A 57671-nucleotide genomic window follows, 5' to 3' on the forward strand; every position below is an offset into this window, starting at 1 on the left:
AGGCCCTTTTCCTCGGCGCGGTGCAGCGTCTCTGCTGTCACCGTCGAGGTGCTCCACGTGATTCCCTGAAACAGCGCCGGGCGCGGCGCCTTGATCCCGATGAGATAGTATCCTCCATCCTCGCAGGGTCCCAGCACCACGTCCACGTCCGGGGTCTCCAGCTCGCGGAAGGCCCGCTCGAGAAGGACGGAGGGCAAGGTTGGGCTGTCACTGTCCATCACAATCGCCTGGTCATACCCGTCCCGCAGGCGATGATCCGCATCTCGTCCGGCGCCAGGTCTTCGCTGTTTGGGTAATAAGCTTCCCGCGGCCTTGCCTTTACCGGTGACGGTGCGGGCTGCTCCTTTTCCTGGGCTGCAACGGCTTGGCTTGTCAACTCGATGCCTTCACCGGTGCGGCCATGATGCATTCCAATCAGGTAGACAGAGAGGATCACTCCCGCCATCAGAATACAACTGCTGCTAAGTAATATTTTTTTCATGATTAATGCTCCTTTTCATAGTCGTTGAATATCGTCTTGAGAATTGAGGTTGATTGTTCAATTGATTTACTCTTAAAATGGCCTGAGTGCATATTATTCAATGATCAACGGTAAGAACCGGAAGAGAACAATGTAAGTCTCCCAGCCTCCAGGTAATTTGGGGTCTCTGGATTGTCTGCGCACTTATCGTGGAATCACTGTGCCATGGGTATCCAGCGCTTGATGGTTTCCTGGAGCGTACCCTCTTTGTAGGCCTGATCGACGAACGCGTTCACCTTGGCAATCAGATCGGTATCGCTCTTCCGCAAGCCCCAGGCCAGGTACTCTTCATTGAGCATGAAAGGAAGCGGCTTCACCCCGTCTGTTTGATGTTGCGCAGCCATCATCAGAATCATGGGTGCATCGTGAACAAAAACGTCAATTCGACCGCTGATCAGTTCTTTTAATGCATCGCCCTGAGTGTCAAAGGATTTGATCGCTTTGGCCCCGATATTCTTCTGGGCAACGAAGGCTTCCCCGGTGGTTCCTTTGATGACGCCTATCCGCCAGGTGATCGACTGTGCCAGGGCCGTTTCGACATTGGTGATAAATGTAAATTTCTGCACGTTCTTGGTCAGAATCATCAACCCGCTTTTAAAATACGGTTTGGAGAATGCAATTTCATATTGCCTGGCCGGGGTGACGGACATGCTGGACATGATGATATCGGTGCGATTTTCCAAAAGCGCAGGAATTTGATCCACCCACGGGAGCTCCACCAGAACAGCGCTCTTTTGCAGAAATTTGGCAAGCGCTCTGGCCATGTCGGCTTCGAGGCCCACAATTTCATCGTTTTGCTTGTATATCATCGGTGGCGTAGTGGGTGAGACACCCACACGCAATAGAGTTGGGTCGGCTTCGATCTTGGCAGGAGGCGGTGTCGTGCATCCATTCACCGACAACCCCAAAGCGACCATGACGGCCAAAAAAATGAATCTTTTTATTATGTTAATATGCATTTCAGCTCTCCCGGGTTGCCTTTCAAAGGCGACTTGCATTCATGGATCGGTTGTCTGTTAGGCAAGCAAAGGGTTTAATATCCGTGGGCAGCAGCGCTTTGCCACACGTCACAAGTCGTCACTGGTCGATCACACGCTATCAAAAGCTCAAAGAATTGAAGCCTAAAATCCAAAACCGATACCAATGCCATAAACGAAAAGGGTTTCATGTTCGGAAAAGTCAACGTTGAATTCAGGGGCGATGGTCCAATTGTCAGCAAGTGGGAATTGATAGGCAACACCAGTACGAACGATCCACCCTCGCTCCCGTTTATCTTCATCGTGGTCATCGTGCGCTTTATGTATTTCAGTTCCGCCGGCAACTTTTAGAATCCAGTTTTTATGAGGATGGATGAATAATGGCACCGCCAGCAGCAGATGCTTGAAGTCACCACCAGCATATTCCACTAAACCGCCAAGCCCTACCCATCGGTTGATACGATATTCATAGTCAACGCCTATCGATAAACCATTTTCATTGCCGTCATTTTGCGTATTGCCAACGATCAACGCGGCATGATGCCGATGAAATTCGTGTTCGCTTTTATTGTGTATCTCCTCGGCAGCCACAAACGGTGCAACAAGCATCACCGATAAGATAGCGATGATGGTGTACTGAAGGTACCTGCCAAAAGCATGTACGGTATGGGATTTTGTGCATGCTTCCACTTGCACTGTCCCTCCTTTATTCACGAATCGAAAAATTAACGACCGATGGTGATTCGACGCAATTCAAATAGAGGCGAAAAATGCCTCGGCCAATTCAAAGGTGACGGCCTTCATCCCTGCCGGTAAAAGCAGCATTTTTAGAGAATTTCTCGCCGATGCGTCATCATCGACGGCATAAACATATATGCTGCTATCATCAGGCAAGGTAGACTCCAGTCTCGGGTGGTGTACAAAATGGATTATAATTTATAAGATAGTAAGCAATTAAATCGGGCAAAACAATTGTCCTTTGGTGCATTGTACCTAAGTACAATAGAAGCTATTGTTGGACATTCATGGCTTTCGTTGTAATACGACCCATCGGATTGTTGTTGAACGGATTGCTGATAGTTACGGGGCCTGCCGGACTCGGATCACCGATTGGTCCAGCACCGGCACCAAGGAGGTAGCAAGCATGCTAAAAAATGAATTTTCGCCTGTTGGCCGACCAACTCGGCGCAACGTCATCATGTCGGACAGAAAGCACGGTGGGGGGTGAACGTTTCTATTCGACGGACAAGGAAAATTGAACAACGCCTCTCTCACTATCCGGTTCATTACTGATCTCAACCGATTGCACGTCTATGCGCGCGGCGTCAATGCCGGCCTGTTCGATCAAATAGGCACTCACCGCATCGGCACGCCGCTGGGCCAGTTTTTCCAATTCGTCGTCGATTACCTGATCGGTAGCCGTTTCCGCCAGCGCGTAGTCTTCCTCCGCCAAATCGTCGTCGGGGGGGATTGTCTGCAAAGAATCTCCCATGAGCGCATTGCTGTCCATGCGCTGGTCGGCCTTCCCCACGATACCCACGGTCAGGGCGTTTCTTTCCTTCAACACGCTTGCCAGAGCATTCAATTTCTTGATTTCGCGATCCTGCAGGTCTGAGCGGCCGAATTCAAATTCCACCGTGCTCAATTCCTCACCGCTGAATCCATCGACCTCCGTTATAGCCGCAAAGGGGGCGCTGCCGGCATCTTTGATGGTGCCCGTAAGTGCACTTTGGATGGTCTTGGCGAAATCGAACTGGGGATCCTTGACGCTGCCCTTTACTGGTACCTGGAGGTTGATGCGACCCTCGCTGTCCTTCAGCAGGGCCACACCGAGCTTGATGGGCAGATCCACGGCATCGGGGCTGTCGACCGGCTCGCCCAGCGCCAGTTGATCTATAGCGATGATATTGTTGCCGTCGACGGTGTCATTGGCCACCTGGTATTTCAGGTCCACGTGCAGGGTTCCCTGGTCAATCCTGTAGCCGATGAATTTACCCGAATAGGGCGAGACCGGGGGTAACGCAAAATCCTTCAGCGACACATTCGCCTTGCTGTACTTAAACGCATTTATCGGGTTCATCTGACCCGATCCTTCGAGGCGGCCTTTGCCGTCGATGCGGCCATTAAACTTGTAATCGGCCTTGGCCGAAGGATCGGAGGACAAGCCCGTGGCTGTGGCGTCGGAGATCTCCAAACGGGTTTTGTAAGTCGGTGAAATGGACGCATCCACAAAATCACCGATAAATGTCTTGAGCTGAACCCGGTCGACACTCATCGGCATGGGACCCTTGAACTGCACGAGAAGGAAATCGACCAGGCGTTTGAGCAGATTATCGGTCCCTTTGTCGTCGCTCGTCTCTTTCTCGACAGGGGTGAAGGCATTGACCACATTGACCACACCGGCTTCGTCGACGGTGACCCGGGCACGAGGCCGGTCGATAAGCACCTGAGCGAGCGTCAATTGGTTGGGACGCAGTTCCAGACCGATTCCTTGGGTTTTTAATTGGGCCAAGGTGATGAAGTCTTCGGTTTGGACGCGATCTTTGATTTTTACATCGTCGACGCTAAAATCTCCTTCGTAGCGAATCTGTGGCTGGCTGTCCGTGCCGCGATAGCGAATGCGACCTTTTGAACTGGTGGTGCCAGAATCGATTTGTGCATTGACGGCTTCGTCAACATAGGGTTGAAAGGATTTCAGGGCAATTTTCGAGGTGACCACGTTAAGATCGGCCTGCAAGGGGACCATGCCCGCCGTGCCCTTGACATCGATATCCCCTGCCTGGTTGAACCGCATGCGAAGGTCGAGTGTCGCCGTCTTGCCCTTGGCATTGGTAAGATTCTCCACGAGCATATCAATGTTGTCGACAGTAAACTTCGCCGGAAGGGCGAGGGTTTGGTCTTCGAATGCCAGCCCCCACTCTTTCACTTCCATCTTCTTGAGCGCCACCAGCCATGGCTGGCCGGGGGCCGTTTCAGGCTCGGCCCCATCGGTCTTCTTCTCCTGCTGCCATTTTTCGATATCCTGCAGAAAAAGCCGCTGGAGCTCGAATGTCCCTTCAGGCGACAGCCAGGAGTGAATTCGACCATCCGCCGTTTCGATCAATTCGACGTTCACCTCACGGGCCTGCAAGTCGGCGTCAATTCCTCTGATGGAAAAGGCGGGTAAGGCGATCAGCACCTCCTTTTTACCCTTTTCGACGAGTTCGAAACCGTTGAGCGTGGTGGCCCCGTTTTCCAACCGGGCGCTGAGCTCGCCGCCATCGATGGCCACGGAGAAGTCACCGGATGCTCCGGTCAGGCCGTTGACGATTTGAAAGGACACATGGTCCTTGATGTGTTCCCAGAAGTGGCTCAACTTGATATTCGAAACAGAATAGCCGCCCTGGGTCCACATCGGCTTGACGGTCATCTCGCCGTTCAACTGATAGGTCCCGCCGCTGGGTCCGGTGCCGTCGAAGGCGTAGCTTCCCCGCTGGTCCGCTTTGGTGCTCAGGTTGTCCGCGGTCAAGGTGTTGAGAATCGCGGTTTCGCGGATCGGTTCTTGACCAGTTTGGGTATCGATGGTGAATACCCAGTTGTTCACCTCGACATGATTGACCGTCGCTGTCCAGGGGGCGGTCTCGCTGGTTGCGGCCTCGGTCTTAGGTTCCGTCTCCCTCTTCATCGCCATCAGTTTGTCGATATCGGGCTGGAACAGGCTCTGCAGCTCCGAGGTGCCATCCGTGGCCACCCAGGACTTGAAGGCGGCGTCGGCCGTCTGTATCCGATCGACCCCGACCTCTTGGGTGTTCAGGTCGGCGGTGATGCCTCGGATGGACAGGGTCGGTATGGCGATCAGCACCTCATCTTTACCCTTTTCCACCAGTTTGAAATCGTCGAGTTCAAAGGCCCCGTTTTCCAACCGTGCGTTGAGTTGCCCATCGACGATCTCAAGCGTGTATTGACCGGACACATCCGCGGTGCCGCTGATGATTTGAAAAGAAACAAGCTCCTTGAGGTGTTCCCAGTAGTGATTGAGCCGAGTATCGCTGATGGTGTAGTTGCCCTGAACCCGGACCGGATTGACCGTGATTTGCCCGTCGATTTCAAATTGCCCACCCAGAGGTCCCACACCGGTGAACCGGTATTCGCCCTGGCGGCCCGCCAACGTGCTCAGGTTGTCTATGGTGAAAGAAATGGGGGTGAGTTCTTCCCGGATCGGTTCCTTTCCCGACAGATTCTCGACGACTGCTATGCCTTCCACGACCTGAAACTTTTCTATGATGGCACGCGGGAGTCCAGCCTCCGCCTTCTCTTCCGGTTCCGTTTTTGGAGTGCTCAATTTGGTTAGGATATCGTCGATATTTAACTTATTCCCCGGCAACAGCTTCAGCACGCCGAAGGGACTTTGGACTCGAATCTCCTTGACGGTAAACGCCCATCTGAAAAGGGATGCTACTTGGGCGTTGGCATAAAGTGTTTCGAAGCCGGTGAAGGGTTGACCATCGACCTCATGAACCGTCAGCTTGGATATTGTCGTCGAGAGGACAAGGGGATTGAGTTTGATGTCCGCTATGGTGACCTTGCGGTCCAAAAGACCGGAAAATTGTTCCTCTAACTGGGGTTTGAGAAGCGGGGGAACGACCCAAAAACCGATTATCACGTAGAGCAGGAACAGTCCCGCGACAATCAGGCCGATCTTTTTGGCCAATTGAATGCGTTCGTTTTTTTTATCCTGATCATCTGCCATGATGATCTTCCTTTCTATGGGCGATGTGCGTTGCCGTTATGGAACGATAGAAACCGATTCTCGACATGTGAAAGTGCTCGCCTAGTGTTATAGGAAGCGGATCACTGTCGATTACTATGCCAATCGGCGACTAAAATATTTAAGGGCGTGCCAATCCAAATCGATACCGATTCGATGAGGGAAACCATCACGCACACGGTTGACCCCTCAACGACTCAGCCAATAGATCAGCCCCGGCAAATCGGTGAACCCAATGGTGAAAAAAATGGTATCATCGGCATCATTGATGATGTCACGCGCTCCCAGACTGATGCGTACCCGATTCTTTAATAGATAAGCATGCACATCGACACCAAATGTCGTCTGGTCGCCGACGTCGGGGGCCTTCCAGTCATGATACACGGCAGGGGTAACCCCCCACCCGGAAAAAATCGATCCGGTTTCGATTCGCGTCAGGTCCAGCCCGATCAATCCGTAATTCTCACGACGCTTATCGGCGTTGGAATTGATCAGGCCACCGGTAAAGCCGACGCCAAAGCGGATTCCTGCATTGAGACGATCGAAATTCCACGTCGGCTGCCATAGAAACAGTAGATCGCCCTCCGCAAAATCGAATGACGCTTCGTAGGGAATGATAGTACGTAAAAACCAATCCCGGGGTGCCGTCGATGGTGAAAAGGTGAACGGCGGATACTTGTAAGTTGTCGTTCTTAGCGTCAGAGCGACGGCCCCCATCAATGCTGGGCTGGTTTTCTCCCGCTTGCCGGGATCGGGTTCGCGGGCCTGGTAGACGCGTTCGGCCATTTCTTCAAGGTGAACCAAGCGGCCGGTGGCCCGGTTGACCAATTCATAGGACCAGTATTCGGGGTCATCCATTATCAGCCCCAAGAGAGAGGGCTCGCCTGCGCCGGTTGGCGTGGGCTTGAACCCCTCCGCTTTGAGATAATCAAAAAACTCTCGTTCAATCGATATCAACTCCTCTGACCCCTCTCCGTCTTGACGGTTCGCCAGTATTGATTTTTCCAGACCCTGGTAAATGATGCGGATATCTTGATCCTCCGGCGGCATGGGATCGTAGGCGTAGCGCAGCTCACCCCGAGGGCCAAATTCCCGCTTGGCCATCAACGCAAACAGGTAGCGGCTTTTGGGATTGTCGGCCACACCGATCAGTCGATAGAGTTGTTCGCTCAGGCGATCGCGACAGGTTTGGATGTTTGCCGCTTGGTCGCGTGTAGGGTAATTGCGTGCACACTGGCTTTCGGTTGCCACGACAATCGCATCGTAGATCCCGACATAGTAATCGAATTCACGAAACTTGTAATCGATGAAGGCGCCGAAAGCGCCCAGCAGCATCCCCGTGATGGGACCACCGCGGCTGGTCACGCTAATCGAACGATCGGAATCGATGGACAGCCGCGACTGTTTGATGCTTCTGATCAAGGTCTCATCCTCGGGCGCCACCGTTGCGGTGATGTCAACCAATGCGCGCGCCAACTGCTCTCTCAGACGCGCACCATCGATGGTGCATCCCAAAGCCTCATGATCGGTATTCTTGTCGGAAATGCATGTCTTGGCGATGCCTGATTGCGACAAGGCCTTGGCGGACAACGGTGGAATGACAGGAACACGACTGTAGCTGTGGCTAAGCTCTAAAAGCCGTGCCGTGTGGCGCAGGCGGTCGGCGCACTGCGGTTCTCCTTCAAAATAGGGCAACAGGGATTCGCATTTCACATCGGCTTGGCTGCGGTCGATGAGGTCGGCAAGGTCTCGGCTGATCTGGGGAAGGTTCAGCCGCCAGCTGTCGCTGGTCAATTCGCGGTAGAGCTCATATTTACGGGCTGTTCCGATCGCGCCACCGAGAACCTCCGTCTCAGCAGTTAAATTAAAGGTCATCTCGCGGCAGGCGTCGGGCGGGTTTTCCCCTTCACACGCCAACATCATTTCCGCAGCTTGGCTTTCATAGCGTTCCCGTTCCGGATCGAGATAGAGGTACTTGACAGGCAGATTGTCATTTTTGTTGCGCACGCTGGATTCCGCTAGTTGGCGGGCCAGTCCGATCGGCAGGTTGTCGAACAAGCCGCCGTCTGCGAATTCGGCTTCCGCCAATTCATACCCATCCGGACACTGCAGTCCGCCTTCATTGCTTTTTTCAGGTGTCGCAACAGGTTGCCCATCACTGCGGTGCTCTGGGGAGAGATCCGTTTGCCGGCAATAGTTCAGGCGCTTGCGGCCAAAACCGACGGGGAAGGCGGAGGTGGTCAACAGGGCGTCTTCGACCTGCTGGTAGGTAATGGACAACGGCGACCGGTCGGTCGGCCAGGGCATGAGGATCATTGACGGGTCGGTGAGCAGCGGGTAGTCATCGGGTTGAAAGCCAAATTCGGCGCGGCCATCCTGCCGCGTGCGCAATTCAAAGGGAATAAAAAAGCGCTGGTTTTTGATCTCGACGCCGCTGACACGCATGATCTCAGGTTTGACGCGCGTCACCGTCAAACCAAAGGGCAATCGCATTCCCGGTCGAAAGGCGCCCGGTTGATCCCATTTTTGGTGAAGGTCACGGGCAACCTGGACGAAGTCTTTTCTGGCCAGCAATGCATCATCGGGCAAATACAGCGGGGAGTCCGGGGTGGTGGGCAACAGGCTATTCACATCGGGGGTAAGCCAAACGTCTCTGAAAATGTTGTCGTCAATGCGATTGACAAACCCGCCTTCCTTTTCCGGGTTCAAACACCAGGTCATGGCCGCCAGGATGGTGTTGATGCCCCCTGCGGAGGTCCCGGCGATGCTTGCGACCTTAATGGGACGCAACTCACCATGCAGGGTCCAGTCCCGGGTGCTGTCAACCTGGCGCAGCACCTCCACCAGCCCCCAGATCAATCCCGCCTCATAGGCACCCATGCTGGCCCCCCCGCTGATCGCCAGAGAGAGGCGAGTGGGCAATTGTTCAGCTGTCACCGATCCTGTATGCCCGAACTGCGCCAAGAGGATCAAACTTAATAGAACTGGAAGGAGTCGCCATTCCATACTAGATCTCTCCCCGGTTGGTTAAGATCATTTGTCCTATCCAGCCGGTATGGTTACCAAGGGCAAGCCCTCTTTTCCCCCGGTCTCGGTCAGCGAAAATAGGATCATTAAAAACGCGAATGTCCGCTTGGATTGGAAATCGCTTTTATCGATCCAAAACCAGTGGTCCTCGTATTTGACAGCGGTAAACGCATTCTCCGGTTTGTCAGGTCCGCTCTTTACTTGAACGAGTTTTTTTAGATTAGCCGCTTCACCAGCGGGTGTTGGCAGCGAAGGAATCGTAAGGCCATTGGACACGTGTTCAACGGGTACATCGATCTGAGTCGCCAGATTGACCATGATCTGTAGGATCGAACGGGTCAGCATGGCAATTTCATCGTTACTTTGAGCGATGAGTCCGTAGGTCACCTTGATCTCTTGTTTGGCCGGATCCAATCCCAAAAGTTGCACGATCTCCATACGGGCTTCTGCAATTTCGGGCGAGATATTTTTGCGGTGAAAAAACAGAATTGTAGTATTCTTTCGATCCGTTTCCTTGATGATGCGCATACCCACTGCACCGGATTGTTGTATTTTGCGAAACAAGGAAACCAAATAATAATATTCAGGGTCGCCCAACCGCTGATCGGATCCGCCGGCCTGCCGGCTGCGAAGCCCGTTGATGGATTCAACAACGATGGGGAAGATGATGTCGGCCGGCCACCCCGATTGCATCAAAAATAAAACCGCTTGGGGTGGAATGGGGGTCATGAAGTTTTCATTGAATTTGGCACCGGTGATCGGGGCGTAGGTAATCGTTGGACGGTCGGTATATTTGCCGGCCGTGCCCAAAGCGAGAAAGTCGCCTTGAACGGCCGCTTCGGAAGAAACAGTCCCGCCGAGATTGACTGATCCCTCCAGCGTATAGCCGCTCACCACAGATGCCACCTCTACGAAAAGGGGCATGTCGGCATAGCGCAGTTTGACGATGTTAAGCAGCGTCTGCGCCTTCCAGGATTCGGCAATCGCCGTATTGTAGTCGAATCGATCGCGGGGAACGGTTGTTGGCCCGATGTGGGTACAGCCAGTAGGCAAAAGTATAGCCAAAAAAACCATCATCATCTTGTAATACATTGGCATCTCCTATTGCATAGGCGTGGGTTTGGGCCGTTCAAATCCTTCCTGAATTTATCGCTTGACGGCGAACCATCCAGGGACCCATGGACATTGTGGCAAATCAAGCATTGTGGACTGTAGAGACTGCTCGCGGGTTCGGTTGGTTTGCCCCTCGTGGCTTACTTTCTGTTTGTCTTTTTTCGGGTCATGCGAATGATAACAAATATAACGATAATAATGGCGCCAGTAACAGCCAGAAATTGTGCAGACCGTTTAAAAAAATGGTCAACTCTTTGATCGGCGGCGTTGTTGAACTGTTCAAGCAGAGACGAAACCAGTGGCGTACTGGTTTGATTGACGTTAAGCGTAAGTTGGTTGAGACCATCTACCGTTGCCTGGATTTTCTCGATGGCGGCAATATACTCATTTATGTCGAATGGTTTGGAGGACGTTGCAGAATCGGTGTTTTCGAACCGAGTGGCGATTCCATCAACAGCGGTAACCAATTGCTGGGAGGCCGCTACGGTTTGCTGCAAACTCTGGATTAGACGCCCACTGTCCACAGTTATCTGCTGCAATTGACTGAATGCCGCATCGACACGATCAAGGGTTCCTTGAACGTCCTTGTTGACCTGACGAATCAGCGTGGCTTTGTCATCGATGGCATCGAGGATAGCTTTGCGCTCACGGGAAAGCAATCTTTCGACGTCGGAAAATGCAGCGGCGCGCTCGTCCGCCACTTGCGTGGGCAACTTCTCAGCCACATTGGCAAATCGGTCGGCCGTCATCCGGAAACCGGAAATGTCCTTCAACAGGGTGTCCATTTCGGGCTGCATGACCAGCTGTTTGTAGACCATCTCCGCCTGAAATCCCATGATCAGCTGCATCTTGGTCAGAAGAAACATGGCCCGTTCGGAGGTCATGCGCACCTCATCCACCGCTGCGGTGGCTTCCTGGACAGGCGCCAGCAGACCACCGGGTTTCTGGATCTCTTTCAGGTTCGGTTTTTTCCCGATTTCGCCGAAATCACTAAAGCGGATATAGTCCACCGCTCTTTGGTTGGGATGTTTGGTGTACCATTCCGAAATCAAATCATAGAGCTCACCCATCTGATCGGGAGTCATTACTTTGGCTGCCAGGTTCCAGGCATCCGTCTCCATTTTTTCGAAAGCGTCCACCATGATCGTCGCGGGCATGCCGAAGATCTGCGGGCGCCAGAAATTATCCCAGACCATCCGATTTAAGGTCGTCATGACAACCAAATCCAGCAAGGCCGATCCTGGACTGGGGCCGGCCGCAATCTCTGCGGCGGCACTCAACGAGTAGACTTTTCTGGCTGAGGCAGTAAATCTACCCTCTTTGGTCGGAATCTTTGCTTCCAGGTCAAACGCGGCCTGTCCAATGACGGCGATAAATCGATTGGCATAGCTGATGACCGCCGCCTGGAGTTCCTCCTGAGTCATTTGAACGTTGCTCTTCTGCACCTCTGAATCTTGTGGCCGCGAGCCGAGGGCCGATGCCGCCGGTGAACTCACCAATAGAGACACCAGCAAAAAGACAAAAGCATAATATAAACGAAAAAGATAATCGGGTCTCATTAAAAACCCTCTATTCCACTGACAATGGTGGGTTCGTAGAAATCAGCTCAATTAACTCAAAAATTCGCTCTTGGCTGTGGTCCACCAATCACGCTGGATAGGATACGCTCTGCGGCCAGAAGGATGCGCGATCGAAAGGGTAGCTGAAAAGCCGTTTTGTTGGTTCAGGCTCTCCGCTTATTCCACGGTTGTTTCCGAACATGCGGCCGCGTTCACGTCCAACAGCTTCTCCCGCAGCAACTCGATGTGTACGCGCATGTCAAAGAGTTCTCGGGTGAATCCGAGCGGGACCGATATCTGTGATACATTTTTTTCGATCGTTTCCAATTGCGTCAGGAATACATCTTTCCTCTCCCGGATATCGCTGTTTAAGATTTCATAATCGATCACCATCAACTGATCATACCAGCGATAGATCCTGGAACGCACCCGCCAACTGTAGAACGGTGGCAGCAGCTTGATCAGGGGAAACAGCAACACAATCAGCGGCAGTAGCATGATTTTCATGCGAACAAGTAGATTGACCAGCCAGAAAGGAAGATGGCGCTGCAAAAACGGCAACCCGTCCGTGTAATACCGCTCGGCATCACTACTCAACGGATAGTGATGAAACTTAGGTGTCGGAAAATCCCCCTGTTTCTCGAAAATTTCGCCCGGTGAACCGACTTCTTTTGCCGCTTGAAGCAGAAGGTCGATGAGCGCCGGATGAAAATCTTTACGCACCACCAGTTGGGCCGTCGGTGCCAACAGGAAAATATCTGATTTGGGATTGTTGTTGGCGAAATCGAAGAACCCTTCGGGAAGCGTCAACAACGAGAGATAGTGAAGACGCCTGGTATACGCGGGCCCCCGACGAACGCTCATCAACCGAATATTTGGTGAATTCAGCAGTTCGAGCCGCAACTTGCTGTGAAACGCCATCACAGAAAAGGCAGCGTCGAGTTCACCGGCTAAAAGCTGCTGCTTGGCCGCTTTGTCACTGATGTGCACGATTTGACTGTTTTCGCTGGTTACACCGTTCATGGTCAATAACTGCATTGCCAATTCTTTCGTGCCACTTCCACTATTACCGGCGGCGACTCGTTTGCCCTTTAGATCATTAAGATGTCTGATGGTTAGTTCGGCACGATGGAAAACCCAAAGCGGTTCGTAAAATATGCTTCCCAGGGAAACGAGGTTGTCCGATGCCGTCGGGTTTCCGACGCCGCCTTGCAGAAAGATCACATCGATGCCGGTATTTTTGTCGGCGAGGAGACTCAGGTTTTCAACCGATCCGGCAGTCTCTTTTACGCTCAGGGTAACGCCGTCTCGAGCCAGGATGTCGGCATATCTGTGGCCCATTTCATAATAGGCGCCGTTGGATTGCCCGGTGGCAATGGTGATGTGTCGCGGGGGGGCCGGGTCGACGAATTGGTACGCGGTGACAAAGCCAGCCAGCGTGATAATGATCGCGGGGGCAAAGTACGCGAGATAATCTTTCGGCCGTCGACGCCTCATCACCAATCCTCTATAAGGAGTCAAATTTAAATTTCAGCCGCATTCCGCGGCAATAGGAATCGATCGTTACATAGCGCTGATTGAGATTGGGGACCGGCGGTGTCATTGGCCGGTTCAATTCTAAACGGAACAGACGGTCCGCCGATAGTTTATCCTTCGGTAGTGATATTGCTTCTGGTCCAATTGGGGCCGGCGATGCGCCAAGCGGAAAGCGTTCTCGCTGACGCATCGCCGAATACGTCCCCGCTTTACTCTTTGGGTGTGAAATTAAATTTTTGGCCACCAATGGCCGCCTCGTACATCAACCCGCCTTTGGCGTGGGTGAATACGACCATCCCCTTGTAATAGTTGGCTTTGGCCTGTTTACCCGTCGCCGGCCCGGCACTGGCGCCGGCCGATGCTCCTTCAGTGCCGGCTTTGGCCTGGACACCGGCGGTAATGGCCACGGCGGATGCCGAGGCGTCGAACTCGAACTCGCCGCTGGTGAACTCGTCATAGGCCCGCTTGTCCTCGAAGAAGATCATCTGACTGAACGCCTGGCCGCCGGCCTGCCAGCCAATGGAAACTTTGACCAGTGAGGCTTCCCCGGTCACCTTGCCTTTCTTGTAAACCTGACCCTTGCCATAGGCGCCGCCGATACCCAGACCGCCTTTGCCAATGGTCGGAAACACGGCATAGCCGTAAGCGCTCTTGAAGAACGGTTGGACGGCTTCGGATTTTTTATAAACGTCGATGGTGTCCGTGTAATTGTCGGCCAGCGCTGGTCCCGACAAGGCAACCAACAACACAGCTGCCATCAACATGGTGAATACATGTTGTGTTTTCATTGTTGCTGCTCCTATTTCCTGCCTGGTTTGGTTATGGCGTGCCGACGGCCAGTTCAACGCGGCGGTTGCGTTGCCGACCCTCCGCCGTGGTGTTGTCGGCCACTGGATTGTCTTCTCCATACCATAGGGTCACGATCCGCTCCCCGTCAATGCCGGCATTGGTCAACGCGCTCTTGACGTTCTCTGCCCGGAGCTTAGAAAGACCCAGGTTGTACGCTTCGTCACCGACGCTGTCGGTAAACCCCGCGACGACCACATAGGCGTCAGGGTTCTGCTGCAGGAAGTCGACCAGCGCGGTTTTCTTTTCACCATACTCGGCACGCAGGTCAGCGCTGTTGAAATCAAACAGGATGTCATCGGCGACTGCTCCGACTACCTGGGTTCTTGGAACCAAACGCTCGTAGGAGGTGGTCTTGACCGAAAACAGCGCACCCCCGAGGTAATTCGGATTGTCCAAAAAGGTTGCCAGCGGAACGACCCGGGAACAAGTGTTGACCGTGGAAACGGCCTCCAGGAGTCGCTGATTGACATCGTCGGTGGCACTGCTGATCAGATAAAAGCAGACATCGTTGTCGTTGGCGATTTCCTGGGCGATCTGCAATGGCTTCTTGGGTCCCCGGACCACCGAGAAAGAGCCGTCCGTGAACATGACGACGGCTGTCTTGCCACTCAGATTGGCAAGCACTTTGCGCAGACCGTGCAGGCCGGCCTGAAGCATGGTCGGCCCCTGGCCTTTGTCCGGCAGCTGATCGATGGCCGCGGCAAACCGGTCGCGATCATAGGGTTGCATGCCGTAAATTTCCTTGAAGGTGCCGGCCAGGGTCTCGTTGTTGGTGTATTCGTACAGGCCGGCCTGATAGCCCAGGTCCGGAAGCCAGGCATTGCGTTCCTTCAACAGGTTCTTGGTGGCCTCGATTATGGTGATGCTCTTTCCGGGCACCATTTCATTGGTCGAGCTGGAGGTGTCGAACAGGACGATGAAATTGTCCACGTTGGGAATAAGATCCGTTACGGTCACCACCTGGGTTTCCATCATTTCTCTGGTAACAATACGAAACGCCAGAGCATCCGCGACGATCCAAACGGATACCAGGCAGCCAAGCAAAGTTGACAGGACGATAGATTTTTTCATGGGTTTTCTCCTTCCATTTTGAGGTTTTTTGTGTGTGGTGGTGTAAGTTGGTTATCACCAAAATGCACCATGAGTCTTATTCACGATCCAAATTAATACGTACACTTTTCAATGTATTGCTGACCAAACTCAGATCAAAATCTTCCTCTCCCATTTTCTTTTTCACAAGCACATCCTCGCCATCACCGCGACCCTATGGAATTGGATACGTTTCGAGTACCACTGCAACATTCCACTTTGCGACACGAGGTCCTTTGAGAAATCGGCCCAAATAATCGATCAAGCGGTCGAGCGTCACGGTGGAAAATCTGCAAATACGGTAAACCGAATCGACGCAATGGCGAGACTGCGGGGATTGGATCCCCGATAAACTCAATCCGAAGTCGATTGTCCCCATTCACTCAGCGCCCAGCGAATGCTATCCAACAGCGCTTGATCGTCCACCGGCTTGCGGAAAAAACCCGCAGCCCCGCTTCTGAAGGCCTGTTGGCGGTCTCCCTTTGAATCAAACGCTGTCAAAAATATGACCGGTATGCGGACACCTATTTGTCTGAGCCGTTGCTGGAGTGCCAGTCCACCATTCCCCGGCATTTTGAAATCGGCAATCACACACGTATCGCGTTGGCAAATATCAGACGCCAAAAATGCCTCGGCCGATTCAAAGGTGATGGCCTTCATCCCTGCCGATAGAAGCAGCATCTTCATCGAATTTCTCACTGATGCGTCATCATCGATGATATAAACACATATGCTTGCTTCATCAGGCAAGGCGACCTCCAGTCTCGGATGGCGGGCGAAGCGGATTTCAACTTACTAAGACAGTAAGCCATTAAACTATTCGAAACAATTGTACTTTGGTGCATTGTACCTAAGTACAATACAAGCCATGCATGGAGGATGGGGATGGAAGCAAGAAGTCGAATTATTATGGGAGAGGATCAAGAAGCGGCATTCACCGGGTTGATACCGGCTTTTTCGGTTAAGCGAACCAACTCGGCGAGTGAATCGACCCCCATTTTTTCCATGACCTGTTTGCGATGGGCCTTAACGGTACGTTCGGTAATATCCAATTCGATGGCGATCTGCTTGTTCAGATAACCGGCGATAATAAACGTCAGGATTTGGCGCTCCCTGGCGGTCAAGCTGTCCAAATGCAAATGGATGCGGTCGATCTCATTTCGCGACGCACGCGCCTGTTCGCCTTTGGCCAAGGCTTCCGCAACAGCCGTTAACAGTGTCGAGTCATCGAACGGTTTGGGAAGGAACTCGATTGCACCCTTTTTTATAGCCTTTACCGACATGGGGATATCGCCATGGCCGGTGATAAAAATCATCGGCATGGGATGCGACGATCCAACCAGCTTATCCTGAAGCTCGAGGCCGCTGATATCCGGCATTTTCACGTCTGACACCAGACAGCCCGGCCGTTGCCAATCAGTAACCGCGTCAAGGAATTCATTCGCTGATGCAAATGTCTGCACGGCATACCCGGCCGACTGCAATAACAGGCTTAAGGAATCTCTGACCGAGGGGTCATCATCGACGACGTAGACAATCGATTGTGAAAGTTGCATCCGTTCCATCCGTTTTTGAAATTTAATCAAATTTTTACGTCAACAGCTGGAAAAGTCAAGACGAATGTCGCGCCTCCGTGTGAGTTGTTTTCAGCCACAATGCTGCCGCCATGGGCATTGATGATGGACTTGCTGATCGCCAACCCCAACCCCAATCCTTTGGCCTTTGTGGTGTGGAAGGGCAGGAACATATTTTTGAACTTTTCGGGGGCGATCCCTTTTCCGTGGTCGACAATTGAAACCCTTATCTTGTTATCCGCATCTGCTTGTGAGTTGATTTTAATTATACGTTCGCCAACCGGCATATCATCCATGGCATCCATGGCGTTGGTCAATAGGTTCATCACCACCTGTTGAATCTGGACCGGATCTCCGTAAATTTTTGGGGATGATGGGTCCAGATCGGTTTCGATCGTCGTATCGCGCATCACCAGCTCGCTGTTGATGAGCGTGATCACTTCATCGATCATTTGATTGATGCTCAGTATTTCGTTTTGCCCCATCTTTTTCTTGACTATGTCCCGCAGCCGGTTGACGACCGCCGATGCCCGTTTGTTGTCCGCAACGATACCCTCCAGCGCCTTGCGTACACTGATCTCATCGGGAACGTCTGCATCCAGGAAACGAAGGGCGGCTTGTGCGTAACTGCGCATGGCGGCCAGCGGCTGGTTGATTTCGTGAGCCAAGGCGCTGGTCATGGTATTGATGGTAACCACGCGTTCGATATGCGCCAAATCAGATTGGAGTTGCTGGGACTCGGACCGTAGCTGTTCCCGTTGGGTGACATCTCGATTGCTGACGCGCAAGCCTATAGCCTTTCCCTGTTCGTCGAACACCGGTTGGCAGGCATGTTCGATCCAGCGGACGTCACCATCATGCCTTTGAATGCGAAACTGGATCAGATCTCTGACCTCCGTTTGTTGTTTCACGGCGCATCGATGTTCCCGCCACAGCTGATGATCCTCAGGTACGATAATTTTCTCAATTAAATCGGGTTCACTGATGAATTGGCTCGGGGAGTAGCCGCTTATTCGTTCGCAAGATGGTGAGACGTATGCCAATGATCCATCGGTTCTTCGCCAATACTCCCAATCGTATGTGTAATCAGCCATGGTTTTGAATTTCCATTCAGCCGTCCTGATCCGTTTTTCGGAATGCTGGCGTTCGATGGCGTTGGCAAAGATTTCTCCAATCAACCGCAACCGATCGCGAACATCTGCCGACCAGCTGCGTTTAGACCGAATGGCATCCAGACCAATGGCGCAAAGGGGGGCATCGGCGACCTGCACAGGAAGCATCAGAAAGGATTGGATTCCGGTTCGGCGGCAATAGTCGTATTCGCTGAGCGCGTTGTATTCGGTTAATTTTTTAATATCGGTCACCACGATTTCCTGGCCGCCGATGAGCTTTTCATAAGCCCAGGGGATAAATTCCTTGACGATCGTTCCGCGTATGACCGGGTCGGGAACGGTTCCCTCGGATTCCCACATGTGAGAGATGACAAAACGGGTTTTTTCCCAATTAAATCGGAAAACGAATGCCCGATCGGCTTTCAATAGTGAGCCCACTTGGGAGAGGCTTTGCCAAATTTTCGAATCGATCTGATCTGCCGATAAGCGGATGAAATCCGAGGACAATTGGCTGACCAATTTTTCAAAAGTCAACCGCTCCACCAGATCTTGCTCCGCCTGTCTGCGTACACCCCGCAGGTACAGCAGGTAGGCGATCACAATGCCCTGGAATAAAATTATCAACAACGTACTGATTATTCGACCTTTGTATTTGTCCCATGGGCTGAGTTGCTTGAATTTTACTAAACTGCCTGGTGGCAGCCGATCCTCGGGCACAGACCAGCGTTTCAGTTCTCTCCAGTCGAACATGGGCTTCACATGGCTTTCCCTGCTTATGGGGATGTCGGCGGGTCGCTCGCCATTCAATACGCGCAGTGCAAATGTCCCTAAAGACATGCCCTCTTCCTCGACACTGATTAAATTACCACCAACAATGCCGTGGCCGAGTATTACGTCCCAAAAACTGTAAACCGGCGCGCTGGCAGCCCTTGAAATCTGGAAAGCCGATTGTGTTGCGGTAAACTTAACGCCTGCACCATCCTCAATAAGGGGGATATACATGATCAGCGATCGCTGCGGAAGGTTGGCCACCCTGTCAAGGATTACGGGCATAGAAAGACCGGTCAAATCGATAAAATCGACTTTACGCGCAAACGGCTTGAACGCCTGCATGGCATTTTTCCCCCACGTGCGTCCGATGCTTCCGGCTCCCGCAACAACGGCAACCGTTTGGGTGCCGGGATGCAGATCCAGGGTCAATGCCAATGTTTCCGAATATTTCGGGGACGAAAGCAAACCGGTGATGGTAGGACCCAATTGCTTGGCATTGAAGAGTTGTTCTTCGATACCGGCGAAGATCACCGGTACATCGGGAAAAATGTCTTTCCCGTGGATCAGCATGAATTCGAGCGCCGTGTTATAGAGGGTGATGATAAGATCAGGCGGAGAAGATGCATATTTGTGGCGGAGCAGGTCTGATATCAGGCGAATATATCGGTTGTCTTTAAAACGCAGCACATCCAGGTATTCGATGTCGATTGACGGACTTCCGGTCTGCCCGGAAGTTAATACCGATCGGATCCCTCTATGCCACAAATCACCGACCGGTGCGGCAGGACCATAGCTGGCCAAAACGAGAATTTCCTTTTGCTTGGACGTTTTGGATGCCATGGCGGGCTTGGCCGGATGCAGGTTCAAGAATGCAACGCCCATCGTGACCAGTAATATTGATGCAAAACGGCACCTTAGCCGTAAGCCCGTTAAATACTTTCGTATCATTTTGTTTGTTTCGATAAAGCCGATGATTTAAGCCACGATGGCAGATCGTATGATCATTTAAAAAAACCAATTCGTGACAGGGCACTTGAGCAATGAAAACCTATTTTTACAATCTTATAAAGATTTCGCAAGCAAAGACCGTTTCTGAGATCCCTGCTGATCAATTGTATGGCATTGTAAATAGATGGTGGACGTGAATGTAATCTGTATAATTTAAGGGGCCTAAAAAGAATGGCATAGCTTGCCAGGCATTAGGAAGAAGGCTTTTCCCAGCACATCTACATCTTGTGGTCGGGCGAAATTTCGCATAGGTGGTGATTACATGACCGTCAATGAACATAGTTGAGCGCTCATTCGTGTGACTCGAGATAACGACCAGTTCGATTAAATTACAAATATCAAAACTCTGGAAGTATCTATTAAGAGTGTACCAAATGTAACCAATCGGTTCAGCGGCAACAGGTTCGCAGCGTGCGCTTCAATGTTTATCAGGGCGGAGCGATCTGTGTGACGAACGATAAAGCGTGTCTATCGAAATAAACGATACAGCGCCCACCCCGAGAGAATTGCCAGCACCGGAAAAGTCACGAGAACGTCGACCCGGATGTTTGTTTCCGGAGTCTTGATCTGAACCAGCCCCCCTATGCCGCATAAAGTCCCCAATCGGTGGGCGCGACGAACAGCGACGCGAGGAATTCCATAGCAGGTCCTTGGAGAATGAGGTGTCAGCCGCCGAAGACGACTGCGTCCGGAATCTCGTAGCGTTCGCTGCCGATGCGGATCAGGTTCAGATCGTTTTCCTTGGTTGTGCCGAATTCAGGGTAGCCGTCCGCCTGGCTGGTGTCGGCGCCGATAGGCTTACCCATGCGAAAGAAGATCGCGCGGGTGCGTCCATCGGGCTTCTGGATCACGACCGTGGCGTAGCCGCCACCGGCGCGGGCGACGCCAAATGGGCATTGCATCATCGGCTGGCCGACGGACTGTGCACAGGGGATATTCCCGGTTGCATCGAACTGGCCCTGGCCTGCGCGCAGCGCCGAATCATCAGGGCCTGTTGCGACGCTCCCGTCGGGCGAAACCGCTGGTGTTAGAAACTCTGCAGCGACATAGCCGCGCGGGCCTCCACCCAGCTGCTGGACATCACACCACACCCGTCCCTCGGCGCGCTGGCAGCCCAGGTTGTCGAGGATCGTGCCGGGCAGATAGCCAGAGATAATCTTCGCTTTGGTGGACGGCTGCTCCCGTAAATTCAATGTGCGTGAAACCCCGGTGACCTGCCAGTTGCGCGGACCGCCATCTTCGGGGGCGGCAAGTAATTCTTCAACACGGCTTGTGCTCGACTGGAACGATACGTCTTCGCCGTGGATCTCCTGAACAAATGCAGTAACAGCGATGATCAGGCCAATGAAAACGAAGCCGATTTGATTTAGAATAATCATAGGTCCTCCAGTTTGAAAAATAATGAGTTTGGTTTGTTCCTCTTATTTATGTGGTTTGCTGACATATCCCATTTAGAGATCTTCAAACCATTTTCTTTTTATATATACCGGATTTCATCTCTTCATGCCCAAGTAAAATTCAACGGTAACAATTTGGAAATTATTAAGATAGTATTGCCATAGGCTCGGTGACTTGAAGGTCCGATGGTTGCGAAACAATGGTTTGCGTGCCGAAAAATTTGGTACTGTCTTTAATCGAGGCAGCACGAAATGGTGGTCCGAAAACGATTGATTCATTGGAACCTATCATCTACCTACCAATGAGCACTGAATTTCCTGTTATGCATCAAAGTTGAAAAATAACAGAATTTGCTTACTATCTTAGCAATTGTACCTTGCTGATTACTTTAACTATCATTCAAATGGAGGATTAGACATGTCGCTAATCAAAGGCAGCGTCGTATCTATCATTGCGGCAGGTTTCATTTTTGGGCTGGTGGCTTGTGAGAAAGAAGGCCCCATGGAGAAAGCGGGAAAATCGGTTGACAAGGCGATTGAAAAGACAGAAGAGGCGATCAAAGAGAAAACAGATTAGTTGGATACGTCATTGAGGGCCATTTTAAATTCGTGGCTCAGTCAGCTGCCTTCAACATTCCCAAATTGACATCCAACTGTGTGGTGATGGTTCTGTCGCAAGCATGTTCAGATTCCTGTTTTTACCTAGTTTCAATGTCAGCATTGATTAAACCATCAAAAATGGGGGCGGATTTCATGGTAAGATCAACGACGTTAATGGTCGTTATCGGTGCAGTGTTTTTTATGGTTTCACAACCGATGGCCGTTTTCGGCAAGACATCGTCATCGGATGTTTCTAAAGAGATGGGTGAAGCGTGGGAAACGTTTAAGTCTTATGTCATCGACCAGAAGAATGATGCCATAAAACATGCCAAAGAAATGCTCAAGAAGGCCGATGCCGAAATCGAGGTGTTGGCGGGCAAGGCTTCGAAAGCTTCCGGTGATGCAAAGGTTCAGTACGACAAAGAGATAAAAAACCTTAAGAAGAAGCGTGCTGAGGCAGCAGTAAAACTCGACCAACTTCAAAACTCATCCGCGGATGCATGGGATTCCACGAAGGACGGGTTCGCTGACGCCTATAAAGACCTGCATGGTGCATACAATGAGGCTGTCGGTAAATTCCAGTGAACCGTTCCTGCGCCAGATTTGAAGCGTTGGCTCGCGACCGGTGCGATAATGCCCAAGCATAATACTCCTTCGGGTCTTTGGGGGTCGGCAGAGCCGTTTTTCGCGAGAATTTCAGGATTCGTTGTCCCATATCCTACACATTGGAGTTGCTGATGTGCCGTTTCCGTTCACGCGCCTTATGCCGATGGTAAACCTATAGGTATGATAACGATGTTCAGGACAACGATTACCATGCTGCTCGTGTTGACCGTGGTTGGCTGCGCGACCACCCGGACTAAATCACCTTTCGAGCCAAAGTCGATTAACGAGGTCAGATTCCGGGATCGCGCGCTATCAGAATACGACGAGGACGTCCGAGTATCGGCAGCCGTACCCAGCGCAGATGAAACTGAAGCCATCTTCGGTGCCAATCTGGCCAGAATGGAGATCCAGCCAATATGGGTAAAAATAGAAAATTACAGCGATAAGGCTTACTATCTCGTTTCGGCTGCGGTCGATCCAAATTATTTTTCACCAAACGAAGCTTCCACTGCCGTACAAGGCGGACTCAGTAATGCCGGCCGAAAAGAGATGGAATACTATTTCAGGTCGATGGCATTCAGAAATCCAATCCAGCCCAACACGGCCGTTTCGGGTTTTATTTTTACCAATCTGGATGAAGGTGAGAAAGTCGTTCAACTTGATCTCATCGGGCACAAGGAGGTTAAGTATTTTACCTTCTTCGTTCAGGTTCCCGGCATGCGGGTCGACTATCGAATGGTGGATTTCGAAAGTCTTTATGAAGTCGCTGAAATCGAGAACCTGGACGAGGATGCATTGCGGGCAGAACTAGAGGAACTGCCTTGCTGCACGACGAACAAGGATGGAACGGAATCGGGAGATCCGATCAATCTCGTGGTCATCGGCGATTTTGACGACATAGCGGCGGCCTTTGTACGCCGGGGCTGGGTTCCTGCGGAAGAGACATACGCATCAGCAGCATGGAAAACGATAAAGTCGTATCTATTCGGTTCACGCTATCGATATTCCCCTGTCAGTTCACTATACTTCTACGGGCGCCACCAGGATTTCGCCCGCCAGAAACCGCGCCACGATATTCACGAACGAAACCACCTGCGATTGTGGTTTACGGCGATGCGGTTTGAGGGCAAACCCGTCTTTGTCGGGCAAGTCAGCCGTGACATCGGCGTCCGCTTTACCACGCGAACCTGGCCGCCTGTCACCCACAAAATAGATCCTGATGTCGACGAAGCGCGTCAATCCGTTATCGAGGATCTGCTTTTTTCCTATACCATCGTTGGATTCGGTTTCGTAAAAGGGATGGATCGCGTGACGCCTTCCAAACCCAAATTCAACCTTACCGGCGACCCTTATTTTACGGATGGACTTCGTGCCGTTCTCATTATTGAAACCGGCCCCACGTCACTGAAACAGATAAAAAATCTTGGATGGGAAACCCCGAGTGAATTTCGTTTCGATATGTTTGACGTCGGATACAATTGGAAAAACGATTGATACGGATGATCGTCCAGTAGGGATTCTTTCATATGCCTGACGCGCCGGACGATTTTGAAAAAAGAACGGACGAATATGGACCATCTGATGCATGGACTGGTGAAAATTAAGACCACGTTGATTTTAGCAGTGCTGTCGATGAACATTCTGCTTGGCGCCATGCCTGCGTTGCTTCAAGCCGAACCACAATTCGCGACAATCGGTTCCGGTGACGTCTCCGGAATATACTATCCAACCGGGTTGATTATCGCTAGGATGATCAATGACAAGCGCCAGGCATACGGGGTCCGGATGACCGTGGAATCGACCCCCGGTTCGGTATTTAATGTAAATGCCATAACGGCGGGCTATCTGGAATTCGGTTTGGTCCAATCCGACAAGCAATTTCAGGCGGTAACGGGACGGGCAGAGTGGACTAAAAAAGGCCCCCAGTCCGGGCTGCGTGCTCTTTTCAGCATCCATCATGAATCGGTAAGCCTGGTGGCTGCCGTCGATGCCGGCATTGAGACCCTTTCCGACCTCAAAGGCAAGCGGGTCAATCTGGGACACCCGCGCGCCGGCCAGTATCAGAATGCCGTCGATGCCCTTAAATCCGCAGGTCTCAATCCGAACCGGGATATTTTGCCGGAAAAAGCAAAAGCAGCCGAGGCGCCACGCCTTCTCCAGGACAACCGCATCGATGCTTTTTTTTTAACGGCCGGCCATCCGAGTGAAATACTCACAGAGGCCGTTTCCGGCATGCGCAAGGTCCGGTTCATTCCGATAACCGGCTCCGGCATAGATGAACTGGTGGCCAGCACAACCTATTATACGACAACCCGCTTGCCGGTGGAACGATTCTACCGGGACGCGAAAGAGGCAGCGGACGTGGAAACCGTTGGCGTTATTGCCACCTTATGTACCTCTGCCGTCGTGCCGGATCATGTTGTCTACGTGGTCACCAAGGAAGTGTTTGACAATTTCGACTATTTCAAGCGACAGCATCCGGCATTTGGCGATCTGACTAAGGAAGGCATGCTCCAAGGCCTTTCCGCACCCCTTCATCCCGGTGCCTTGACATACTATAGGGAAGCCGGGTGGGTGAAGTAGCCTGATTACTGCAGCTGAACAACTAGGCGTTCACAATCGGATGAATTGTTTTCGCCGTGGGATGGCTGTGCCGATCAACGGGACACGCCCTTTCATCAGCTCTCATTTCGTCGACAAAAACGTTTTTTCCCGAGAAGTGCTGGTGGAGGCCCTCGTCCGGTTTATCGAGGAGGATTTGGACCGTCGATAGTTGGATAGATGATCGTAAAGCAGGTGGATCGAGTGACCGGCCAAATTTTCATCGGACCTGTTCTATACCGAACAAACATGCTGTTTTGACTTAACCATTGAGGCCAGTGGCAAACCACAAGATGTATAATGGTCAAGCATTATTCCTGTCCCAAGCAGATACATAAGTTCGCCTGTTTGGATTGAACCGCGATAGCTAGCGCTTACCCCGTCGCTTGCGGCGGGGTAAGCGAGCGAACCGAAAATCGACTTTTTATCCTTACGGTGAAGCCTCCCCGCAGCTTGCCACGGGGGGCTTCAATTTCGAAATCTAATATCAATGAGGTAAGCGTGGCCCTTTCGATCAAAATGAGGCTTTTTGCAGTCCTAACCGTACTAACACTTTTCATCAGTGGATGCTCAACCTTAAAGCCAGCTCAGTTGCCCGATGAATATACGCTGCCGCCGAGTGATGCACCGCTTTGGCAATCGCTGGCAGCGATTCGGCCCGGCAACTGGTTTGTGCTGCTGAATGACGGTAAGACTGCTCTCGATTGGCGACTCACGGCGATTGACAGTGCTGTCGAAAGTATCGGTCTGCAAACTTTTCTTTGGGATTTTGATTCCGCCGGCTCACTGGTTCTCGATCGGCTCGTGTCTGCTGCGGACCGCGGTGTGATGGTCAGGATTTTAATCGATGACACGTTTCTCATTTCTGAAGACCAGATCCTGGTGGGTCTGGCGGACCATCCGAAAATTGAATACCGCGTGTTCAATCCGTTCAAGCACCGGGCCAGTGGATTTGTTTCCAGGGAGATACTCAACCTCACCGAGTTCCAACGGCTCGACCATCGGATGCACAACAAGGCGATGATCGTTGACAATCGGATAGCAATCGTCGGCGGCAGAAATCTTGCCGACGAATATTTCGGTCTACATAGCGAGGCGAATTTTCGCGACCTTGAGCTTCTTGCCGGTGGACCAATTGTCAGAGAGATCAGCGCTTCTTTTGACAACTACTTTAACGACGACTGGTCATTGCCCATCGATATGGTGACGCATATCCAACCAAACTTCGTCGATCTTGATTCGGTTGGTCACGCGAGGGATCCAGCGGTTTACGAATACGAAGAAGTGTCGCCAGAGGATAGACGATTGCTTTGGGTGGATGCTGTGCGTAAGGCTTTTGGAGGCGAGGCATCTCTATTTGTGGATAAGCCACCGATCGAAAACCCTGCCGCCGATTCGAGTGCACCGGTGCAGCTTGCCATGCAGATGATTGAGCTGCTTGACGAGGCAGAAAAGCAAGTTTTAATTATTTCCGCATACCTGATTCCGTCAATTGATCTCGAGGGGGCGATCGAGCGCGCTGTCAAGCGTGGGGTAGACGTGCGTATCCTGACCAACTCGATTCGTTCGAACAACCACCTTGCCGCCCACAGTGCATACCGAAAACATATCAATGAACTGTTGACAGACGGGGCCAACCTTCACGAGGTTAGAGTCGATGCACGCGACCGGCATTTATACATGTTTCCGCCGGCGAACAAGAAATCCCTCGCTTTGCACGCCAAGGCATTGGTTATCGACCGGGACAAGGTATTCATCGGCAGCGCGAACCTGGACCCGCGTTCCCTGAGACTCAATACCGAAATGGGGCTTCTGGTTTACAGCGAGGCGCTTAACGCCGAGGTCCGCTCAATGGTTGAACGCGATTTTTCGCAGGAAAATGCCTGGCATTTACAGTTCGATACAGACGGCAATATCATCTGGGTATCCGGAAATGTTGTGCTGACATCGCAGCCAGCCGATTCATTTATGCAGCGGATAGAGGACTGGTTTTTCATGCATCTTCCCATCGATGATGAAATGTAACAGCGGTTGGCGTTTTTCTTTTCAGGGTATGAAATGAAAGGTAAATACATGCTGCGCAAGTTTCTGCCATGCTACCGGCTGGACTTTTTCTGACCGGCACCATGAACAGACCGATCAAGGTACGACTACATTTGGTAAGCTTTGGATAAATCAGAATTTAAGGTGAGTGGGGATACATCGAGATGAGTTTCCGAATCGCATCCTTTCCAAGGCGCATGCCGTTTTTCAACACTCCGATAGACGCTAAATCCCCTTTTATTGGTGCTTGACCGCCGCACCCATCCATTCTATTCATTAACAACGGCATATCTGCATGCCACCTTTCCTTTTTCACTATTCCTGAGATGATTGTAAACAACCGTATTGCACCTGAGGTTGCTTGTTCAACGACTTTTGACGGGTGATCCATCCCAGAGCGTGGCATGGCATTGAAAGGTCGGGTGACTGATGGGGGGCAGGTTATTGTGGTATTGTAACACCGCTTCGGGAGGGTGTTGTTCGAAATGCACGCTGTTTTTGGGATGAGAGATGTCAATCGGGGGCTTGAGCGCTTGCCAGCTAATCCCTCGTGATTATTGTAACGGGTACTCTATTTTTTGTCTCGAAACAGGCCACGCGGCAGCGTTGCACCAGCACCATCTATACCGGGAATGCCGTTAGTATCACCCGATGCACCCTTCACCTGCCGTTAAGCCATTGGGCAAATCAAGAGGAGAAACCATCAATTGGGGTACAATAAGGGAGGATGTAATGAAAAAGCGATTCCGGTTTCTGTTATTGGGGTTGGTTTTGGTCTCTATCGTCGTCTGTTCCGCAATGCAGGCACCGGCGGCTTCATCCGCGAACCCTACACAACTGGTCAGCCAATTGGAGGCCGATCTGGCCACGGCACGATCCAACCAGGTGGATGTGCTTTCACCGGGCCTTTTCAGAGACGCCCAATCCGCATTCATCAAGGCCAAACAAAGTCTGGAGAAAGGGGCCAAGCTGTCGGCCATCAGCGCCTATGTCGCCGAGGGGAAGGCCAGTTTGAAGAAGGCCGAAGAGATCGCCCAGGTGTCGCGGACCGTGCTCGCCGAAACGAACAAAGCCAGGGACAAGGCCCTCAAGGTGGGGGCCGACAAACTCGGTGGCCCCTTCGATAAGGTGGAAAACGAATACCTGAAGCTCACGACGGCCATCGAGAGGGACAATCTGAGCTATGCGCAGGAGAAGGCGGACCAGGTGCAGGCAGACTTCCGGGATCTGGAAATCATGGCCATCAAGGACAGCTACATCGGCAATGCACGCCGGATGATGGCCGACGCCGACAATGCCAGGGTCCAGAAAATTGCCCCAACGGCTTACAACGATGCCCTTCAGGCCTTGAGGGACGCCGATGACTATATCGACAAGAACCCCTATGCATCGGAAACGATCATCGAGAAGGCCGCCCATGCGGAGTTCATGGCCCGGCGGATGATGACGATCGGCGAGAACAGCCAGCGATTCAAGGCGATGACGCCGGAAGCGTCCGCCCTCTACCTGGAGAGTCTGTTCGCGCGTCTGGGAGAACCCTTGAACGCCGGCGATCTGCGGGACAAGGGCGTCGAGGACCAGCTCGGTCAATTGACCGGTGCCTTCGAATCGATGGAACGACAAACCCAGTCCCTTGAAATGGACAACCAGAATTACCGGGCCCGGGCGGCGACCCTTGAGGAGCAGGTCAGCGGTTTGAAAGGGTATTCGGTCGCGCAGGAAACAGCCAAACAGAAACTCGCCGCCGAACGCGAATTCAATGAGCAGTTCAACAAAGTCCAGCGCTATTTCAGGCCTGACGAAGCAGATGTCTACAAACAGGGCAGCCAACTGGTCATCCGGATGCGCAGCATCCGGTTTCCGTCGGGGCAGGCCACCCTGAGCCCGGAAAACTATGTCCTGCTCAGCAAGGTGCAGCAGGCCATCCAGACATTTGGGCAGCCGACCGTCACCATCGAGGGTCACACCGATACCACCGAAGGTTCCGGCTCGGCCCAAACCAACCAGGAGCTTTCCCGGAAACGGGCCGAGGTGGTGAAGACTTACCTGGTGGCCAACAAGACGCTTCCGGAGAGCCACATTCAGGCAACCGGCCATGGGCCCAACCGGCCCCTTGCGCCCAACACAACAGCCGAAAACAGGGCCATAAGCCATTACCGTTGTGACGTCTGCCAACGGCGTTTTGGTTGAACCGCGATAGCTATCGCATTCCTCGCCGCTTGAGGCGCTTTCCCAACCATCGTCCCACGCAGGTTAAAAAAGGAGGCGAGCATGAAAATGATGGTGCCCTCCGCCGGACCGGTGACCGACCAGAGGACTACCGGCTATATTGTCAATATCGCCAAAAGACTCGGAGCTCAGTTGATCGTTTTACGTGTCCTTGCCGACAACGAGACAGAGTCGGTGGGAAAAAACAGGCTGGAGCAGTTTGTCGAAATTGGATACAGAGAGAACGTGCCGGTAAAGACGATTGTGCGGCGAGGGGAAATCGCCTCCTCGATTATCGAGGTGGCCGTGGAAATACCTGCGGATCTGATCATCCTGGGGGTCAGCCAGGGTGAGATCGTTGCCGAATGGATGAATGCCAAGGCCATGGAGAGAACCGACATCCCGGTTCTCTTGATTCCCAAATGGGTGCCCGCTGCCAAGCGAACGCCCCCGAATGGCTAAGCACAAGCTTGTGCACCATGATGAAATTGATCCGGTTGGTTGAATTGAGATTTGAAACCGATGAGTTGTTCGTATAGCGAGATAAACGCTCACGCACAAATGATCACCAAACTCCTGGTTTTCACATCAGTTAGTGATGTCGCCGGCAGCCGCACCCGCCTTTAAAGGCATGCGCTTCTTCATTGGGTCGATACGGGCCAAACCGTTTAAAAAAAATGAAAAAAGTACCAGCATTCGTGGTGGATACACGTGCGCAAGGGGAAAACCGCTACTTTCACGTGTGACCTTGTTTACCCCGGTACAAGGCATAGTAAGTTACCGGTATGACCAGCAGGGTGAACACGGTTGAGGCAAGCAGGCCGAAAATCAGGGTCCATGCCAGTCCTGAGAAGATGGGGTCCAGGGTGATGGGCCAGGCCCCCAGGGCCGTTGTGGCGGCGGTGAGCAGAATCGGCCGCATGCGGATGGCGCCGCTTTGCAGGATCGCCTCGTCAAATGGCAAGCCCTGCTTGAGGGCATCCTGGATAAACTCAATCAGCACGATGGCGTTGCGGATGACGATCCCGCCCAAAGCGATCATGCCGATCATTCCGGTGGCCGTGAAGAAAACCGGGTCGGCGAAGCCGCCCACGGTTTTACCGGTGATCAGGTTCAACAGCCAAAAGCCGGGCATGGCGCCGATGAGCGTCAAGGGGATGGCCATCATGATCAACAGCGGCATAAAAAAAGAGCCGGTCTGCACGATTAGCAGGATGTAGATGCCGGTAAGCGCTGCGGCAAAGGCGATGCCCATGTCGCGAAATACCCGCAGGGTGATTTTCCACTCGCCTTCGCCGGCCCACTCAGCCCAGGTGCCAGGCGGCATGGGGTCGGATTCGAGCTGTCCCATCAAGTCCAGCACGGCTTCGCCGGGGGCCCGCCCGGCCATTTCACCGGTGACGAAGACCACCCGCTCCAGGTTCTTGTGATAGATGGGCTGCTGCTGGGCGGTGCGAAGCGGTTTGACCAGTTCGGCCAACGGGATCACGGCCCCATTGACGCTTTTTACGGGGATCTGGCTCAAGCGCACCTCGCCGGAACGCTTGTGGCGGGGCAAAATGGTATTGATCATCAGCGGTTGGCGCTCCACGGGCAGGTGTACCGTGGCCGGGGTATCGCCGGAAAGGGCGATGTGCAGAGACTGGATGATCTGCCGGGTGGAGACCCCGTGCAGGCCGGCTTTTTCCTTGTCGACCACATAATCGATCCGGTCTCTGACCGCCTCCGTGGAGTCGTCGATGTCCGTGACAAAGGGTTCATTGGTCATGATGGTTTTGACGTGGGCGGCACCGGCAATCAATTGCCCATAGGAGACATCCTTGTTGCCATAGATCTCTGCCACCAAGGTGGATAGCACCGGTGGTCCGGGTGGCGTCTCTACCAGCTTGATGTCGGCCTGGCTGGCAGCGGCGATTTGCTCTAGATCCTTGCGCAGGCGCAACACGATGGCGTGACTCTGCTGCGCCCGCCGGCCTTTGTCAACCAGGTTGACCCGGATGTCGGCCAGGTGGGCCCCTCTTCTCAGATAGTAGTGGCGCACCAATCCATTAAAGTCGATGGGTGAGGAATTACCGACATAAGAGACGAAATGAGTCACCTCCGGTACGCGGCGCAGGTAATTCTCGAATTGTCGAACCACTGCATCCGTGGCTTCCAGGGTGGTTCCCTCGGGCATATCTACCACGATCTGAAATTCGTTTTTGTTGTCAAAGGGCAGCATTTTGAGTGGGACCAGGCGAAACACGACCAGACCGATAGGGATGATCAATAGAATGACGATAACCACCAGCAGTCCGAAGCGTCGGGCTCGGGATACCAAAAAGGGGGCCACCAGGCGCCGATAGACGCGATGAGTGAGGGTGTCGGTGGTCGCCGGCTGATCGTCGCTGCCACCCTGCGCCGCCCCGGGATGATTTTTCAACAGCAGGTAGGTCATCCAGGGGACGATGGTCAGTGCGCACAGGGTTGAGAAGATGACCGTCATGGGTACGTTGGATGCCATTGGACCCATGTAGGGGCCCATCATGCCGGTAATAAAAAAAAGCGGCGTAAAGGAGATGATGATGGCGATGGTGGACATGATCACCGGCGGCAGCACCTCTTTGACGGCAAACAGGACGCTGTCGATGGGACCGCGTTTGCCGGTGAACATGTGGCGCTGGATATTGTCCACGTTGGTGATAGGATCGTCCACCACCAATCCCAGGGATAGGATCAGGGCAAAAAGAGTGACCCGGTTGATGGTATAGCCGAAGAGAAAATTAACGAACAAGGCCAGAGAGAAGCTGATCGGTACGGCCAGGGCCACCACCAAGGCTTCGCGCCAGCCCAGCGAAAAGGCCAGCAGGATAACCACCGTAACGATGGCAAAGGCTAACGAGGTGAGCAGTTCGTTGACCTTTTGCTGAGCCGTCTGCCCGGTGTTGCGGGTGATTTCGACCCGCACGCCATCCGGGATGACCTCGCGTTTCAACGTCTCAAGTTCACCGAGGATATTCGCAGCCACGCGAACCGCATTCGTCCCTTTTTTCTTGGCCAGGGCCAGGGTCACCGCTGGGTAGACCAGTGGCGTTCCGATCAATTGGTTGGCGTTTCTGAAATAGTGCGAATAGCCGATGCGTGAATAGGTGTCGGCCTCTGCGGGCCCGTCGATGACCGTGGCAATATCTCTCAGATAGACGGGCCGCCCGTCGTGGACACCCACTACCAGGCTGCCGACTTCATCGGCTGAGGTGAGAAATGCGTTTGCGGTGACGGTAATGCTCTGATTGGCCCGCGAGAAGGTGCCGGCGGTCACGGATGCATCGGCGCCCACCAGCGCCTGGCGAACCTCGGGTAGGGAGATGCCCAGGCCTGCCATCCGTTCGGGAAGCAATTCCACGCGGACTTCCCGGTGTCTGCCGCCGACGATCTGTGTCCGTGAGATATCTTTTATGGCTGAGAGGCGGGCCAGTATCTCTTCTCCCATTCGGCGCAGTTCATGGTCGTCATAACGGTCCGAGAAGAGGGTCAGGTTGACGATGGGTACATCGTCGATTTCGACGGGCTTGATCACCCAGCCACGCACGATGGGCGGTGCCGCATCCTGATACATGGCGATGCGGTTGTGAACTTTCAAAATGGAGTTTTCACGCTCCTGGCCCACATAAAACCGCACGGTCACGACAGCCATGTCCTGACTGGACATGGAGTAGACGTATTCCACACCGTCGATTTGCCAGAGCAGGCGCTCCAACGGCGTGGCGACCAACTTTTCGACCTCTTCGGCACTGGCTCCCGGTGCACTGACGAAGATGTCGGCCAAGGGCACCACGATCTGGGGGTCCTCTTCCCTGGGGGTGACCAGGATGGCAGCCAGCCCCAGGCACAGGGAAAGGATAATCAGAATGATGGAAAGCTGCGACGTCAAAAAACGGTGGACCACCGCGGCAATCAGGCCCGTGGGTGCCGACGGTTGATCAACCATTGTCCGCCACCTCCCAGCCGATGGTTTCCGTACCGTCCAATCCGGAAAGGATCTCCACCGCGTCGCCGATGCGCGCACCGGTTTTCACATGGCGGGTCTGCCAGCCGTCACCGACTTTCACCTGGACCAGTTCCAGCTGTCCCACGCGCCTTACGGCTGATTCCGGCACGGTGACGATGCGTTGCCGACCCACGGGAATGCGAAGTTTGCCGAACATGCCCGGGTAGAGGCCCTCGACCGGCGGCATGGCTGCCTTGACCAGAAAGGTTCGTGAATTGGGGTCCGCATAGGGGACAATTTCCTCAACCGATGCAGCCACCTGCAGATCCAAAGTGTCGATATCCACTTCAAGGGAGGTGCCCGGCATCACGCGGGTGATCAACCCCTCGCGGACATAGGCCTCCAGCCTCAGGGCGCCGGAGGTACGCAAGGCCACCAGCGGTTTGCCGGGAAGGGCCAGGTCCCCGGGTTCCACAAAGCGTTTGAGCACGACGCCATCCTCGGGGGCCAGGATGCGCGCATACTCGATTAGAATGGCGCTCTCGTTGACCACCGCTCGGGCCTGCAGGATGCCGGCCGAAGCGGCGGCCAGCCCCTCCTCGGCCCGATTGACCCCCGCTTCGGCCTGTCGGAAAATGGATTCCGCCTGCTCCAGGTCCTGGGCCGTGGCCGCTTGGGATTGGAAATAGGACTTCACCCGGTTGAAATTGGCCTGGGCCTCTTTAAAACCGGCACGGGCGGCCTCCAGGGTATGCCTGGCCTGCTCACGGCCCGCTTCGGCGGTCTTCAATGCCTGTTTGGCCTGTTCCATGCGCGACGTCATCTGGCGGCTGTCTAAAGAGACCAGCAGTGTGCCTTTGGGTACCTGGTCCCCGGGGCTGACATGCACATCCAGCACCTGGCCGGTCACCCGGGCCTCGATGCGGGTTTCGGTTTTGGGTCTGACCGTGCCGACGGCTTCGTACCACTGGTCGGCTTCCGCTACTGTTGCCATCGCCGTTTGCGTGGGGGTAAAGGGTGCTTTTTCCACGGCGGTAAATGCGCCGGGTTCAATCTTGTCGCATCCGCTCAGTACCCAAGCAGCAGCGACGCACAGGCCGATTCGCAGACCCAAGGATCGGTGTTCTCGTTTCATCGGACTATCTCTCCGTGGTGCCAGTTTCACGGCTGCCGGTCCAGTGGCCGATGGCCCGGGCGATCTGGGCGCGTGCTTTTTCGCGGTCGAAATAAGCGGCGGTTTCGCTCATCCGGGAACGGTTGTAGGCCAGTTCGGCTTCCAGGTAGCGCGTGATGTCCGCCGATCCGCCTTCGTACTGGCGCTTGACCAGTTCAAATGTCTCCTTGGCCGTGCGTACGTTGGACGTCGTCACTTTCAGCCGTTCCTGGGCTTCATTGAGGTTGAGGTAGGCCCTTTTCACGTCGAACTTGACGGCCAGCAGGGTCTTGCGGTCCGCGGCCATGGTTTCCTGTAACTGGGACAGCGCTTCGGCCCGATCGCTTGTTGTGGCAAATCCATCGAAGATCTTCCAGTTCAGGTAGAGGCCGGCGGTCCAGTTCTCGCGGTTCGAGCTGTATTTCATGTCGGGGTCGTCGGCATAGTAGCGGGTCATGAAGTCCACCTGGGGCAGGTAGCCGGCCCGGGAGGCGTCCACGGCCATTTTTGACCGGCGCAGCTGCTCGCGGATGCTGGCCAGTTCGGGTCGATGAATCAGGGCGTAGTCCAGGGCTGAAAAAGGGTCGTCGGGGACGTCGACGGCATGGGCTTGCGCATCGACGACACCGAAAGGCACATCGGGTTCAACACCCAGGATTTCCGCCAGGGCGGCCTTGGCCAGGCGCTGCCGGTTGCGGCTCTGGACGAGCATCTCTTCGGTTTCCGCCATGCGCACCTGCAGGGAAAGCAGATCGGTCTTCAAAGCGCCGCCCGCTTTGAAGCGCACATCCATGATGCGCAGTTGGGAACGGGTGGTCTCCACGGATTCTTCGGCCACGGAGGTGAAGTTGGCGGCGGCCAGGATATCGTAGTAGGCACCGATGGCGGTGGCCATGACCTGGTTCTCGATGCCGTCCCGGTCCAGTTGAGAAATGGTCAGGCCGGTTTTGGCCATCTCGCGGTTGAGACCGTCCCTGCCGCCATTGAACAGGTTGATGCCGGCACTGATCCCGCTTTCATAATTCTCGAACCATCCCGGGTCGTTGAAGTCGGTCCCCGCGGGCAATTGGCGCTGGTCGATGGATTTGAACAGATAGGCCGACGGGGCGTCACCCTGGAGGTATTCGGTGTAGACGTTCACCTGGGGGTAGAAGGGGGCGGCCGATTTTTCCAGCATCGCCCGGGCCCGTTCGATGCGGGCCACGGCCATGAGCAGATCCGGGTTGTTGTCCCGGGCAATGTCGAGCACATCCTGCAATGTCAGGCTGCTGTTGACGGCACAGGTGGCAGGGGGCGTGTCGGCCGCCCGGGATCGGCCCAGATTGCAGGCCATGTCGGCATACTGGGTCTTGATCGTTTCGTAGCGATAGGTATCTTTCGACGCACACCCGCCAAGCGTTGCGGCCCAGGGCAGGGCGCAGGCCAGCATCAGTAACACCGCAGTCCTTGACATTCCCCCTCCTCATTCTGGATAGTCGGATATTCTGAGATTGGTCGTCCATTAAAAATTGCAGCAAATTGAATCTGCCGGGTTGCGCGCACAACGTTTTTCAACAACCTGATAGAGACCCATGCCGCCGGCGGGTTACAGATTCGACCCGCGTGGTCGTCGAGAACCGGCAGATACATCGCAACGGCCAGCCATTTCGGCCATTTTTCGCGGTGCGGCGGTTATCGATTTACTGATTGTTTGTCGGATGTAAACCCAAGATTGAAAAACGATGGGCTCCACACGGAGAGAAGCGACCACGAATGGCCTTGCCATGTCCTCGCCGCGCTGCCTGGCACTACCCCACAAGATCCATGGTAACCCTGACGCGGTATGGATGCAACCCTGATTTGCTAGTGCCATCGACGCTCAGGCGTCAGCCAGCGTGCCGGCCAGGGCGGCCTTGGCCAGTTCGGCGACCGTTGTCAGGGTTATCTGCCGTTGCCGGTAGAGCCGGAGGGGGGCCGCATCGGAGAGCCTGGCTTCTAACAGCGGGCGCATGTCCGCGTCGCTGATGGGGCCGGCTGCCCAAATTGCCGTGCCGCGCAGGAAGGGGTCGGGGGAAGCGAAAAAAGCAGTCAGAAAAGGGGCCGCCGGTTTGGCCAGCAGCGGCCGGGCGTGGGCCAGCCGACCCACGCCCCACAGGGAGCCCCGCTGGAGCAATTCGTGTTCGAGAAAATTGCCATGCGGGTCGATATAGGAAATCAGGATGCAGGCGAACTCATCCGCCAGACCGGCGTGGCCGGCGGTGATTTCACCCATGGCTTCGGGTGAACCCCAGCCGATACCGCCGGACTCGTCGTTGAGGTTCCACATGAATCGGCGCATCACCACCCGCGCCGATTCCATGGCGGTGTCGGCCAGGTGGCCAACCACCGCACCCATGGCCGAGACGGCCCGCCAGCGGATTTTCTCTTCTCCTGAATATAGAAAAGAGAAGAGGGGATTGACTGCCTGGCGACCGGGTATCCGCCGGATGGTTTCCAGGGCGTTTTCGAAATCGTCCCGGCCAAGCAGTTTGCCGATACGGGCTTTGAGTTCACGGTTGCCCATGATTTCATCCCTAAAAGGAGATGACCTCGAATCCTGCTTCGATATAGCGGGACATGGAGGGGTGGCCGGACATGTCGTCCAGCAGGGCCAGGCCCTGATTGACCGCCTCTTCCACGGTACCCATCTTGTGGGCGCACCCCTTGCATACGCCTTCCACGATACCTTGTGACTGGGCTTGCCCCCACAGCTTGTGAAGGGGATTTTCCGGTTTGGCCAGTTCGGGCAGAAGGCCGGTGGCCGACCCCTCCACGATGATCCGTCCGTCCATGCCCTTGGCTCTCATGTCCAGCCCGTTGAGCAGGACATGGATGAAACAGACCGGGTCTCCGTTGAAAACGAAAAGGGCGACTTTTCTCATGCTTTCCTCGTTACTGCTCCTCCCAACTGATACAGTCTTCGGGGCAGTATTTGATGGCTTCGTTCACGCAGTCTTTGGGATACGCATCCGAATCGATGACTTCAATGTACCCGGCATCGTTTTCACGAAACACTTCCGGGCAAACGGCCACGCAGCCCATGCACAGGGTGCAGGTGCCGATATCGACGACGGGTATTCTCATGGGTTTATCCGGCGTTCACGGCCGCGCCGATTTTTCTGCCATATTCGATGCAGGCCTCGATACCGGTGCCATCGGGTACGTATTGAAGCCGGGGCCCCGGTTCTATCATTTTAAATTTCATGGACGCCAGTTCCGCCGCCACCAGCTTCACGGCCTCGCCGCTCCAGCCATAGGAGCCGAAGGCGCCGCCGATCCTGTTGACCGGCTTGAGCCCTTTCATGTAGACCAGTACGTCTGCCACCGTGGGAAACATCTGGTTGTTCAGGGTGGGCGAACCCACCACCACGGCGGCCGCATCCAGCACATCGGTCATGATGTCGCTGCGGTGGGAACTGCGAATATGGATGGGCTTGACTTTGACGCCGGTGTGCGAGATGCCCTCGGCGATGGCGTTGGCCATGGCTTCGGTGCTTTTCCACATGGTGTCATAGACGACCACCGCCTTCTTCTCCTGCTCCTGGCGGCTCCATCTCAGGTAGGCGTCAATGATCCGGCCGGGATTTTTGCGCCAGATTACGCCGTGGTCCGGGCAGATCATGTCGATCCGGATTCCCGACGCCACCACCTTTTCGATCAGTTTCAGAATGCGCGGCGCATAGAGCAAAAGAATGTTGGCATAATATTTTTTAGCCTGCTCCATGAGGTCCGAGCCGGCCTGGTCGTCGAACTTGTCGAACCCCGCGTAGTGCTGGCCGAACCCGTCGCTGGAAAAGAGAATGCGATCTTCTTTCAGGTAGGTAAACATGCTGTCCGGCCAGTGGATCATGCGTGTTTCCATGAACGTGAGGGTCCGTTTGCCCAGGCTCAGTTCTTCACCCTCTTCGACCGGGTGATAGTTCCAGCTGTTGGGGAAATGGCTGGCCAGGTTCTTGGCGCCCATCTTGGAACAATACAGCGGCTTGTCTTCTCCCACCCGGTGCATGATTCGCGGCAGCGCACCCGAGTGGTCCATTTCGGTGTGGTTGCTGACCACCACGTCGATCTTTTTGGGATCGATGATCCGGGAGATGTTGCCGATCAGCTGGTCGGCAAATGGTGCCTTCACCGTGTCGATGAGGGCCACCTTCTCATCGACCACCAGATAGGCGTTGTAGCTGGTCCCCCGGTCGGTGGAGTAGCCGTGAAAATCTCTGATGTTCCAGTCGATAACGCCGACATCATAGATGCCGTCTGCAATTTTAGTCGGTTGCATATGCGGATTCCTGTTGCCGTTTTCCATGCGGCAGTGTGGACAACGCCGGTCGATATCGCCAGGCGTGCCTGGTCGACCGGCGTGTTCTCATCTGGTGTGGGTTGAACAATAATCGAGATGCCCTTTTCCCGCGAGCAGAAAAAGGGCATCTCGAGCCAGCTGTAAAAAAGGAACGCTTCGCGGGGGCGGCGTAAACTATTCTTCTTTTTCGAAATCGTCTTTGCCCGCACCGCAGACCGGACATTCCCAGTCCCCGGGCACATCTTCCCACTTGGTGCCGGGAGCCACGCCATTGTCAGGGTCACCGGCTTCGGGATCGTAAACATAGCCGCAGAGTGTGCAAACATACCTGTCCATTTTTACCTCCGTAAAGTTAGGCGTTAAGTGTTAACCATGCCATCTAATGATGATGCGTTCATGTAAAAACAGGTGTCTCTTTCCTTAACATGAAGGATCTCGTGGTGTCTAATCGAAATTTGCGGAGATTATCCCAACGGTTTGAACATCTTTTTCCCGGCGCCGCAGATGGGGCATTTCCAGTCGTCGGGAAGATCGTCAAACGATGTTCCCTTGGGTATCTTGCCTTTGCGGTCTCCCTTGTCAGGGTTGTAGATATACCCGCAGGTAGCGGTCTGGCACTGGTACATTTCGTGGGGTTCGGCCATGAAAAGCTCCTTTTCTATGCGTTTTGTTCATTCAAACGTTTCCATCAGCGCGTCGAGCTGCGTCTCGATCGCCAGTCGCAACCCGTCAATGGCTGCTTCATCCGGTGACAGCAGCTCGGGAAGGGGCCACTTCACCGTTTGTTTACCTGGAAGCGGCAGGTTGTCAATACCGTTTCCGATGGCGACCGTCAGGTCGGGCGTACTGCCCTTCAGGGCCTGTTCAATGGCCTGCGGTGTGCGGTAGCCCATGTCCACACCGGCCTGCTGCATGGACCGGATCATCGCTGCGGACAATTCGGACGCCGGTCGCAGGGCGGCGTATCCGGTGCGGATACGGTCGCCGAACCGCCCCTGGGCCACGGCCGCCGCCATGGGTGCCCGACAGGCGCCTGTCGGTGAGATGAATAGCACGGTTTTGCGCCTGAGCAGGGGCAGGACGGTTTTTTGGATGGTTCCGTCAATGTCCGCGGCCAGGCTTTCCTGCCGGCGGATGGCGCCCTTGGATTCAACGCCCCGGTATGTCAGGGCATGGCTGAACTGGGCGTCGATGGCATCGAAAAAATACTTGGCCGTCAGGTGGATGCCGTCGAACAACTGGCGGCCCTCGGATGCCGCGACGCTGAACAGGACGCCCTTGCGGGTGGCCGCCAGCGGATCCTTCAATTTATAGATGTATTTTCGCGACCACAGGGTCTGGCATCGGTCGATGAGCACTTTGAGTTGGGCGGAAATGCCGTAAAAATAGACCGGTGTCGCGGCCACCACCAGGTCAGCCTGTCGAAGCAGGCCGAATAGCTCCATCGACATGGGGTCGTCGGCGATCACGCAGGTACCATGCGTTTCGCAGTACCCGCAACCCTTGCACGGCACGATGCCGGCCCGGGCCACCTGGATGGTTTTAACGGCGGCGCCCGCCTGGCCGGCCTTTTCCAGGAAGGCCGCCAGCAGGGTGTCGGTGTTGCCGCCCTTGCGGGGGCTGCCCTGAAGTCCTAAGATCAGCATGGTTGGATGTTATTTGACATGGCAGGTAGTACAGGTAACCGGGCCATGGGGCCTGCCCGTTTTTTTCTCCTCCTTGTGGCACTTGATGCACTGGAGGTTCATCACTTTCTTCGGCTTCAGCGTTCCCTTCTCCTTCATCTTCCTGATGGCCTCGGTCTCCTGGGGAAACACGCTGTGGCAAACGTTGCAGTCTTTGATTCGATCCTGGTGCTGGGCATGGGGAAAGGGCACGTTGCCCGATTGACCACCGTAGATGTCGATCCGGTCCGGCCCCCGGTTGGCGGCATGGGTGGCGGCCATGGATAGGCTGACGATCAGGGCGGTGAAAAGGGTGATTGAGATAATATGGTGGCTCATTAACACTCCGTTCGGTTGTGTGTTCGACGGTGCACGGGTTGTCAGCCTTGCGTCACAACCGGCCGGGAAGCGGCCGGGCAGTGACGCTGGCTACCGTCTGATCGATCAATACATCTCTTCATGGGCCAGGTCGTCATCGGTCACCTTGACGCTGAACAGTTTGTAGGCATAGATCTGGTAAGCCAGCACCACGGGCACGAACAGCAGCACCACGATGAGCATGATTCTCAAGGTCAGGGGGCTTGACGAGGCGTTATAGGCCGACAGGCTGTACGCGGCATCGATGCTGGAGGGAAACAGGTTGGGAAACAGCCCGATCACGCCGAAGAAGGTGCAGGACACGATGGTGGCCGCCGAAGCCAGCCATGCCTTGAAAAAGGCCTTTTGCATCAGAAAGTACTTGATCCCCACGATGGCGGCAACGGATATGGCCGGCACCAGGAAGAGGACCGGGTAGGCCAGGTAATTGTCATACAGCGGCGTGAAGATGTAGCTGGCTGCCAGGAAGACGACCGCTACGCCGGTGAGCACCGGCCACAGCTTGCCGGCCAGGCTCTCGGACCGTTGGGCCAGGTTGCCGTCGGCGCGCACGGTGAGCCACAGGGCGCCGTGGACCAGAAAGAGACACACAAACAGCACGCCACCCAGCAGGCCGTAGGGATTGAGCAGGGTCAGCAGGTTGCCCAGGTAGATGCCGTCCTGGTCGATGGGTATGCCTTTGAAGATGTTGCCAAAGGCCACACCGAACAGCAGTGCCGGCAGAAAGCTGCCGACGAATATGCAGGTGTCCCACACTTTTTTCCATGCCGGACTGTCCACTTTGTTGCGGAACTCAAAGGATACGCCGCGCAGGATCAGGGCGAAGAGAATCAGCATCAGCGCCGAGTACAGGGATGAGAACATCACCGCGTAAACCAGCGGAAAGGCGGCGAAGGTGACACCGCCGGCGGTGAGCAGCCACACCTCGTTGCCGTCCCACAACGGACCCATGGCGTGGATCATCATGTGCTTGTCGCGCTCCGACTTGCCCAGGAAGGGATACAGCGTGCCGATCCCCAGGTCGAAACCATCCGTCATGAAAAAGACCGCCCAGAGCAGGCCCCAGATAAAAAACCATACGGTTTGTAATTCCATTTATAACCCCTGTGATTTGTCTGAATTGATAAACGGTTCAGCCATTGGCCGATTCGACGTCTGCCGCAGCCGGTTTCGGGCCCTTTTTGGCGAAATCGGCGATCAGGTAAAAGCCGGCGATCCCCAGCAGGCCGTAAACCAGAATGAAGCCCACCAGGGAAGTCATGACCTGGGAAACCGCCACCGGCGAAGCGGCGTCGGCTGTTTTCAACAGGCCATAAACGATCCAGGGCTGGCGGCCCACTTCGGCCAGCACCCAGCCCATCTCGATGGCCAGGTAGGGCAGTGGGATGGCCAAAAGCATGATCCACAGGTACCAGCGGGATTCAAGCAGCCGGTTTTTCAAAAACAACCCGACGATGGTGAGCAGGGGAAAAAGGGTCCCTAGCGCCACCATTGTCCTGAACGAGACGAAAGTGGGCAGGACCGGAGGCCGCTCATCCCTGGGGATGTCCTTCAGTCCGGTTACCGCCGCATTGACGTCGTGATGCCCCAACAGACTCAGGACGCCGGGCAGGCGGCCGATTTCGATTGCATTGCGCTCGTTCTCTTCATCTGGAAAGGCGAACATGACGATGGGGGCCCGGGTCTGGGTCTCCCAGTGGGACTCCATGGCGGCCAGCTTGGCCGGCTGGGTCTGGGTCACGTGAACGGCATGCATGTCACCGGTGATGGCCACCACGATAGACGAGACCAGCCCCACCACCAGGCCGATTTTGAAGGAGCGGGTGAAAAAATCGACATGCTGTTTTTTCAGCAGGTGCCAGGCACTGATCCCCATCATGAAAAAGGCGGCCAGAAGGAATGCGGAGGGAATGGTGTGAGCGATCTCCAGCAGGCCGAACTTGTTGGTGATCACGGCCAGAAAGTCGGTCAGCTCCGCCCGGCCGTCGCGGATGGTGAATCCCACCGGGTGCTGCATCCACCCGTTGGCCAGAAGAATCCAGATGGCCGAGACATTGCCGGCGGCGGCCACCAGCCACATGACCGTGGCGTGGGCTTTTTTGGACAGTTTTTTCCATCCGAAAATCCAGATGCCGATGAAGGTGGATTCCAGGAAGAATGCCACGGAGGCTTCGATGGCCAGAAGCGACCCGAAGACGTCACCCACGTAGGCGGAGTAGCGCGACCAGTTGGTGCCGAACTGAAACTCCAGGGTGATGCCGGTGACCACCCCCAGGGCAAAGTTGATCAGAAAGAGTTTGCCCCAGAACTTGGTCATGCGCAGATAGGTCTCGTCACCGGTCCGCACATACTGGGTCTCCATGTATGCCACCAGAACAGACAGCCCCAGGGTCAGGGGGACGAACAGAAAGTGGAACATGGTGGCGGCGGCAAACTGGAGCCGGGATAACATGACAACGTCCATACCAATTCCTCCTTGAACCGATGCCGACAGCCAACCGACCAGGTCGGCTGCCCTATGCTTAATGAGTCAATTGTGGTGTTCATCCAGGCAGCCCCTAAGTCCCTGTGGCCCATGGCGAGATGATCAATGGGGCCGTGCGGCTTGAATTCATGGGGTTTCAGCGATAATGGGGCGGCCTACAGCACCCGGCGACAGGCTATGCGCCCCCGTCCAATGTGCACTGGGTAAAGTCGATGGGCTTGCCGCATTTTGCGCAGGTGTGGCTCTTGTTGAACTCGTCGGAAAAGATCTCTTTGCTCTCGCCGCATTCAGGGCACTTGCAGATGAAGGATTTCAGGGTCTTGAACGTCTGGTAGCCGGGGCAATGTTGGGGTGTGGACATAGCATCCTCCTTTTTTCAATCGGGTATAGTCCGGTGGTGGCGAACCGTTGTCATCGATGGTCAGGCAAGTTTATCGGCAATCTCCCGTCCGTAATCCTGGGCCATTTTCAGGCCGCCGCCCAGGTTGGCCGACTTGAGGCGCAAGGGAATGCTCACCATATTCATGTTGAAGATGTTCTTCATGGTATCAAAAATGCGGTCCGGCGCTTCGCCGCTCCATCCGAAGGCACCGAAGGCACCGCCCACCTTGCCTTCGAGTTCGGCCTTCTCAGCCATGAACAACAAGGTCTTCATCCCTTGAACCATCTCACCGTGGTAGGTCGGAGAGCCGAACACCACGGCATCGTACCCCTTCAGGTCTTCCTCTTTTTTAATGTCGGTCACTTTGACCACGTCCGCCTCATGGCCGGAGAAACGGATCCCTTCGGCGATGAGGTTGCCGATTTTTTCGGTTTCACCTGTGCGTGTGGCATACACGATAAGCGCTTTTGCCATTTCCTGCTCCCTTTCTCGCTATTTGATTCTTGGGTCCTTGCCTTCGTACTGGCAGTCGGGCGTGTAACAGGTGTTGTCCAGGAAGTCACATTTTTCCTTGCATGACGGACATTTCTCAGGCGGCCTGTCCGCCTGCAGTTCATATCCGCAATTTCCGCATTTCCAGCTACCCATGAGGCACCTCCTTGTGCATGTTGATCGTGTGGCCCATATTCTGCGGGCACGGATCACCTGCCGTCCCTGGCGGGCAGCCAAGACCGGCCTCCGGTTCTCGGGAGACGGTAGACAGGGGGGGCACCGTCTCCCGATTTTTTAAATAATCGCGTTTACGCTTTCCACAACCCGTGCAGGTTGCAGTATTCTCTGGCAGAAACCGATGCCGCATCGATCTTGAACACGGCTTCGGGTGTCTTGCCCGGGTCGAGAAACTGGAAGTAGGATTTGCCGTCCGCAATCAGCTCGATCCACTGAATCCAGTGCTTCTCCTCCATGGGGTGGGGGACGCCGCCCACTTTAACCTTGTAACCCCCGTCGATCTTTTCGACCACGGGCACATGCTTTTCCTTGGCTGCGTCGACGGTGTTCTCGGTCAGCTTCTTCATGGGCTGACCGCAACAGACCAACTCGCCGCCGCCGCCGACAAGCACCTGAACGATGTTGCCACAAAGATCGCACTTGTAAACCTCATATCTTTCCGCCATTTTTTCTCCTCCTCGTTTTGTTGAATGGTTGATAATAGGGGTGATACCGTTTACCAGTTCTCACCCAGAATTTCAAAATGGGCTTTGGGATGCGCGCAGGCCGGGCACATCTCGGGGGGGGCGGTGCCTTCTGCCAGATAGCCGCAATTACGGCAGCGCCAGGTGACGATTTGCTCTCTTTTGAACACTCGCCCGGTTTCGATGTTGGCTTTTAAGTCCAGGTAGCGTTTTTCGTGCTGACGTTCAGCCACGGCAATGGCTTCGAAGATGAATGCCACGTGCTCCAGGCCTTCTTCCCGTGCGACACTGGCAAAGCCGGGATACATGGTGGTCCATTCGTAGTGCTCGCCGCCGGCTCCTTCTTTCAGGTTCTCGAGCGTCGTGCCGATGACTCCAGCCGGGAAAGTCGCTGTGATTTCCAGATCCCCGCCTTTCAGAAAGTTGAAGAACCGCTTGGCGTGTTCTTTCTCCTGGTTGGCGGTCTCTTCGAAGATGTCTGCAATCTGTACAAAACCTTCTTTTTTGGCCTGCTTGGTAAAATAGGTGTAGCGGTTTCTCGCCTGAGATTCTCCGCAAAACGCTGTCAGAATGTTTTTTTCCGTCTGTGTGCCTCTAATCGATGCCAAGAATCCTCCTCCTTTGGGTGTTTAGGGGTTGATAGGTGTATGCCGACAGCCCGTCAGCAATGTTCATCCCACCAGCCTTTGGCGATGTGGTTGAGTTTCTCCGCTTCGGCCAGTTGTTTGATCTTGTATCCCGAGTCGCGAAGCATGCCGTAAAGAATGCCGCATCCGGTGTCCTCACGGTCGTCGTCTCCATCGTCGGCCAGCTTGATCATGCGTTCGGCCAGCAGAAGGACTTTTCTGAGATGGTGATCACACGGTTTCACGGATTGAAGCTCTCCGAAGGGGTTGGATGCCACCGTCCGGTCGGGCATGGCCGGCAGCATCACCGCAAAGATTATCAAGATGCGTGCCAACCTCTTGGTGATGGTTAGAATGCTGAGCAACCCAATGATAATAATTAAAAAATGGGCTTTCCTTCGCCTTGGGGGCGCCGATTGCGCCGGTCGTGCCGGCTATCTTCAGAAGCCATGCGGTGAAGGATGGTGCCGGTATTTCCTGTGCGGGGTTGACGGAATTGTCAGCCAGCGAAGGTCTCATGTTTTCGTGATACATAGTTGTCTCGCAAGACAGACAGTGTGGGACGGTTTGACCGTTCATGGGCTACTCGATGGCCTGCAATGCCTCCACGATATCTTTCAGATCGGGGCGCCGGTTGATATCGGATACGGTGATGAAGCGAATGATCCCGGCTTTGTCGATGATGAACAGCGCCCGCTCGGCGGTTCCGTCCGTGCGCAGCACACCAAACCGTTGTGCCGCCTCACCATGGGGCCAGAAGTCCGACAGCACGGGAAACCAGAGTTCGCCCATCTGCCGGGTCCAGGCATGCAGGGTGGGCAGATTGTCGACGGTGATGCCCAGCAGGATCGCGTCGTGCTGCTCGAAAACGTCCCTGACGATATTATAGCCGGGCCATTGATCCGAGCAGACCGGCGTCCAGGCAGCAGGGACAAAGGAGATTACGACATTGCGGGATCCCCGGTATTGGGCCAGGGAAATGGTTTCTCCCGTCAGGGCGGGCAGGGAAAAGGACGGGGCCGGATCGCCGACCTTGACCTTCAACACACTGTCAACCGGCTTTAGCTGGCCGGGGTCATAGATCATGGTCTGCATGGCCGTTTCCTGGGCTCCACCCGGGCCGGGGACGATTGCAGCCAACAGCATGGCGGCGGACCCTATCACGAGCATCATCCGTTTTGTATCGTTCATCGATGTCCCCATTTTTGTAATGTTATTCGCGCGCCGCCAATGCCATCAACCGCATTGATCAGCAGGTGGTGTCGAAAACCGTCACGGAAAGGCCGGGAGCCCGGTGGACGCGACGGTCAATCCAGGCTCAAAAAACCGTTCAGGCGGTTGATGAAGGTTTCCACCTTGTCCATGTGCCCGGCTCCGGTCCACAGAACCCGCCCTTTGTCGTTCGGTCCGATGTCGGCGATGATGAAAAACGGGGTGCGAACCTCACCCATGGATTTGTGGACAACAAAGTCTTCGTCAGGGAACAGGGGAAACACGATCTGGTAGTGTTTGCGAAAATGGTCGACCTCGTAGGCGGAGTTGCCGACCCCTATCCCGATCATTTTTACGCGGCCACGCAGGGTCTCCGACGCTTCGATGGCCTGATACAGGCTGTTGACGGCCGGTGCCTCCCGCTGGCAGTGGGGGCAGTACATGCTGAAAATTTCGATGATGAGCAGCCGTCCGGCGATGGTCATGGGATCGAATCTGCCGCGCTCGGTGAGTCCCAGATAGGCGATCGCGTCAGGCGATTCGGGAGCATCCAGGCGGATGTCCACCAGCAGTTCGCCGGCCGCCGGCGCCTTCTGCGCCGATGCCATAGCTGGCAGGGCTGACAACACCAGAGCGACCGCCAGTCGCAGGCAAAGGGTTCTCATCAGGTTGCCTTTCCGTCAAGGGTGTTGAAAAACGATGGCCTTCAGCCATTTGGCCCGACAGCCGACTGCCTGGTGCATCGGTCAAATAGAAATCACGCCTGCCGGCATAAAATCTGCCTTGCCCGGTATGGGTCCATGACGTTTCCCGGCACCGTGCCGGCAGGATGCGCGGGGCAGCCTTCTGGTGTCCGGCAGGATGGATAAGCGTATCAGGTGCGAACGTGGCACACTGGTGTCTCATGCAACAGCCGAAACACCGCGAACAGAGGAAGGTCAAGGGAAGCGCCAGGGATATCTATCCCGGTAGGCTTCCCCTATTAAGCATGTCCGACCGTGGTGACCGGTCACTTGGTGGCAATCAGGCGGCGGCTGAGCAGGTTGATGTGGGACATCTCTTCCTTGATGATGCCGTCCAAGCGGGACTGGCCCAAGCTTTCCGGAACCAGGTCTTTCATCCCCAGGTAAAATACAATCGAATCCTTTTCAGCCAGGATGGCGGCCTTCAGAATTGCCTGCAAGGATCCGGTGTCGATCTCCTTTTCGAAAAAGATGCGGGTGTCGGCCAATGACTTGAGGTACGATACCGCTTCGCCTGACGGGTCAAACACGGTCGATTTTTTCTCCGCTTCGGTGAGCTTATTTCTCATGGTGGAAAAGGTCTTTTCGTGGCTGTCTTCCATAACCGCCAGGTCCGAGAGAAATTTTTTGGCTTCCGGGTCCTGGATATCGGCGGCGGCCTTCCTGTAAAAGACGGCGCCGTTTCTTTCTATCTGCTCAGCCATCGCAAATACATCATCCGCGTTAAAATCGTAGCTCATGGTTGGATCTGCCTTTCTTTCCCGACCTGCAGGGGGTGTATCAAAATGGTGTTTACCGGAGCATCCTGTATCCGATAAATGCCCCTTCACCGGTGTGCTGTCAACCAAAAAAAATGAATGAAACGCCCGGCGGATCAGGCTTTTTCTTCATTCAGGCGGCACTCGTCGTCCCACTCGGGACAGGCGCTCTTGCGCTCGGCATCAAATTTGAGCATGCATTCACCGCATTCCAGTTCAATGTTCGGCGCATCTCCATAGCGCGCCTTGATCTCTTCCTTGGACAACACCTGCGCAAAGCTGCACCCGCATTGGGGGCAGGCGGATTTGACGTGGTAGCGTTTGTGACCCATAATTTGCCTCCCGATGATTTGAAGTTTGTGAAAAATGAGTTATCATAACTGCAAAAGCAATATCGATGCCATGGGTTGATGCGTGTTTTTTGCCTTGGCATGTTTATTGTTGTATGATGCAGGCAGCCTCGCGTCGCTGCCCGGGCCGGAGATCGTGGCGTCTATGGATAGAACCCAACGGCCTGTTTTGCAGAATGTCCTTGGCAGCGCCTTGACAACTGCGGACAAACAGGCAGGCGACTGATTACGCGCCGGATATCCGCGCCGGTTTAGCCCAATCCATAGGGTTGCCAACGCTTCGGTCCCATGCACCTGATCCGGACCTGTTTGACATTTATCACTACCTTCCAAGGAGGACAACATGGCCCAAACCGCATTTAAAGGATCACCCGTTCAATTGTCCGGCGATCTTCCCCGGCCGGGGACGGATGCCCCGGATTTTACCCTGACCCGCAGCGACCTGTCCGATGTGTCACTGAAGGACTATACAGGAAAAACCGTTGTTCTCAACATTTTTCCGAGCATCGATACACCGACCTGTGCCATGTCGGTGAGGAAATTTAACGCTGAAATCGGCAAGACCGACAACGCGGTGGTGCTTTGCATATCGGCCGATCTCCCCTTTGCCCACGCGCGGTTCTGCGGCGCCGAGGGGCTGGATCACGTGGTCTCTGCATCCACCTTTCGCAACCCCGGTTTCGGTGACGCCTACGGCATGCGTATTACGGGCGGCCCGCTGGCCGGTCTCATGGCGCGGGCGGTGGTGGTCATCGACGGGAAGGGCAAGGTGGTTTATACCCAACTGGTGGACGAGATCGCCAAGGAGCCGGATTACGACAAAGCCATGGCGTGCCTGTCCAGCAAGGAGGTTCTGCAGGCGTGCACGGCCAGCTTTACGGCGGAGCATTCCCGGGGTATGGATGACGATGGCCCCTGCGACGACGGGCGTGCCGGTGGGTGAGCCGGCCTCAGTCCAAACCCTTTCGGCCGATATCGGCATCGGGGAATGCTCGATCCCGGTGCCATCCGCGCCATCAATTCAGGAGGGGCCTTGCCTTCATACACGGGAATTAATCACTTGGCCATGGTTACCGGTGACATGGACCGCACCATCCGTTTCTGGCGGGATCTTTTGGGGATGAGGCTGGTGGCCGGCCTGGGCGGCAACGGCTACCGGCACTATTTTTTCGAGATTTCCGACCGGGACATGATCGCTTTTTTTGAATGGCCCGATGTGGAGAAAATACCAGAAAAGGATCACGGTGTGCCGGTGAAAGCTCCCTTTGCATTCGATCACATCGCTTTTGGGGTCGACGGAGAAGATGACCTGTGGGATTTGAAAGACCGCCTGGAGGCCGCCGGGTTTTGGGTTTCGGAGGTCATCGATCATGGATTCATTCATTCCACCTACACCTTCGATCCCAACAATATACCCATCGAGTTCAGTGCGCCGGTGGCCGGGGTGGACCTGCGTCGGCAGCCGAAGATGCTGGACCGGCATCCGGGGCGGATTGCCCTTGAAGGCCCGGAGCCCCAGCCTGGACACTGGCCGTCGGTCGAACGACCCACTCCCGACGATCAGCGGATAATTTTTCCCGGTGAAGGGACCGTGTTTGCCGGTGGGACGGATACGAAGGCTTAATGGCCACTTACAACCCCATGAACCCTGTTAAGGAGCGTCGATGGCAAACGAGCGTGTGCTGATACGGTGCCGAAACTGCGGCACCCGCAACCGGGTCCCCGTGGCCAGGCTGAAAGATGGTCCCCGCTGCGGGCGCTGCAAGCAGATGTTCCCACCCATTCCCATCAACAACCGGCCGGTGATGGTGACCGATCGGACGTTTGCCGACGAAGTGCTTGCCAGTCCCCTGCCTGTGTTGTTGGACTGTTGGGCTGCCTGGTGCGCCCCGTGCGGTGCCATGTCCTCCGTCCTGGATGACCTGGCGCGGGCCTATGCGGGCCGGTTGAAAATCGCCAAGCTCAACGTGGACCAGAATCCGATGACGGCCAGCCGCTATAGCGTCATGAGCCTGCCGATGCTGCTGTTTTTCAGGGATGGACGGATTGTGGATTCGGCCGCCGGCGCATTGCCGAGACAGGAGATCGAGCGAATTCTCTATCGTTTTCTGAATAAGTAGCCCCCACCAATCGAAGGAGCGAAAATGAAGATCGCCATTACCGGGGCATCGGGTTTTGTGGGTACGGCGTTGACCCGTCTGCTGCTGGACGGCGGGCACGCGGTGACCGGGCTGGGAACGTCAGCCTCCCATCCGCTTCAATCGGCTGCGCACTTCACATGGGTCAGTGCGGACACGACGCTTGCCGGAACGTGGCAGGCGGCGGTGAGCCAGGCCGATGCCGTCATCAACCTGGCCGGACGAACCCTATTCAAGCGCTGGTCCCGGGCCTACAAAGCGCAGATCGTCGACAGCCGCCTGCTCACCACCCGCAACGTCGTGGCCGCCATGAACGGTGAGGACAAGATCCTGATCAGCACATCGGCGGTCGGCTATTACGGCAGCCGGGGCGACCAGGCGCTTGCCGAGCATTCGACCCCGGGAACCGACTTTCTGGCCCGTTTGTCCGTGGATTGGGAAAAAGCCGCACAGGATGCAGAAAGGCAGGGTGTCCGGGTGGCCATCATGCGCTTCGGCGTGGTGCTGGGCGCCGGGGGCGGGGCCCTGGCCCAGATGCTGCCGGCCTTTCGCCTGTTTGCCGGCGGCCCCCTGGGAAGCGGCCGGCAGTGGTTTTCATGGATTCACATGGCCGACCTCCTGGCCGCGATTCAGTTTCTCCTTGATCGCGAAAATGCGCGTGGCCCCTATAATTTCTGTGCGCCGGGAGCGGTCCGCCAGAAGGATTTCGCGCGGGCGCTGGGTGCCGCCCTGGGCCGGCCGGCCGTTGTGCCGGCTCCGTCCCTGGCCCTGCGCCTAATGATGGGTGAAGTCGCCGGGGTGCTCCTGGCCAGTCAGAAGGTGCGCCCCGACCGGCTGATCGCCGAAGGATTCCCCTTTCGTTTCGCGGATGTCGACAGCGCCCTGGCGGACCTGGTGAGCCGATTATGACGGCATCGTAAAAAGGCCGATATCTGCGTTACGCTTCATCCCTCGTCGCTGCGGCGTACGGTAAGTACGCCTCACTCCTTAACATTTGCGAGCCTCGATCTTGAATTTTTTGCCCATTCGTCTAAATGGTATAGCTTTGCGAGCGAGCCAGTAATGACCGAACAGCAATTAACCGCAACCGATTATCATCGGATCACCAGCTACCGTCGCCACCAGCTGACGCCCCACACCCTGGACTGGGCGCATCAGCCGATGCCGGTCAAGCGCTACCCGGACCTGCCCCGGGTGCCACTGGATCGCGATGCGAAGCTGCCGGTGAAGGATTATTTCGACCTGGCGAACCGACGCCAGGGCATCGAACCGAGCCGCCCGGACGCATTGGACAGTCAAACGCTTTCGGCGGCCTTCAGGCTGACGCACGATCTTACCGCCCGCGCCATGCATGCCGGCACACCCTTTTATTATCGCAGCGTGGCTTCGGCCGGTGCCCTGTACCCGTTTGAAATGTACCTGGCCGTCCACCGCATGCAGGGGCTGGATCCGGGGGTGTATCACCATCACCTTTTCGATCGCTCACTGACCACCTTGCGCCGCGGTTCGCTGCCGGTGATCCCGCCGGTTGACCGCGGCGTTGCGGCTACCGTTTATATCACTGGGATCTTTTTCCGCAGTGCGTGGAAGTACCGCAACCGCGCCTACCGCTATGTGCTGCTGGACGCCGGCCATCTGCTGGAGAATCTGAGACTGGCTTTGGGTGCGTTGGATCTTTCCTTTTCCATCCATCTGGATTTCGATGATGAACAGGCAGCGACCCTACTGGGGCTGGATCCGCAGCGGGAAGTCTGCCTGGCCTGCGTGCATCTGCATGGTGGCGCCACCGGGGAGGAAAGGCCTGGAGAATCCGAAGCCTTAAAGCCCCTTTCCGCAGCGATTCTCCAGGCATCCACGGTGTCCGGACAGGAGGTCGCCTATGGGGATATCCTTGCCATCCACCGGTCAGGAATGGGGTTCAGCGGCCACCCTGCCGGGACTCTTCCGGTGAAGCACGCCATCGGAAAGCAGCCCTCGTCGTGGGTCGACCTGGTCGCGCCGGATCGTGCGGGATCGGCGGACTATGTCAGCGTGCTGCGGCAGCGCCGTTCCCGCCGAAACTTTATTGCCGCGCCCGGGCCCGTCGAGGGCTTCATGGCTTTCGTGGACCTGATGGCCTGGGGGGGGGTGGCGTCGAGCATGCCCATGACCTGCCGATCCGCAATTACCCTTGGATTTCTGGTTGGCGCAGGGATGCCGGTTCCACCCGGTTTTTACCTGCCGGACCCGGCGGAAAAACGACTGGGACGCGTGTCGGAAGGCAGGCTTACCGAATCCATGGCGGCAGCCTGCCTGGATCAGATGTGGCTCAAGCATGCCGCCGTGCATGTGCTGTTCATGACCGACCTGGCCGCCCTCGACCGGAATTGGGGGCCGCGGGGCTATCGCTATGCCATGATCGAGGCGGGGCGCCTGGGCCAGCAGGCCTACCTGGCCGCCACCGCTTCCGGATGGGGGGCCTGCGGGATCGGTGCGATTTATGACCGGGAGGCGGCGGACCTGCTGGATCTGTCGTCCGACGGCGCGTTGCTCTACCTGGTCGGGACCGGTCCGGTCAAGTCGCGTTGACACCCCGCCGAAACGGCCCCGCTCTCGGCGGGAAGAGGGGGGCTCCGGTTGTCGGCCCGGAAGTCAGGCCGGCCTGATCCGTCCATATTTCAACAGGGAGAAATGACCATGTCCTCCGACCTCAAAATTTTCAGCGGCAGCGCCAATCCCCAACTGGCCACCCACATCTGCGAAACACTGGGAATCGGCCTCAGCCGCCTTGCGGTGTCCCGCTTTTCCAACGACAACCTCTTTGTCCAGATCCGTGAGAACGTGCGGGAAAAAGATGTATTCGTCGTCCAGCCCTTCACTGCGCCGGTGGGCGACACGATCATCGAATTGTTTATCATCCTGGATGCCTTGAGAAGTGCGTCGGCCCGGCGCATCACGGCGGTGATTCCCTATTTTTCCTACGCTCGCTCGGATAAGAAAGACGCCCCGCGCATCTCCATCACCGGCCGCCTCATGGCCGACCTGATCAGGACCGCCGGTGCCGACCGGGTTCTCACCATGGATCTGCACTCGGACGCGGTGCATGGTTTCTTCAGTATCCCGGTGGACCATCTTACCGCGATTCCCTATTTCGTGGACCACTTCCGTGGCCGGCTGGACCTGGACAACGCCGTGGTGGTGGCCACGGATGCCGGCGGCGCCAAACGGGCCGGCCGTTTTGCCAAGCGCATTCACCTGCCCATGGCGATCATCGACAAGCGGCGTGTGGCCGATACCGAAGTTGTCCAGGGACTGGTGGTGGGCGACGTGAAGGGCCGCGATGCCATTATCTTTGAAGATGAGATTTCCACAGGCGGCACCCTGGCGGCTTCGGTAAAAACGCTTGCGGCAGCCGGTGTGAAAAGCATCCACGTGGGAGCTACCCACGGCGTGCTGTGTGGCCCCGCCGTAAACCGGCTGGTGGACAGTCCCATCGAATCTGTGGCCGTTACCGACACGGTGCACGTTCCCCGGGAAAAATTGGCCGACAAGATCCACACCCTCTCGGTGGCCCCGCTTTTTGCCGAAGCCATCCGGCGCATCCACACCGGGGAAAGTGTCGGCGCCCTGTTCGATTAGCGCGGAGGGTGCTGATCCTACACGATGGAAAGGAACGAACGGATTGGAGATTACCAGCGAAATCAGGCAGGTGGGTGGTGCCGGGTTTACCTCGACGGATGATGCGGCCGCCTACCTGCTCAGTGTGGACGGCCGGGCCGCCATCGTGGATGCCGGCTGCGGCGGGCACGGGGCCAGGCTGGCGGCCAACATTCATGCCCGGGGCATCGGGCCCGACCAGGTGGACTACCTGCTGATCACCCACTGCCATTTTGACCACACCGGCGGAGCCGGGGATTTGCGGGAGCGTTTCAATTGTGCCGTCGTCGCCCACGAGCGGGATGCCGCGGCCCTGGAGAACGGCGACAGCATCCGGACGGCGGCCCACTGGTACGGCGCCGTCATGAACCCTCTTGCCGTGGACCTGAAATTGACCGGGGACCGCAACCAGATTGTTCTTGGAAAACGCATGGTGGATGTCATTCATATTCCGGGACACACGCCGGGATCCGTGGTCTACCTGGTGGAATCGGATGGCCAGCGGGTCCTGTTCGGTCAGGATGTCCATGGCCCCCTGCACGATGACTTTGCCTCCGATGCGAAGGCCTACCGGCAGTCGCTGGCCCGCATGGCCGATCTCGGGGCGGATCTTCTCTGCGAAGGACATTTCGGTATCTTCCGCGGGGCGGACAAGGTGCGGGCGTTCATCCGGTCGTTCATGTGAATGGTTCGTAAAAAGCCCGATATCTGTGCCATGCGTTATCCCCCGTCACTTGGGGATACCACAAGGTCGCTGCCTACGGCACCTGCGACAGCGGTATTCTTAAGGATTCACAGGCCTTGATCTCGACCACCTTTACGAACCCCTCGGAAATGCGATGATTGTCGCGTCAGTCAATTTTTCAAGGCATTCCAGAAATGGTGGAACATAGATATCCCACCCTGCCAAGGGCCCTCCTCGATGCATCATCGGCCATCCTGCTGTTTAAAGCCGGCTTGATCGAGGCGTGTTGCCAGCTGTTTCATCTGCACATGACCCGATCCGCTTTTGATGAAGTGACCGTCCCTGCTCAGCCCGGTGCGGGCGACCTGCGCGCCCTGTCCGGTCGACGCCCGGGCGTGACCGTTCTCGAAGACCCGAGGGGGATCCTGCCCACCCGTGCGGCGGACATTGAGCGTCTTCACCGGGGAGAGCGCGACACCCTGCACCACTACCTGAATGGCGCGGCCCGATTTGTGATTATCGATGACGGTAAAGGGGTGCGGACGTGTCGCCGACATAAGATACCCCACGTCAACGCCCTGTTGTGCCCCAGGCTGCTCTATTTTAGCGGGCGAATACCCGACTCGCTTGCCCGTCTCTTTTTTGAACGCATTGCCAGCCTCGGCCGCTACTCGACAGCCGTGGTGAAATGGGCTGAAACCTGCGATACGTCGGATCTTTCTTTTTTTGTCGACACGCGGATGGTGGCTGAAAGATAAGCGAGGCGATGGGCAGGGTTGCCTTTTCCCCCTGTCGGCGGGTACAAAGCGGGGGGCTATGCCCTGACATCGACGGTTTGGCCCAGACCGTTTTCAGCGAGCATCCGGGCAATCTGCTGCTGACTTGCGGCCAGTTCACGCAGCACGGTCACCTGGGTTTCCATGAGGGTGTGAAGCGGCTGAGCGGCGGCGCTCATGGCCATGTGGGATGCGGATACGGCAGAGACATTCATCATTTGCTCCTCGGTTGCGGTTAGCTGGGTTATCGACCGTTCCCCGCTCAATCTTGAGTGTTTTTTCGTAAAAAGGGGCATGGGCGAGCGCACTAATCATTAAAGTGATCGCGATCACTGCCGATATCTGCTGTTAAGGAGATTCAGCCATGGATATCGTCGTCATCAACAGCGCCTTCGTGAAAAACGAAGAACCGAAGAAACCCGTGACGCGGATTCCCGGAAAAAAATCCAAATTTATGGATAAACGTCGCAACCGAGCCGATCGGCGTAAAAGTGTCCGGGACGGCGTGGTGGTCAAGCTGTCCTATCAGAACGACCGTCGGACCGGAACGGACCGGAGACGGACCCAAGCCGATTGAACCGCGATAACTAGCGTGTTGCCCGGCCTTTATGGCAGGGAATCGTCAATCATCGTGTTTGGGTGCGGTTTCCGTGCCAGGTGGTCTCCGATCTTCATTGGACGGCATGGCCTCACCGGCCGGAACAGGCACGCATCTGACCGGTGCCAATTTCCCCGATGCGGCATTTGTGGAGAATTCCCCCGTCCTGTGGTATGATCGAGCCCAGTCGCTTTTCTCATCCGTACAACCCTGACGCATGAGTCATCCACATGAACCAGATGAATGCCATGATGCTGGTGCGTACCCTCGATCTGAACAAGACCGACGCGCCCCTGGTATCCCAGACGGTCCCCATCCCGACGCCGGGGGATCATGAAATACTGATCCGCGTGGGGGCCTGCGGGGTATGCCACACGGAGCTGGATGAAATCGAGGGGCGAACGCCGCCGCCGCGGCTGCCCGTGATCCCCGGACATCAGGTGGTGGGGCGGGTGCAGGAAAGCGGTGCGGGTGCTGTGCGGTTCTCCACGGGGCAGCGGGTGGGCGTCGCCTGGATCAACCGGGCTTGCGGCACTTGCGATTTTTGCCTGGAGGGCCGGGAGAACCTGTGCCCCCAATTCGTCGCCACCGGGCGGGATGTCCACGGCGGCTATGCCGAGTACATGACGGTGCACGAGGCATACGCCTACCCGATTCCCGATCGGTTTTCGGATGCCCAGGCGGCACCGCTGCTTTGCGCCGGAGCCATCGGGTACCGTTCCATGGCCCTTTGCAACCTGCGGGACGGGCAACGTCTCGGGCTTACCGGATTCGGCGCCTCCGCCCACCTGGTGCTCAAAATGGTGCGGCACCGGTTTCCCGACGTGGGGGTATATGTGTTTGCCAGAAGCCCCGGGGAACGGGCATTCGCACGATCCCTGGGTGCCGTGTGGGCCGGGGATACGAAAGACAGGGCACCGCATCCTCTGGATCGGATCATCGACACCACGCCGGCCTGGACGCCGGTGGTGGAGGCCTTGAACAATCTCAAGCCGGGCGGCCGGCTGGTAATCAATGCCATCCGAAAGGAAGTGGCCGACCGGGATGCGCTTCTGCGGCTGGACTATTCTTATCATTTATGGCATGAAAAGGAGATTAAAAGCGTCGCCAACGTGGCCCGGTCGGATGTGTCCCGGTTTCTGGAACTGGCGGACCGTATCCCGATCATTTCCGAAGTTGAGACGTTCGGCCTCGCAGCGGCCAATCGGGCGCTCATGGAGTTGAAAAACCGCCGGGTCCGGGGGGCCAAAGTGCTCTTGATGGACCCTTGTTGAC

Annotated in this window: 57 protein-coding genes; 17 read left to right on the top strand and 40 right to left on the bottom strand. The window is 55.5% G+C overall.

Going from position 1 to position 57671, the window contains the following annotated elements; genetic code table 11:
- The 16 genes from ACZCED_RS05185 to ACZCED_RS05260 form a co-directional block, all read right to left on the bottom strand.
- On the bottom strand, positions 1 to 218 hold a 218-nt coding region (locus tag ACZCED_RS05185; RefSeq protein WP_464860354.1), incomplete at its 3' end, for a DUF2064 domain-containing protein.
- Positions 218 to 481, bottom strand: coding sequence for a hypothetical protein (locus tag ACZCED_RS05190; protein ID WP_464860355.1), 264 nt, complete (start codon positions 479 to 481; stop codon positions 218 to 220). The genes ACZCED_RS05190 and ACZCED_RS05185, both read right to left, overlap by 1 nt.
- A 194-nt stretch (positions 482 to 675) precedes the next feature.
- On the bottom strand, positions 676 to 1479 hold the full coding sequence (locus ACZCED_RS05195) for a substrate-binding periplasmic protein (protein WP_462971582.1): 804 nt from the start codon (positions 1477 to 1479) through the stop codon (positions 676 to 678).
- A 162-nt stretch (positions 1480 to 1641) separates the two neighbouring features.
- Positions 1642 to 2193 (bottom strand): hypothetical protein, encoded by a 552-nt coding sequence (locus ACZCED_RS05200; RefSeq protein ID WP_462971583.1) that lies wholly within the window; start codon positions 2191 to 2193, stop codon positions 1642 to 1644.
- Between the two features lie 57 nt (positions 2194 to 2250).
- The gene (locus ACZCED_RS05205) at positions 2251 to 2391 is read right to left on the bottom strand and encodes a hypothetical protein (RefSeq protein ID WP_464860356.1); all 141 of its coding nucleotides are present in this window, start codon (positions 2389 to 2391) and stop codon (positions 2251 to 2253) included.
- A gap of 340 nt (positions 2392 to 2731) precedes the next feature.
- Entirely contained in the window at positions 2732 to 6226 is a 3495-nt protein-coding gene (locus tag ACZCED_RS05210; protein WP_464860357.1) for a DUF748 domain-containing protein, read from the bottom strand.
- A 207-nt stretch (positions 6227 to 6433) separates the two neighbouring features.
- The gene (locus ACZCED_RS05215) at positions 6434 to 9181 is read right to left on the bottom strand and encodes a patatin-like phospholipase family protein (protein ID WP_464860358.1); all 2748 of its coding nucleotides are present in this window, start codon (positions 9179 to 9181) and stop codon (positions 6434 to 6436) included.
- A gap of 105 nt (positions 9182 to 9286) precedes the next feature.
- Entirely contained in the window at positions 9287 to 10363 is a 1077-nt protein-coding gene (locus ACZCED_RS05220) for a hypothetical protein (protein WP_464860359.1), read from the bottom strand.
- Positions 10364 to 10524: 161 nt separating this feature from the next.
- Positions 10525 to 11943 carry a hypothetical protein gene (locus ACZCED_RS05225; RefSeq protein ID WP_464860360.1) on the bottom strand — a complete coding sequence of 473 codons (1419 nt, stop codon included), beginning with the start codon at positions 11941 to 11943 and terminating at the stop codon, positions 10525 to 10527.
- 177 nt (positions 11944 to 12120) lie between these two features.
- Entirely contained in the window at positions 12121 to 13440 is a 1320-nt protein-coding gene (locus ACZCED_RS05230; RefSeq protein WP_464860361.1) for a TAXI family TRAP transporter solute-binding subunit, read from the bottom strand.
- 248 nt (positions 13441 to 13688) lie between these two features.
- Positions 13689 to 14267 carry a lipid-binding SYLF domain-containing protein gene (locus ACZCED_RS05235; RefSeq protein ID WP_464860362.1) on the bottom strand — a complete coding sequence of 193 codons (579 nt, stop codon included), beginning with the start codon at positions 14265 to 14267 and terminating at the stop codon, positions 13689 to 13691.
- A gap of 31 nt (positions 14268 to 14298) precedes the next feature.
- Positions 14299 to 15399 (bottom strand): OmpA family protein, encoded by a 1101-nt coding sequence (locus ACZCED_RS05240; protein WP_464860363.1) that lies wholly within the window; start codon positions 15397 to 15399, stop codon positions 14299 to 14301.
- Positions 15400 to 15771: 372 nt separating this feature from the next.
- Positions 15772 to 16167, bottom strand: coding sequence for a response regulator transcription factor (locus ACZCED_RS05245; RefSeq protein ID WP_464860364.1), 396 nt, complete (start codon positions 16165 to 16167; stop codon positions 15772 to 15774).
- A 170-nt stretch (positions 16168 to 16337) separates the two neighbouring features.
- The gene (locus tag ACZCED_RS05250; protein WP_464860365.1) at positions 16338 to 17003 is read right to left on the bottom strand and encodes a response regulator transcription factor; all 666 of its coding nucleotides are present in this window, start codon (positions 17001 to 17003) and stop codon (positions 16338 to 16340) included.
- Entirely contained in the window at positions 17000 to 19822 is a 2823-nt protein-coding gene (locus tag ACZCED_RS05255; protein ID WP_464860366.1) for an ATP-binding protein, read from the bottom strand. Before ACZCED_RS05255 ends, ACZCED_RS05250 begins: the two co-directional genes overlap by 4 nt.
- Positions 19823 to 20547: 725 nt before the next feature.
- Positions 20548 to 21261, bottom strand: a complete 714-nt coding sequence (locus ACZCED_RS05260; RefSeq protein ID WP_464860367.1) for an SH3 domain-containing protein — start codon at positions 21259 to 21261, stop codon at positions 20548 to 20550.
- A gap of 436 nt (positions 21262 to 21697) precedes the next feature.
- On the opposite strand from ACZCED_RS05260, the gene ACZCED_RS05265 reads away from it, so the two are divergent.
- The 7 genes from ACZCED_RS05265 to ACZCED_RS05295 all read left to right on the top strand — a co-directional run bounded on the left by ACZCED_RS05265 (position 21698) and on the right by ACZCED_RS05295 (position 29799).
- Positions 21698 to 21856, top strand: a complete 159-nt coding sequence (locus tag ACZCED_RS05265; RefSeq protein ID WP_464860368.1) for a hypothetical protein — start codon at positions 21698 to 21700, stop codon at positions 21854 to 21856.
- Between the two features lie 134 nt (positions 21857 to 21990).
- Positions 21991 to 22464 (top strand): sll1863 family stress response protein, encoded by a 474-nt coding sequence (locus ACZCED_RS05270; protein ID WP_464860369.1) that lies wholly within the window; start codon positions 21991 to 21993, stop codon positions 22462 to 22464.
- 231 nt (positions 22465 to 22695) lie between these two features.
- Complete coding sequence (locus ACZCED_RS05275; protein ID WP_462969517.1) at positions 22696 to 23979, top strand: LssY C-terminal domain-containing protein; 1284 nt, start codon at positions 22696 to 22698, stop codon at positions 23977 to 23979.
- An 87-nt stretch (positions 23980 to 24066) separates the two neighbouring features.
- Positions 24067 to 25068 carry a TAXI family TRAP transporter solute-binding subunit gene (locus tag ACZCED_RS05280; protein WP_462969534.1) on the top strand — a complete coding sequence of 334 codons (1002 nt, stop codon included), beginning with the start codon at positions 24067 to 24069 and terminating at the stop codon, positions 25066 to 25068.
- A gap of 519 nt (positions 25069 to 25587) precedes the next feature.
- On the top strand, positions 25588 to 27111 hold the full coding sequence (locus tag ACZCED_RS05285; RefSeq protein ID WP_464860370.1) for a phospholipase D-like domain-containing protein: 1524 nt from the start codon (positions 25588 to 25590) through the stop codon (positions 27109 to 27111).
- A gap of 750 nt (positions 27112 to 27861) precedes the next feature.
- Positions 27862 to 29319 carry an OmpA family protein gene (locus ACZCED_RS05290; RefSeq protein WP_464860371.1) on the top strand — a complete coding sequence of 486 codons (1458 nt, stop codon included), beginning with the start codon at positions 27862 to 27864 and terminating at the stop codon, positions 29317 to 29319.
- A gap of 81 nt (positions 29320 to 29400) precedes the next feature.
- Entirely contained in the window at positions 29401 to 29799 is a 399-nt protein-coding gene (locus ACZCED_RS05295; RefSeq protein WP_462969520.1) for a universal stress protein, read from the top strand.
- A gap of 274 nt (positions 29800 to 30073) precedes the next feature.
- Here ACZCED_RS05295 and ACZCED_RS05300 read toward each other — a convergent pair whose 3' ends face one another.
- The 23 genes from ACZCED_RS05300 to ACZCED_RS05410 all read right to left on the bottom strand — a co-directional run bounded on the left by ACZCED_RS05300 (position 30074) and on the right by ACZCED_RS05410 (position 48545).
- The gene (locus ACZCED_RS05300; protein ID WP_464860372.1) at positions 30074 to 33304 is read right to left on the bottom strand and encodes an efflux RND transporter permease subunit; all 3231 of its coding nucleotides are present in this window, start codon (positions 33302 to 33304) and stop codon (positions 30074 to 30076) included.
- The gene (locus ACZCED_RS05305) at positions 33297 to 34439 is read right to left on the bottom strand and encodes an efflux RND transporter periplasmic adaptor subunit (protein WP_464860373.1); all 1143 of its coding nucleotides are present in this window, start codon (positions 34437 to 34439) and stop codon (positions 33297 to 33299) included. The genes ACZCED_RS05300 and ACZCED_RS05305 overlap by 8 nt, the downstream gene beginning before the upstream one ends.
- A 4-nt stretch (positions 34440 to 34443) precedes the next feature.
- A complete protein-coding gene (locus ACZCED_RS05310) occupies positions 34444 to 35910 on the bottom strand; it encodes a TolC family protein (RefSeq protein WP_464860374.1) in 1467 nt (488 codons plus the stop codon).
- A 405-nt stretch (positions 35911 to 36315) separates the two neighbouring features.
- Positions 36316 to 36999 carry a DVU0298 family protein gene (locus ACZCED_RS05315; RefSeq protein WP_462969524.1) on the bottom strand — a complete coding sequence of 228 codons (684 nt, stop codon included), beginning with the start codon at positions 36997 to 36999 and terminating at the stop codon, positions 36316 to 36318.
- 10 nt (positions 37000 to 37009) lie between these two features.
- Positions 37010 to 37357 carry a cytoplasmic protein gene (locus ACZCED_RS05320; RefSeq protein WP_462969525.1) on the bottom strand — a complete coding sequence of 116 codons (348 nt, stop codon included), beginning with the start codon at positions 37355 to 37357 and terminating at the stop codon, positions 37010 to 37012.
- A 10-nt stretch (positions 37358 to 37367) separates the two neighbouring features.
- Entirely contained in the window at positions 37368 to 37559 is a 192-nt protein-coding gene (locus ACZCED_RS05325; protein ID WP_462969526.1) for a ferredoxin, read from the bottom strand.
- Positions 37560 to 37563: 4 nt separating this feature from the next.
- Positions 37564 to 38751 carry an FprA family A-type flavoprotein gene (locus tag ACZCED_RS05330; protein ID WP_462969527.1) on the bottom strand — a complete coding sequence of 396 codons (1188 nt, stop codon included), beginning with the start codon at positions 38749 to 38751 and terminating at the stop codon, positions 37564 to 37566.
- A gap of 195 nt (positions 38752 to 38946) precedes the next feature.
- Complete coding sequence (gene rd, locus ACZCED_RS05335) at positions 38947 to 39108, bottom strand: rubredoxin (protein WP_462969528.1); 162 nt, start codon at positions 39106 to 39108, stop codon at positions 38947 to 38949.
- Between the two features lie 128 nt (positions 39109 to 39236).
- Positions 39237 to 39416 carry a rubredoxin gene (locus ACZCED_RS05340; RefSeq protein ID WP_462969529.1) on the bottom strand — a complete coding sequence of 60 codons (180 nt, stop codon included), beginning with the start codon at positions 39414 to 39416 and terminating at the stop codon, positions 39237 to 39239.
- Between the two features lie 27 nt (positions 39417 to 39443).
- Positions 39444 to 40418 carry an NAD(P)H-dependent oxidoreductase gene (locus tag ACZCED_RS05345; protein ID WP_464860375.1) on the bottom strand — a complete coding sequence of 325 codons (975 nt, stop codon included), beginning with the start codon at positions 40416 to 40418 and terminating at the stop codon, positions 39444 to 39446.
- Positions 40419 to 40427: 9 nt separating this feature from the next.
- Positions 40428 to 40775 carry a cytochrome c3 family protein gene (locus ACZCED_RS05350; RefSeq protein WP_462969531.1) on the bottom strand — a complete coding sequence of 116 codons (348 nt, stop codon included), beginning with the start codon at positions 40773 to 40775 and terminating at the stop codon, positions 40428 to 40430.
- A gap of 105 nt (positions 40776 to 40880) precedes the next feature.
- Complete coding sequence (gene cydB, locus ACZCED_RS05355; protein ID WP_464860376.1) at positions 40881 to 41909, bottom strand: cytochrome d ubiquinol oxidase subunit II; 1029 nt, start codon at positions 41907 to 41909, stop codon at positions 40881 to 40883.
- Between the two features lie 37 nt (positions 41910 to 41946).
- Complete coding sequence (locus tag ACZCED_RS05360) at positions 41947 to 43278, bottom strand: cytochrome ubiquinol oxidase subunit I (RefSeq protein WP_462967448.1); 1332 nt, start codon at positions 43276 to 43278, stop codon at positions 41947 to 41949.
- A 196-nt stretch (positions 43279 to 43474) separates the two neighbouring features.
- Positions 43475 to 43660 carry a hypothetical protein gene (locus tag ACZCED_RS05365; protein WP_462967447.1) on the bottom strand — a complete coding sequence of 62 codons (186 nt, stop codon included), beginning with the start codon at positions 43658 to 43660 and terminating at the stop codon, positions 43475 to 43477.
- 60 nt (positions 43661 to 43720) lie between these two features.
- Positions 43721 to 44155, bottom strand: a complete 435-nt coding sequence (locus ACZCED_RS05370) for a flavodoxin domain-containing protein (protein WP_462967446.1) — start codon at positions 44153 to 44155, stop codon at positions 43721 to 43723.
- A gap of 18 nt (positions 44156 to 44173) precedes the next feature.
- Entirely contained in the window at positions 44174 to 44329 is a 156-nt protein-coding gene (locus ACZCED_RS05375; protein ID WP_319259024.1) for a rubredoxin-like domain-containing protein, read from the bottom strand.
- Positions 44330 to 44481: 152 nt separating this feature from the next.
- A complete protein-coding gene (locus ACZCED_RS05380) occupies positions 44482 to 44856 on the bottom strand; it encodes a desulfoferrodoxin (protein WP_462967445.1) in 375 nt (124 codons plus the stop codon).
- Positions 44857 to 44906: 50 nt separating this feature from the next.
- Entirely contained in the window at positions 44907 to 45482 is a 576-nt protein-coding gene (rbr, locus tag ACZCED_RS05385; RefSeq protein WP_464860377.1) for a rubrerythrin, read from the bottom strand.
- Positions 45483 to 45535: 53 nt separating this feature from the next.
- Positions 45536 to 45823, bottom strand: a complete 288-nt coding sequence (locus ACZCED_RS05390; protein WP_462967443.1) for a hypothetical protein — start codon at positions 45821 to 45823, stop codon at positions 45536 to 45538.
- 259 nt (positions 45824 to 46082) lie between these two features.
- Positions 46083 to 46691, bottom strand: coding sequence for a peroxiredoxin (locus ACZCED_RS05395; RefSeq protein WP_464860378.1), 609 nt, complete (start codon positions 46689 to 46691; stop codon positions 46083 to 46085).
- Positions 46692 to 46807: 116 nt separating this feature from the next.
- Positions 46808 to 47377: a peroxiredoxin family protein gene (locus ACZCED_RS05400; protein ID WP_462967441.1), complete on the bottom strand. Its 570-nt coding sequence runs from the start codon at positions 47375 to 47377 to the stop codon at positions 46808 to 46810.
- Positions 47378 to 47721: 344 nt separating this feature from the next.
- Positions 47722 to 48195 carry a ferritin-like domain-containing protein gene (locus ACZCED_RS05405; protein ID WP_462967440.1) on the bottom strand — a complete coding sequence of 158 codons (474 nt, stop codon included), beginning with the start codon at positions 48193 to 48195 and terminating at the stop codon, positions 47722 to 47724.
- Between the two features lie 134 nt (positions 48196 to 48329).
- Complete coding sequence (locus tag ACZCED_RS05410) at positions 48330 to 48545, bottom strand: hypothetical protein (protein ID WP_462967439.1); 216 nt, start codon at positions 48543 to 48545, stop codon at positions 48330 to 48332.
- 361 nt (positions 48546 to 48906) lie between these two features.
- Between ACZCED_RS05410 and tpx the strand changes: the two genes are divergently transcribed.
- The 8 genes from tpx to ACZCED_RS05450 all read left to right on the top strand — a co-directional run bounded on the left by tpx (position 48907) and on the right by ACZCED_RS05450 (position 55780).
- A complete protein-coding gene (tpx, locus tag ACZCED_RS05415; protein WP_462967438.1) occupies positions 48907 to 49506 on the top strand; it encodes a thiol peroxidase in 600 nt (199 codons plus the stop codon).
- Between the two features lie 90 nt (positions 49507 to 49596).
- Entirely contained in the window at positions 49597 to 50187 is a 591-nt protein-coding gene (locus tag ACZCED_RS05420; protein WP_462967437.1) for a VOC family protein, read from the top strand.
- Positions 50188 to 50227: 40 nt separating this feature from the next.
- Complete coding sequence (locus tag ACZCED_RS05425) at positions 50228 to 50683, top strand: thioredoxin family protein (RefSeq protein WP_462967436.1); 456 nt, start codon at positions 50228 to 50230, stop codon at positions 50681 to 50683.
- Positions 50684 to 50707: 24 nt separating this feature from the next.
- On the top strand, positions 50708 to 51610 hold the full coding sequence (locus tag ACZCED_RS05430; RefSeq protein ID WP_462967435.1) for a TIGR01777 family oxidoreductase: 903 nt from the start codon (positions 50708 to 50710) through the stop codon (positions 51608 to 51610).
- 153 nt (positions 51611 to 51763) lie between these two features.
- Positions 51764 to 53269 (top strand): SagB/ThcOx family dehydrogenase, encoded by a 1506-nt coding sequence (locus ACZCED_RS05435; RefSeq protein ID WP_464860379.1) that lies wholly within the window; start codon positions 51764 to 51766, stop codon positions 53267 to 53269.
- A gap of 108 nt (positions 53270 to 53377) precedes the next feature.
- Positions 53378 to 54319 (top strand): ribose-phosphate diphosphokinase, encoded by a 942-nt coding sequence (locus ACZCED_RS05440; protein WP_462967433.1) that lies wholly within the window; start codon positions 53378 to 53380, stop codon positions 54317 to 54319.
- A gap of 43 nt (positions 54320 to 54362) precedes the next feature.
- Positions 54363 to 55022, top strand: coding sequence for an MBL fold metallo-hydrolase (locus tag ACZCED_RS05445; RefSeq protein WP_464860381.1), 660 nt, complete (start codon positions 54363 to 54365; stop codon positions 55020 to 55022).
- A gap of 194 nt (positions 55023 to 55216) precedes the next feature.
- Positions 55217 to 55780 (top strand): hypothetical protein, encoded by a 564-nt coding sequence (locus ACZCED_RS05450; protein ID WP_464860382.1) that lies wholly within the window; start codon positions 55217 to 55219, stop codon positions 55778 to 55780.
- A gap of 56 nt (positions 55781 to 55836) precedes the next feature.
- Here the strand turns inward: ACZCED_RS05450 and ACZCED_RS05455 are convergent, their stop codons facing one another.
- Positions 55837 to 56016, bottom strand: a complete 180-nt coding sequence (locus ACZCED_RS05455; protein ID WP_464860383.1) for a hypothetical protein — start codon at positions 56014 to 56016, stop codon at positions 55837 to 55839.
- A gap of 146 nt (positions 56017 to 56162) precedes the next feature.
- On the opposite strand from ACZCED_RS05455, the gene ACZCED_RS05460 reads away from it, so the two are divergent.
- The gene (locus tag ACZCED_RS05460; RefSeq protein ID WP_462967429.1) at positions 56163 to 56375 is read left to right on the top strand and encodes a hypothetical protein; all 213 of its coding nucleotides are present in this window, start codon (positions 56163 to 56165) and stop codon (positions 56373 to 56375) included.
- 251 nt (positions 56376 to 56626) lie between these two features.
- A complete protein-coding gene (locus tag ACZCED_RS05465; protein WP_464860384.1) occupies positions 56627 to 57670 on the top strand; it encodes a zinc-dependent alcohol dehydrogenase family protein in 1044 nt (347 codons plus the stop codon).
- The last annotated feature ends 1 nt before the right edge of the window (position 57671 follow it).

It is taken from the genome of Desulfosarcina sp. (genome assembly GCF_055467485.1).

Excerpts from the sequence above, each read along its gene's own strand:
- ACZCED_RS05210 (WP_464860357.1), bottom strand. The coding sequence starts at position 6,226 with ATGGCAGATGATCAGGATAAAAAAAACGAACGCATTCAATTGGCCAAA.
- rd (WP_462969528.1), bottom strand. The coding sequence starts at position 39,108 with ATGGACAGGTATGTTTGCACACTCTGCGGCTATGTTTACGATCCCGAA.
- ACZCED_RS05395 (WP_464860378.1), bottom strand. The coding sequence starts at position 46,691 with ATGAACGATACAAAACGGATGATGCTCGTGATAGGGTCCGCCGCCATG.
- ACZCED_RS05435 (WP_464860379.1), top strand. The coding sequence starts at position 51,764 with ATGACCGAACAGCAATTAACCGCAACCGATTATCATCGGATCACCAGC.
- tpx (WP_462967438.1), top strand. The coding sequence starts at position 48,907 with ATGGCCCAAACCGCATTTAAAGGATCACCCGTTCAATTGTCCGGCGAT.
- ACZCED_RS05220 (WP_464860359.1), bottom strand. The coding sequence starts at position 10,363 with ATGTATTACAAGATGATGATGGTTTTTTTGGCTATACTTTTGCCTACT.
- ACZCED_RS05405 (WP_462967440.1), bottom strand. The coding sequence starts at position 48,195 with ATGAGCTACGATTTTAACGCGGATGATGTATTTGCGATGGCTGAGCAG.
- ACZCED_RS05240 (WP_464860363.1), bottom strand. The coding sequence starts at position 15,399 with ATGAAAAAATCTATCGTCCTGTCAACTTTGCTTGGCTGCCTGGTATCC.
- ACZCED_RS05300 (WP_464860372.1), bottom strand. The coding sequence starts at position 33,304 with ATGGTTGATCAACCGTCGGCACCCACGGGCCTGATTGCCGCGGTGGTC.
- ACZCED_RS05400 (WP_462967441.1), bottom strand. The coding sequence starts at position 47,377 with ATGAGAACCCTTTGCCTGCGACTGGCGGTCGCTCTGGTGTTGTCAGCC.
- ACZCED_RS05350 (WP_462969531.1), bottom strand. The coding sequence starts at position 40,775 with ATGAGCCACCATATTATCTCAATCACCCTTTTCACCGCCCTGATCGTC.
- ACZCED_RS05320 (WP_462969525.1), bottom strand. The coding sequence starts at position 37,357 with ATGAGAAAAGTCGCCCTTTTCGTTTTCAACGGAGACCCGGTCTGTTTC.
- ACZCED_RS05195 (WP_462971582.1), bottom strand. The coding sequence starts at position 1,479 with ATGCATATTAACATAATAAAAAGATTCATTTTTTTGGCCGTCATGGTC.
- ACZCED_RS05310 (WP_464860374.1), bottom strand. The coding sequence starts at position 35,910 with ATGTCAAGGACTGCGGTGTTACTGATGCTGGCCTGCGCCCTGCCCTGG.
- ACZCED_RS05360 (WP_462967448.1), bottom strand. The coding sequence starts at position 43,278 with ATGGACGTTGTCATGTTATCCCGGCTCCAGTTTGCCGCCGCCACCATG.
- ACZCED_RS05225 (WP_464860360.1), bottom strand. The coding sequence starts at position 11,943 with ATGAGACCCGATTATCTTTTTCGTTTATATTATGCTTTTGTCTTTTTG.
- ACZCED_RS05450 (WP_464860382.1), top strand. The coding sequence starts at position 55,217 with ATGGTGGAACATAGATATCCCACCCTGCCAAGGGCCCTCCTCGATGCA.
- ACZCED_RS05235 (WP_464860362.1), bottom strand. The coding sequence starts at position 14,267 with ATGAAAACACAACATGTATTCACCATGTTGATGGCAGCTGTGTTGTTG.
- ACZCED_RS05460 (WP_462967429.1), top strand. The coding sequence starts at position 56,163 with ATGGATATCGTCGTCATCAACAGCGCCTTCGTGAAAAACGAAGAACCG.
- ACZCED_RS05440 (WP_462967433.1), top strand. The coding sequence starts at position 53,378 with ATGTCCTCCGACCTCAAAATTTTCAGCGGCAGCGCCAATCCCCAACTG.
- ACZCED_RS05370 (WP_462967446.1), bottom strand. The coding sequence starts at position 44,155 with ATGGCAAAAGCGCTTATCGTGTATGCCACACGCACAGGTGAAACCGAA.
- ACZCED_RS05430 (WP_462967435.1), top strand. The coding sequence starts at position 50,708 with ATGAAGATCGCCATTACCGGGGCATCGGGTTTTGTGGGTACGGCGTTG.
- ACZCED_RS05340 (WP_462969529.1), bottom strand. The coding sequence starts at position 39,416 with ATGGCCGAACCCCACGAAATGTACCAGTGCCAGACCGCTACCTGCGGG.
- ACZCED_RS05280 (WP_462969534.1), top strand. The coding sequence starts at position 24,067 with ATGCATGGACTGGTGAAAATTAAGACCACGTTGATTTTAGCAGTGCTG.
- ACZCED_RS05260 (WP_464860367.1), bottom strand. The coding sequence starts at position 21,261 with ATGATTATTCTAAATCAAATCGGCTTCGTTTTCATTGGCCTGATCATC.
- ACZCED_RS05380 (WP_462967445.1), bottom strand. The coding sequence starts at position 44,856 with ATGGCGGAAAGATATGAGGTTTACAAGTGCGATCTTTGTGGCAACATC.
- ACZCED_RS05330 (WP_462969527.1), bottom strand. The coding sequence starts at position 38,751 with ATGCAACCGACTAAAATTGCAGACGGCATCTATGATGTCGGCGTTATC.
- ACZCED_RS05255 (WP_464860366.1), bottom strand. The coding sequence starts at position 19,822 with ATGATACGAAAGTATTTAACGGGCTTACGGCTAAGGTGCCGTTTTGCA.
- ACZCED_RS05375 (WP_319259024.1), bottom strand. The coding sequence starts at position 44,329 with ATGGGTAGCTGGAAATGCGGAAATTGCGGATATGAACTGCAGGCGGAC.
- ACZCED_RS05365 (WP_462967447.1), bottom strand. The coding sequence starts at position 43,660 with ATGTCCACACCCCAACATTGCCCCGGCTACCAGACGTTCAAGACCCTG.
- ACZCED_RS05455 (WP_464860383.1), bottom strand. The coding sequence starts at position 56,016 with ATGATGAATGTCTCTGCCGTATCCGCATCCCACATGGCCATGAGCGCC.
- ACZCED_RS05345 (WP_464860375.1), bottom strand. The coding sequence starts at position 40,418 with ATGCTGATCTTAGGACTTCAGGGCAGCCCCCGCAAGGGCGGCAACACC.
- ACZCED_RS05465 (WP_464860384.1), top strand. The coding sequence starts at position 56,627 with ATGAACCAGATGAATGCCATGATGCTGGTGCGTACCCTCGATCTGAAC.
- ACZCED_RS05410 (WP_462967439.1), bottom strand. The coding sequence starts at position 48,545 with ATGGGTCACAAACGCTACCACGTCAAATCCGCCTGCCCCCAATGCGGG.
- ACZCED_RS05190 (WP_464860355.1), bottom strand. The coding sequence starts at position 481 with ATGAAAAAAATATTACTTAGCAGCAGTTGTATTCTGATGGCGGGAGTG.
- ACZCED_RS05265 (WP_464860368.1), top strand. The coding sequence starts at position 21,698 with ATGTCGCTAATCAAAGGCAGCGTCGTATCTATCATTGCGGCAGGTTTC.
- ACZCED_RS05290 (WP_464860371.1), top strand. The coding sequence starts at position 27,862 with ATGAAAAAGCGATTCCGGTTTCTGTTATTGGGGTTGGTTTTGGTCTCT.
- ACZCED_RS05230 (WP_464860361.1), bottom strand. The coding sequence starts at position 13,440 with ATGAGGCGTCGACGGCCGAAAGATTATCTCGCGTACTTTGCCCCCGCG.
- ACZCED_RS05305 (WP_464860373.1), bottom strand. The coding sequence starts at position 34,439 with ATGAAACGAGAACACCGATCCTTGGGTCTGCGAATCGGCCTGTGCGTC.
- ACZCED_RS05325 (WP_462969526.1), bottom strand. The coding sequence starts at position 37,559 with ATGAGAATACCCGTCGTCGATATCGGCACCTGCACCCTGTGCATGGGC.
- ACZCED_RS05315 (WP_462969524.1), bottom strand. The coding sequence starts at position 36,999 with ATGGGCAACCGTGAACTCAAAGCCCGTATCGGCAAACTGCTTGGCCGG.
- ACZCED_RS05425 (WP_462967436.1), top strand. The coding sequence starts at position 50,228 with ATGGCAAACGAGCGTGTGCTGATACGGTGCCGAAACTGCGGCACCCGC.
- cydB (WP_464860376.1), bottom strand. The coding sequence starts at position 41,909 with ATGGAATTACAAACCGTATGGTTTTTTATCTGGGGCCTGCTCTGGGCG.
- ACZCED_RS05275 (WP_462969517.1), top strand. The coding sequence starts at position 22,696 with ATGCTGCTCGTGTTGACCGTGGTTGGCTGCGCGACCACCCGGACTAAA.
- ACZCED_RS05270 (WP_464860369.1), top strand. The coding sequence starts at position 21,991 with ATGTCAGCATTGATTAAACCATCAAAAATGGGGGCGGATTTCATGGTA.
- ACZCED_RS05295 (WP_462969520.1), top strand. The coding sequence starts at position 29,401 with ATGAAAATGATGGTGCCCTCCGCCGGACCGGTGACCGACCAGAGGACT.